The 57,671-nt window shown below is 43.3% G+C and carries 56 protein-coding genes, 3 tRNA genes and 1 pseudogene (1 of these 60 running past the window's edge); 33 read left to right on the top strand and 27 right to left on the bottom strand.

The annotated features are described in order from the left end of the window. Nucleotides 1–162, top strand: partial view of a C-GCAxxG-C-C family protein gene (locus KTG12_RS02540; RefSeq protein ID WP_005637969.1) — the end only. 312 nt of this gene lie to the left of the window's left edge; the window shows 162 of its 474 coding nt (coding positions 313–474); its start codon lies off the left edge, out of view; the stop codon is at nt 160–162. A 4-nt stretch (nt 163–166) separates the two neighbouring features. On the opposite strand, the gene KTG12_RS02535 is transcribed toward KTG12_RS02540, so the two are convergent. The 7 genes from KTG12_RS02535 to KTG12_RS02505 form a co-directional block, all read right to left on the bottom strand. Next, a complete protein-coding gene (locus tag KTG12_RS02535; RefSeq protein ID WP_005637970.1) occupies nt 167–871 on the bottom strand; it encodes an MgtC/SapB family protein in 705 nt (234 codons plus the stop codon). 42 nt (nt 872–913) lie between these two features. Further along, on the bottom strand, nt 914–3,073 hold the full coding sequence (locus KTG12_RS02530; protein WP_046452589.1) for an alpha-galactosidase: 2,160 nt from the start codon (nt 3,071–3,073) through the stop codon (nt 914–916). A gap of 202 nt (nt 3,074–3,275) precedes the next feature. Beyond that, on the bottom strand, nt 3,276–4,187 hold the full coding sequence (locus KTG12_RS02525) for a dihydroorotate dehydrogenase (RefSeq protein WP_046452588.1): 912 nt from the start codon (nt 4,185–4,187) through the stop codon (nt 3,276–3,278). Further along, nucleotides 4,175–4,954 (bottom strand): dihydroorotate dehydrogenase electron transfer subunit, encoded by a 780-nt coding sequence (locus KTG12_RS02520; protein ID WP_005637977.1) that lies wholly within the window; start codon nt 4,952–4,954, stop codon nt 4,175–4,177. Before KTG12_RS02520 ends, KTG12_RS02525 begins: the two co-directional genes overlap by 13 nt. Nucleotides 4,955–5,016: 62 nt before the next feature. Continuing rightward, complete coding sequence (locus KTG12_RS02515) at nt 5,017–5,466, bottom strand: helix-turn-helix domain-containing protein (RefSeq protein ID WP_046452587.1); 450 nt, start codon at nt 5,464–5,466, stop codon at nt 5,017–5,019. 846 nt (nt 5,467–6,312) lie between these two features. Beyond that, nucleotides 6,313–7,335 carry a DNA polymerase III subunit delta gene (gene holA, locus KTG12_RS02510; protein WP_119216349.1) on the bottom strand — a complete coding sequence of 341 codons (1,023 nt, stop codon included), beginning with the start codon at nt 7,333–7,335 and terminating at the stop codon, nt 6,313–6,315. Nucleotides 7,336–7,359: 24 nt separating this feature from the next. Beyond that, nucleotides 7,360–8,136 carry an AMP nucleosidase gene (locus tag KTG12_RS02505; RefSeq protein WP_005637985.1) on the bottom strand — a complete coding sequence of 259 codons (777 nt, stop codon included), beginning with the start codon at nt 8,134–8,136 and terminating at the stop codon, nt 7,360–7,362. Nucleotides 8,137–8,190: 54 nt separating this feature from the next. Between KTG12_RS02505 and KTG12_RS02500 the strand changes: the two genes are divergently transcribed. Beyond that, on the top strand, nt 8,191–8,640 hold the full coding sequence (locus tag KTG12_RS02500; RefSeq protein WP_022321862.1) for a type I restriction enzyme HsdR N-terminal domain-containing protein: 450 nt from the start codon (nt 8,191–8,193) through the stop codon (nt 8,638–8,640). 831 nt (nt 8,641–9,471) lie between these two features. Here the strand turns inward: KTG12_RS02500 and nqrF are convergent. Genes nqrF through KTG12_RS02470 form a run of 6 tightly spaced genes read right to left on the bottom strand, consistent with a single transcriptional unit; the run spans nt 9,472 to nt 15,475 of the window. Further along, nucleotides 9,472–10,761: an NADH:ubiquinone reductase (Na(+)-transporting) subunit F gene (gene nqrF, locus KTG12_RS02495; protein ID WP_005637994.1), complete on the bottom strand. Its 1,290-nt coding sequence runs from the start codon at nt 10,759–10,761 to the stop codon at nt 9,472–9,474. Between the two features lie 27 nt (nt 10,762–10,788). Next, the gene (gene nqrE / locus KTG12_RS02490; protein ID WP_005637996.1) at nt 10,789–11,406 is read right to left on the bottom strand and encodes an NADH:ubiquinone reductase (Na(+)-transporting) subunit E; all 618 of its coding nucleotides are present in this window, start codon (nt 11,404–11,406) and stop codon (nt 10,789–10,791) included. 25 nt (nt 11,407–11,431) lie between these two features. After that, nucleotides 11,432–12,061, bottom strand: coding sequence for an NADH:ubiquinone reductase (Na(+)-transporting) subunit D (nqrD, locus tag KTG12_RS02485; RefSeq protein WP_005637998.1), 630 nt, complete (start codon nt 12,059–12,061; stop codon nt 11,432–11,434). A gap of 7 nt (nt 12,062–12,068) precedes the next feature. Continuing rightward, entirely contained in the window at nt 12,069–12,887 is an 819-nt protein-coding gene (gene nqrC, locus KTG12_RS02480) for an NADH:ubiquinone reductase (Na(+)-transporting) subunit C (RefSeq protein WP_005638000.1), read from the bottom strand. Nucleotides 12,888–12,900: 13 nt separating this feature from the next. Next, nucleotides 12,901–14,103 carry an NADH:ubiquinone reductase (Na(+)-transporting) subunit B gene (locus KTG12_RS02475; RefSeq protein ID WP_005638001.1) on the bottom strand — a complete coding sequence of 401 codons (1,203 nt, stop codon included), beginning with the start codon at nt 14,101–14,103 and terminating at the stop codon, nt 12,901–12,903. 22 nt (nt 14,104–14,125) lie between these two features. Continuing rightward, a complete protein-coding gene (locus KTG12_RS02470) occupies nt 14,126–15,475 on the bottom strand; it encodes a Na(+)-translocating NADH-quinone reductase subunit A (RefSeq protein ID WP_138272647.1) in 1,350 nt (449 codons plus the stop codon). A gap of 132 nt (nt 15,476–15,607) precedes the next feature. Between KTG12_RS02470 and KTG12_RS02465 the strand changes: the two genes are divergently transcribed. After that, nucleotides 15,608–16,876 carry a DUF5103 domain-containing protein gene (locus tag KTG12_RS02465; RefSeq protein WP_022321864.1) on the top strand — a complete coding sequence of 423 codons (1,269 nt, stop codon included), beginning with the start codon at nt 15,608–15,610 and terminating at the stop codon, nt 16,874–16,876. Here the strand turns inward: KTG12_RS02465 and guaD are convergent. Both guaD and KTG12_RS02455 read right to left on the bottom strand, forming a co-directional pair. Beyond that, the gene (gene guaD / locus KTG12_RS02460; protein ID WP_022321865.1) at nt 16,873–18,183 is read right to left on the bottom strand and encodes a guanine deaminase; all 1,311 of its coding nucleotides are present in this window, start codon (nt 18,181–18,183) and stop codon (nt 16,873–16,875) included. The two genes, KTG12_RS02465 and guaD, sit on opposite strands and share 4 nt — an antisense overlap. Further along, nucleotides 18,176–19,087, bottom strand: a complete 912-nt coding sequence (locus KTG12_RS02455; RefSeq protein ID WP_022321866.1) for a cation diffusion facilitator family transporter — start codon at nt 19,085–19,087, stop codon at nt 18,176–18,178. The genes guaD and KTG12_RS02455 overlap by 8 nt, the downstream gene beginning before the upstream one ends. 244 nt (nt 19,088–19,331) lie before the next feature. Here KTG12_RS02455 and KTG12_RS02450 point away from each other — a divergent pair, with 244 nt between their 5' ends. Both KTG12_RS02450 and KTG12_RS02445 read left to right on the top strand, forming a co-directional pair. Next, complete coding sequence (locus KTG12_RS02450; RefSeq protein WP_119216351.1) at nt 19,332–21,917, top strand: DUF5686 and carboxypeptidase-like regulatory domain-containing protein; 2,586 nt, start codon at nt 19,332–19,334, stop codon at nt 21,915–21,917. A gap of 18 nt (nt 21,918–21,935) precedes the next feature. Next, nucleotides 21,936–23,249 (top strand): Na+/H+ antiporter NhaC family protein, encoded by a 1,314-nt coding sequence (locus KTG12_RS02445; protein ID WP_005638014.1) that lies wholly within the window; start codon nt 21,936–21,938, stop codon nt 23,247–23,249. Here the strand turns inward: KTG12_RS02445 and KTG12_RS22195 are convergent. Next, nucleotides 23,246–23,461: a hypothetical protein gene (locus KTG12_RS22195; RefSeq protein WP_005638016.1), complete on the bottom strand. Its 216-nt coding sequence runs from the start codon at nt 23,459–23,461 to the stop codon at nt 23,246–23,248. The two genes, KTG12_RS02445 and KTG12_RS22195, sit on opposite strands and share 4 nt — an antisense overlap. Before the next feature lie 449 nt (nt 23,462–23,910). Here KTG12_RS22195 and KTG12_RS02440 point away from each other — a divergent pair, with 449 nt between their 5' ends. From KTG12_RS02440 to KTG12_RS02400, 9 genes are all read left to right on the top strand, one after another. After that, nucleotides 23,911–25,212, top strand: a complete 1,302-nt coding sequence (locus KTG12_RS02440) for a phenylacetate--CoA ligase family protein (protein WP_005648961.1) — start codon at nt 23,911–23,913, stop codon at nt 25,210–25,212. A gap of 34 nt (nt 25,213–25,246) precedes the next feature. Beyond that, a complete protein-coding gene (locus KTG12_RS02435; protein ID WP_005643216.1) occupies nt 25,247–25,672 on the top strand; it encodes a hypothetical protein in 426 nt (141 codons plus the stop codon). 13 nt (nt 25,673–25,685) lie between these two features. Beyond that, nucleotides 25,686–25,826, top strand: a complete 141-nt coding sequence (locus KTG12_RS02430; RefSeq protein WP_005638026.1) for a symporter small accessory protein — start codon at nt 25,686–25,688, stop codon at nt 25,824–25,826. Beyond that, complete coding sequence (locus KTG12_RS02425; RefSeq protein WP_005638028.1) at nt 25,823–27,379, top strand: sodium:solute symporter; 1,557 nt, start codon at nt 25,823–25,825, stop codon at nt 27,377–27,379. Before KTG12_RS02430 ends, KTG12_RS02425 begins: the two co-directional genes overlap by 4 nt. Nucleotides 27,380–27,698: 319 nt before the next feature. Further along, nucleotides 27,699–29,750, top strand: coding sequence for a molecular chaperone HtpG (gene htpG / locus KTG12_RS02420; RefSeq protein WP_005638030.1), 2,052 nt, complete (start codon nt 27,699–27,701; stop codon nt 29,748–29,750). A 229-nt stretch (nt 29,751–29,979) separates the two neighbouring features. Beyond that, on the top strand, nt 29,980–32,295 hold the full coding sequence (locus KTG12_RS02415) for a patatin-like phospholipase family protein (RefSeq protein ID WP_138272651.1): 2,316 nt from the start codon (nt 29,980–29,982) through the stop codon (nt 32,293–32,295). 75 nt (nt 32,296–32,370) lie between these two features. Beyond that, nucleotides 32,371–32,447 (top strand) — tRNA-Arg (locus tag KTG12_RS02410). Between the two features lie 33 nt (nt 32,448–32,480). Further along, nucleotides 32,481–32,557: transfer RNA gene (locus tag KTG12_RS02405), tRNA-Arg, on the top strand. Between the two features lie 35 nt (nt 32,558–32,592). Then, nucleotides 32,593–32,666: transfer RNA gene (locus KTG12_RS02400), tRNA-Arg, on the top strand. A gap of 50 nt (nt 32,667–32,716) precedes the next feature. On the opposite strand, the gene KTG12_RS02395 is transcribed toward KTG12_RS02400, so the two are convergent. Further along, complete coding sequence (locus tag KTG12_RS02395; RefSeq protein ID WP_227226218.1) at nt 32,717–32,896, bottom strand: hypothetical protein; 180 nt, start codon at nt 32,894–32,896, stop codon at nt 32,717–32,719. A gap of 572 nt (nt 32,897–33,468) precedes the next feature. Here KTG12_RS02395 and KTG12_RS02390 point away from each other — a divergent pair. From KTG12_RS02390 to KTG12_RS02380, 3 genes are all read left to right on the top strand, one after another. Next, a complete protein-coding gene (locus KTG12_RS02390) occupies nt 33,469–34,524 on the top strand; it encodes a Gfo/Idh/MocA family oxidoreductase (protein WP_155143982.1) in 1,056 nt (351 codons plus the stop codon). A gap of 108 nt (nt 34,525–34,632) precedes the next feature. Further along, nucleotides 34,633–35,913, top strand: coding sequence for a serine hydroxymethyltransferase (gene glyA, locus KTG12_RS02385; RefSeq protein WP_005638041.1), 1,281 nt, complete (start codon nt 34,633–34,635; stop codon nt 35,911–35,913). Between the two features lie 116 nt (nt 35,914–36,029). Further along, nucleotides 36,030–38,378 (top strand): family 20 glycosylhydrolase, encoded by a 2,349-nt coding sequence (locus tag KTG12_RS02380; RefSeq protein ID WP_138272653.1) that lies wholly within the window; start codon nt 36,030–36,032, stop codon nt 38,376–38,378. 145 nt (nt 38,379–38,523) lie between these two features. Here the strand turns inward: KTG12_RS02380 and KTG12_RS02375 are convergent, their stop codons facing one another. Beyond that, nucleotides 38,524–40,974: an alpha-L-arabinofuranosidase C-terminal domain-containing protein gene (locus KTG12_RS02375; protein ID WP_155143980.1), complete on the bottom strand. Its 2,451-nt coding sequence runs from the start codon at nt 40,972–40,974 to the stop codon at nt 38,524–38,526. A gap of 189 nt (nt 40,975–41,163) precedes the next feature. Between KTG12_RS02375 and KTG12_RS02370 the strand changes: the two genes are divergently transcribed. Then, entirely contained in the window at nt 41,164–42,282 is a 1,119-nt protein-coding gene (locus KTG12_RS02370; protein WP_119216359.1) for a hybrid sensor histidine kinase/response regulator, read from the top strand. 17 nt (nt 42,283–42,299) lie between these two features. Then, nucleotides 42,300–42,920: pseudogene (locus KTG12_RS02365) on the top strand (transposase); the annotation flags it as partial. A 207-nt stretch (nt 42,921–43,127) separates the two neighbouring features. Here KTG12_RS02365 and KTG12_RS02360 read toward each other — a convergent pair. The 3 genes from KTG12_RS02360 to KTG12_RS02350 form a co-directional block, all read right to left on the bottom strand. Beyond that, complete coding sequence (locus KTG12_RS02360; protein WP_138272655.1) at nt 43,128–43,886, bottom strand: polyprenol monophosphomannose synthase; 759 nt, start codon at nt 43,884–43,886, stop codon at nt 43,128–43,130. Nucleotides 43,887–43,957: 71 nt separating this feature from the next. Continuing rightward, the gene (locus KTG12_RS02355; protein WP_155143978.1) at nt 43,958–44,230 is read right to left on the bottom strand and encodes a hypothetical protein; all 273 of its coding nucleotides are present in this window, start codon (nt 44,228–44,230) and stop codon (nt 43,958–43,960) included. Further along, nucleotides 44,212–44,355 (bottom strand): hypothetical protein, encoded by a 144-nt coding sequence (locus KTG12_RS02350; RefSeq protein WP_173022988.1) that lies wholly within the window; start codon nt 44,353–44,355, stop codon nt 44,212–44,214. The genes KTG12_RS02355 and KTG12_RS02350 overlap by 19 nt, the downstream gene beginning before the upstream one ends. A 30-nt stretch (nt 44,356–44,385) precedes the next feature. On the opposite strand from KTG12_RS02350, the gene KTG12_RS02345 reads away from it, so the two are divergent. Together KTG12_RS02345 and KTG12_RS02340 are read left to right on the top strand one after the other, a co-directional pair. Next, nucleotides 44,386–44,637, top strand: coding sequence for a hypothetical protein (locus KTG12_RS02345; RefSeq protein ID WP_155143976.1), 252 nt, complete (start codon nt 44,386–44,388; stop codon nt 44,635–44,637). Nucleotides 44,638–44,669: 32 nt separating this feature from the next. Then, entirely contained in the window at nt 44,670–44,876 is a 207-nt protein-coding gene (locus KTG12_RS02340; RefSeq protein ID WP_129943961.1) for a hypothetical protein, read from the top strand. A gap of 102 nt (nt 44,877–44,978) precedes the next feature. Here the strand turns inward: KTG12_RS02340 and KTG12_RS02335 are convergent, their stop codons facing one another. The 3 genes from KTG12_RS02335 to KTG12_RS02325 are packed head-to-tail and all read right to left on the bottom strand — an operon-like array spanning nt 44,979 to nt 46,575. Beyond that, the gene (locus tag KTG12_RS02335) at nt 44,979–45,413 is read right to left on the bottom strand and encodes a hypothetical protein (RefSeq protein WP_129943960.1); all 435 of its coding nucleotides are present in this window, start codon (nt 45,411–45,413) and stop codon (nt 44,979–44,981) included. Between the two features lie 3 nt (nt 45,414–45,416). Continuing rightward, nucleotides 45,417–46,229, bottom strand: a complete 813-nt coding sequence (locus tag KTG12_RS02330) for a hypothetical protein (RefSeq protein WP_129943959.1) — start codon at nt 46,227–46,229, stop codon at nt 45,417–45,419. A gap of 1 nt (nt 46,230) precedes the next feature. Further along, a complete protein-coding gene (locus tag KTG12_RS02325) occupies nt 46,231–46,575 on the bottom strand; it encodes a helix-turn-helix domain-containing protein (protein WP_129943958.1) in 345 nt (114 codons plus the stop codon). A 247-nt stretch (nt 46,576–46,822) separates the two neighbouring features. Between KTG12_RS02325 and KTG12_RS02320 the strand changes: the two genes are divergently transcribed. From KTG12_RS02320 to KTG12_RS02265, 12 genes are all read left to right on the top strand, one after another. Next, nucleotides 46,823–47,017 carry a hypothetical protein gene (locus KTG12_RS02320; RefSeq protein WP_129943957.1) on the top strand — a complete coding sequence of 65 codons (195 nt, stop codon included), beginning with the start codon at nt 46,823–46,825 and terminating at the stop codon, nt 47,015–47,017. Further along, nucleotides 47,005–47,562: a helix-turn-helix transcriptional regulator gene (locus tag KTG12_RS02315; protein ID WP_129943956.1), complete on the top strand. Its 558-nt coding sequence runs from the start codon at nt 47,005–47,007 to the stop codon at nt 47,560–47,562. The genes KTG12_RS02320 and KTG12_RS02315 overlap by 13 nt, the downstream gene beginning before the upstream one ends. A 2-nt stretch (nt 47,563–47,564) precedes the next feature. Next, nucleotides 47,565–47,822 (top strand): hypothetical protein, encoded by a 258-nt coding sequence (locus tag KTG12_RS02310; RefSeq protein ID WP_155143973.1) that lies wholly within the window; start codon nt 47,565–47,567, stop codon nt 47,820–47,822. Between the two features lie 120 nt (nt 47,823–47,942). Continuing rightward, nucleotides 47,943–48,113, top strand: a complete 171-nt coding sequence (locus tag KTG12_RS02305) for a hypothetical protein (RefSeq protein ID WP_155143971.1) — start codon at nt 47,943–47,945, stop codon at nt 48,111–48,113. A gap of 22 nt (nt 48,114–48,135) precedes the next feature. Beyond that, the gene (locus KTG12_RS02300) at nt 48,136–49,137 is read left to right on the top strand and encodes a recombinase RecT (protein ID WP_129943955.1); all 1,002 of its coding nucleotides are present in this window, start codon (nt 48,136–48,138) and stop codon (nt 49,135–49,137) included. A gap of 33 nt (nt 49,138–49,170) precedes the next feature. Beyond that, nucleotides 49,171–50,388: a hypothetical protein gene (locus KTG12_RS02295; protein ID WP_129943954.1), complete on the top strand. Its 1,218-nt coding sequence runs from the start codon at nt 49,171–49,173 to the stop codon at nt 50,386–50,388. A 1-nt stretch (nt 50,389) separates the two neighbouring features. Continuing rightward, nucleotides 50,390–50,608 (top strand): hypothetical protein, encoded by a 219-nt coding sequence (locus tag KTG12_RS02290; RefSeq protein ID WP_005643143.1) that lies wholly within the window; start codon nt 50,390–50,392, stop codon nt 50,606–50,608. Then, the gene (locus KTG12_RS02285; RefSeq protein WP_129943953.1) at nt 50,574–51,224 is read left to right on the top strand and encodes a PD-(D/E)XK nuclease-like domain-containing protein; all 651 of its coding nucleotides are present in this window, start codon (nt 50,574–50,576) and stop codon (nt 51,222–51,224) included. The genes KTG12_RS02290 and KTG12_RS02285 overlap by 35 nt, the downstream gene beginning before the upstream one ends. A gap of 53 nt (nt 51,225–51,277) precedes the next feature. Beyond that, nucleotides 51,278–51,697, top strand: coding sequence for a hypothetical protein (locus KTG12_RS02280; RefSeq protein WP_005643139.1), 420 nt, complete (start codon nt 51,278–51,280; stop codon nt 51,695–51,697). 5 nt (nt 51,698–51,702) lie between these two features. Next, complete coding sequence (locus tag KTG12_RS02275) at nt 51,703–52,353, top strand: hypothetical protein (protein WP_129943952.1); 651 nt, start codon at nt 51,703–51,705, stop codon at nt 52,351–52,353. Nucleotides 52,354–52,364: 11 nt separating this feature from the next. Then, nucleotides 52,365–54,059 carry a DEAD/DEAH box helicase gene (locus tag KTG12_RS02270; protein ID WP_129943951.1) on the top strand — a complete coding sequence of 565 codons (1,695 nt, stop codon included), beginning with the start codon at nt 52,365–52,367 and terminating at the stop codon, nt 54,057–54,059. A 239-nt stretch (nt 54,060–54,298) separates the two neighbouring features. Next, the gene (locus tag KTG12_RS02265; RefSeq protein ID WP_173022514.1) at nt 54,299–54,862 is read left to right on the top strand and encodes a hypothetical protein; all 564 of its coding nucleotides are present in this window, start codon (nt 54,299–54,301) and stop codon (nt 54,860–54,862) included. Between the two features lie 172 nt (nt 54,863–55,034). Here KTG12_RS02265 and KTG12_RS02260 read toward each other — a convergent pair whose 3' ends face one another. The 3 genes from KTG12_RS02260 to KTG12_RS02250 form a co-directional block, all read right to left on the bottom strand. Then, nucleotides 55,035–56,204 (bottom strand): hypothetical protein, encoded by a 1,170-nt coding sequence (locus KTG12_RS02260; protein ID WP_129943950.1) that lies wholly within the window; start codon nt 56,202–56,204, stop codon nt 55,035–55,037. Between the two features lie 183 nt (nt 56,205–56,387). Next, the gene (locus tag KTG12_RS02255; RefSeq protein ID WP_129943949.1) at nt 56,388–57,053 is read right to left on the bottom strand and encodes a hypothetical protein; all 666 of its coding nucleotides are present in this window, start codon (nt 57,051–57,053) and stop codon (nt 56,388–56,390) included. Nucleotides 57,054–57,236: 183 nt separating this feature from the next. Next, on the bottom strand, nt 57,237–57,671 hold a 435-nt coding region (locus tag KTG12_RS02250), incomplete at its 5' end, for a DUF6808 domain-containing protein (RefSeq protein ID WP_216945406.1).

The following is a 57,671-nucleotide window of genomic DNA, read 5'->3' as shown; positions in this document are numbered from 1 at the left end:
ACAATCATCTGCCGCAACCTTTTGCCTCCTGAAGACGCAGCAGCTACGACACCGGCACCGGCCGCCCGTACGCAAGAATATTATAAGAAGCGCCCTTGCGGAAGATTCGTTGGAGATTCGGCTCGCATTGCAGGAAGAATGCTGAAAGGAGAATTGGATTGATGGCTTATGCCATCAATCTGATTTGTGTAACAATGCCTAAACTCCGTATTTCATTGAATAAGTTCGTATAGGAAGAGATCGCCTTTACATTCACTTTGTATGTGATAACAGATCGATCCTCTTTATAAAACGTCTCGAAAGAGACACTTACGATAAAAACGCCTTTACTTTCCAATATCTTCCGGACAGCCTTCAAATCGGGGGTCGCCGTAGAACAGGTGATAGCCAGGATCTTATTGACACCATTCAAGAACATTCTTTTCTCCAAACGTTCCAGACTGACCAGAATGAAAAGTGTTATGACAGTTGCAATAGCAGCCGGAATATACATTCCGGCTCCCACTGCCAAACCTATTACCGCCATTACCCAGATACAGGCTGCTGTCGTCAGCCCATGAACACTTCCGTGACTTTGGATAATTGCTCCCGCTCCAAGAAAACCGATACCCGAAAGCACTTGTGCCGCAATACGTCCCGGATCGCCATTCAAGAAGTTAGGATAACATTGCGGAATCCAGATAGAGACCAGCATAGCGGCAGTCGAACCCATACAAATCAATGTAAAGGTACGCATTCCCGCCTCCCGTCTTCTGAACTGGCGCTCTATCCCGATGACAGCTCCCAAGAGAAAACTGATCAACAACTTTACAGTTGCCGTATAAGGGGTAATAACCGTGTTTTGTAATATGTCGTTTATCTGTTCTAACATACTTATTGCTTTAGTAACACACAAATATAGCAATTTGTTTGATTACTTGACCTCTGTAATTTCAATCACATGACTATTTGTCGGCCGACTTGAAAACACAGGAATACCGACATTCATCAGAAACTCTCCGGAGAACGTTTTACCGTTGCAGGCCAATCTGGATTGCGTACCCGGAACCAAATTGATTTCTTTCAATTCGTAACGGGCATCCTCCTTCAAGCCCTGTAAACGAAGGGGTTGTATCGACTCTGCGTATCTCGGATGGATATCGAAGGCAAACAGAACAGCTTTGTCTGCATTGTCGTTGGCATACATAACAGCAGCATGCTGGCTTTCATAAGGCGACTGCAAACGGTATTGGTCACCGTCCAAAATAACATCATCCAAACGTTTGAAGTTAGCCACCGCCTCTTTACAGTATTGCTGGTCTGTCTGGCTCATTTCGTGAATACGGATGTCGAAACCTAACTTACACATACTAGCTACGTCTGTGCGGAACTTAACCGGCTGTTTACCCCAACTCGTTACGTGGGCAGCCATACTTTTAGCGGGAAAGAAGTAAGAATAACCCCATTGGATAAAAATACGCTCTACGGCATCCGTATTATCGCTCGGCCAAAACTCGGTGAAATATTTCAACGCTTCATAGTCACAACGTCCACCACCACCGGAACACAGCATCATCGGCAGATTCGGATATTTCTGTTTGATCCGTTCCAGCACATTATAAAGACCGCGTACATACTCAATGTATAAATGGGACTGCTGATCTTTCAGATACGGAGAGTAGATATTCGTTATCGGGCTGTTGCAATCCCACTTGAAATAGGCGATACCCGGATATTTCGTCATCAGATTGTCTACCACACCATATACATAATCCTGGACTTTCGGATTAGTCAAATCCAAAACCATCTGATTTCTAAAGTAATACTCGTCACGATTCGGCAAATGAATCACCCAGTCCTTATGTTTCTCATACAACTCGCTTTTAGGGTTTACCATTTCCGGTTCGATCCACAAACCGAACTTAATGCCTCTGTCCGTCGCTTCCTTCACCAACTTTCCGATACCGTTAGGCAGCTTGGTAACGGTTTCTTCCCAGTCTCCCAATCCCTGATGGTCACTGCTGCGGGGATACTTATTGGCAAACCAGCCATCGTCAAGCAAGAACATATCGACTCCTAATGCAACGGCTTCATCCATAATATTCACCAACTTGTCTTCATTAAAGTCAAAATAGGTCGCTTCCCAGTTGTTCAGCAATGTCATACGAGACTTCTCGCCGTCTTTCAACTGATATTTGCGTGCCCAACGCTGGAAATCGCGGCTGGCTTTCCCTTTACCTTCCGTGCTGTAAGTGAAAATGAACTCCGGTGTGCGGAACACTTCATTCGGTTTCAACGAGTACTCCGATGCATACGGGTTGATACCAGAAAGTACGCGCAAGCCATTTTCATTATCCACTTCAAACGTAAAACGGTAATTTCCTGTCCATCCGATAGTTCCGAATAATACATCTCCGGCATTCTCTTCCGCTTTCCTGTCCAGAGCAAGCAAAAAAAACGGAGAACAAAACATGTTGGCACGACTCCCCAACTTGGTATCCAATATCTTTTTACCGAAAGCCAGCTCGGTTTCCTTCATATTGACTTCATGTGCCCAGTCTCCTGCAAATTCGGTCAGAAAATACTTGCTGCCGTTCAGATGCAACAAAGAGGAAGCATAGTTATAAAGGGTGACAGGCTTCTTCTCCTGATGCGAGATCTCCGCATATTCCTTGATGATGTTTTCCTTCGGATAAGCGATGAAATGTAACTTCACTTCGACCGGATATTTATCATCTTTCAAAAGAATTACCGTCTCGTCAACTCCCGGCTGAAGCTGTTTGTTTTCGTGGGAAATATATTTCAGGAGCAGTGACGGGTTACCGTCATTATGCAAAACACGGATAGCCGGCTCGAAATAATCTTCCATGCCATGTGTCAGATAGGCTTCATTACCGAGAGGTAATTGTACGATATCCGAATCGAATGACAGTTTTTGTCCCAGATAAGATTGATACAGGCGGCCATTTTTATCATCAACCTTATAAATAAGGCTAATGTCATCGGTTGTAATTGGAATTACAGTTTTTCCATTTGCACTCAGCGTCGCTGATATCGCTATTAGACATAGCAAAAAAAGATGTCTGATCTTCATGTTTTTCCTCTATAATTTATTAATTAGATATTACAAATCCAAGGTTTATTTTATATACGAACAAAGATATTATAATTATTGGAATAATGATAGTCCAAACGAATAAAAATTACAAGAAAAAGCCTGCAAAACGCATAAAATAAGTCGTTTTACAGGCTTTTCTTTAATTTGTTATTCCGAAAAGGATTATCTCATCCTGTTTTTATACTTCCAAAGCTCCGATCAGTTCGCGGACAGACGAAAAACCATGTCGGTCACAATAATCGTTCATCCCTTCGATAACCTTTATGCCAACAGCTGGATCTACAAAATTGTAGGTTCCGATCTGGATTGCTGTAGCTCCGGCCAGCATGAACTCCACCGCATCTTTCCAGTTCGAAATACCTCCCAAACCGATAATAGGAATCTTTACAGCCTTATAAGTCTGCCATACCATCCGCAAGGCAACCGGCTTTACACAGGGACCGGAAAGACCACCGGTTATTGTAGATAATACCGGTTTACGCTTCTCCGCGTCAATGGCCATCCCCAGCATAGTATTAATCAATGAAACAGAATCTGCTCCTTCGGCTTCGACCGCTCTGGCAATCTCCGTAATGTCGGTCACATTAGGGGAAAGTTTTACAATAAGGGTCTTCGGATAAACCTTGCGGACAGCCTTCACCACTTCACTTGCCCCACAAGTCGTCACTCCAAAAGCCATACCTCCCTGCTTTACATTCGGACAAGAAATATTTAGTTCGATCGCCGGAATATTGTCCAAATCTGCAATCTTCTCAGCACATTCCACATACGTTTCCACAGAGGAACCGCTCACGTTTACAATCATGTTCGTGTCGATATCCTTAATCTCCGGATAGATATGATCGACGAAATATTGTGCACCCTTATTCTGCAAACCTACGGCATTCAACATTCCCGAAGGGGTTTCCGCCATACGGGGATACAAATTCCCTTCGCGTGGCTGGATCGTTGTTCCTTTCACAAAAATACCACCCAAGCGGGAGATATCCATAAAGTCCGAATACTCAATGCCATATCCGAAAGTACCCGACGCCGTCATGACCGGGTTCTTCAATTGCAAATTACCAATGTTTACGTTTAATTCAGCCATGTCAAATTTTCAATATTAAATACAGGTCCTTCAGTACATACACACACATGATGCTCATCTTTGGTCTTCTCCACACAACATAAGCAAGCTCCTATACCACAAGCCATTGTATTTTCAAGAGAGACTTCGCATATAATAGAGTTTGCATGGGCGTATTTGGCAACAGCCACCATCATCGGTTTAGGTCCACAAGTGTAAATCCGGTCGAAATGTACATCTTTCAAGATGGAATGGTTGGTCACATATCCCTTTTCGCCCAATGAGCCGTCTTCTGTTGTAACATAGACTGTTCCAAACTGTTCGAACTGTTCCAATTGTAACACATCTTCCTTTGAACGGGCTCCCAAAAGGAACGTAGGTGTGTAACCGGCTTTTTTCAGGATGGATCCCAAATACAACATCGGGGCTGTCCCGACACCACCACCGATCAGCAGTAATTTTTGTTCTTTATCGGCAGGCAGCGTGAAACCGTTTCCCAAAGGCAACATGATGTTAACAACATCACCCGGTTTATACTCAGCCATCCGGCGTGTTCCGTCACCGACCAACTGGACGAGCAACCACAGTTCATTGGTCGCTCTGTCGACATAATTAATTGAGATCGGACGACGAAGAAATGTTGTAGGAGAGTTATCCACACGTACCTGTACGAACTGTCCCGGCAACATTTCCGGCAGGATCTGATCAGATGTTAGTTTAAGCAGGCAATAATTTTTGTGAAGGCTACAGTTTTCAGTCACCTTCATGTCAAGCATGTACTTCTTCATATAATATGATTAGTCTAATTCTATACAAAGATACATGAATATGGTATATAAACCAAAACAAGCTATTCTTTCTTATTTTTTTCAGAAACAAAAGTGTCAAATGTATTATCGGAATAGAATACCATTATTTTACTTACTTTTCTGGTTGCTGTTTCTTGCTGTATAATTTGCTCAACAACAGTAGGTTTTACAGTGTTTACAGGTGTATCAACCCTCATTTCCTTGCGATATTCAAGAGCAGCTTGCCCTCCGGACGGATTTATCGCCGTATTTGAGAACAAATCTGGTTGTGTTGACATATGATCTCGCACCATTTCGCCTTTACCGAAAAGGAGCCAGTCGGAATCGACATAAGTGAACCGATCCAGAATTTTTATAAGGACATCCAAGCTTACATTATTTCTTCCGTTCAAAATATGCGACATTGCTGAACGCTGGATACCGATTGCTTCTGCAAATTTAGAAGAGGTCAAGCCTTCACGCTCCATTATTTGAGTAATACGTCCTATCATTTTTGTAAATCCTAATTTGTTTATAGAAATACTGCCATTATGTCTGTTTACATGGAAGGAATGTATACAAATCAATAACGATACAAATATACACAATGATTCTCAATTGTGCAATTTAATTATATAAACTTAAACCAATACTTTTGTATCGCATGGATAACAATTGTTTCCGTTAAGATTGTAAACAGGTTGTTTTAATGCAAAAATCATATTAAAGTATTACTTAATATATAGGCTATATTTTACTGTTAATCTTTTAATTAATAGAAAATGATATTGAGATAACACGCCTATTTAGCCATAATTGTACGCATATGTAACAAAATAGTTAATGCATTAAATTAATAATCCTGTATAATCATTTGGTATACGATTACTTATGCTAAAAATATAAAGTAGAGATAAAATTGTTACTTTTATCGGTTTGTGATAGTAATGTAAACATAAACAAATGTTACACTCCTGTTATATGTTTACAAAGTAGAATCGTATAATGGCTATCTTTTGTACAAAAAGAGCTGTTCACATTTCTAACAAGCACTATCCCGTTCACAATTCAATACCGAACTAAAAATACTTGATTTCATAAACTGACAAAGTGTCTCTAATTTGTACTTGTACGATTTATGGACGAACATACTTTTATGCAGCTAAGGTTTTCCCTCTCCATTTTTGTGATTTTTGTGAACAGATATTCAGGAAAAGGCAAATATTAAAATCTAAGTAGGGTAAAATCAACGATAAAAGATTGAGAAACAATAAGAAGAGGCTTTTTATCCGGTTCAATTTTTCTGTTGTTCCAGATAAAAAGCCTCTTCTTTAGGCCAATCAAGTATAAAAATCGTTTTAATGCAGGATTTTGTAGAGCAATTCCTTTAAAAGTTCGGCATCGGAAACAGAAGTGTTTTCCACTCCCTTCGAACGAGCATCCGTCATACGGATATCGCTGATCAGGTTGAACACTTTCATCGCCGAATAGTTTCGCATCCCTAAAAGATAATCCTTAACCTGGAATGTCCCCCGAAGTCCGAGTGCCGTCATCAAGCCGGCTTCGGAACGATCCTTCGTATAATAACAAATCAGGAGGTTCGAGAAATAATTAAATAATACAGGAAGGGTCATCTGAATCGGATTGCTTTTCGGGTTCTTCTCGAAGTATTGAGCAATACGGTTCGCCTTCAAGACATCTTTCATGGCAAGCGCTTTTATCAGTTCAAAGTTATTGTACTCTTTACTGATTCCGATATTTTGCTCCACCAGTTCCGGCGTGATGCGTTTTGCACCTTTTTCAGGCAGGATCAGTGCCAGCTTATCCAATTCCTTACTCAGACGGCTTAAATCGTTTCCAAGGAAGTCAGAAAGCATCTGAGACGCCTTTCCGTCTATCCCTATGGAACGCATCTGCATAAAAGAGGCGATAAATGCCGGCATCTTGTAGTCGGGAATCTTTTTGGACTCGAACAGCACCCCGGTTTTGTCTGTTGCGGAAGCCAGCGCCTTACGACGATCTAAGTTTTTATATTTATAATTGATGACCAGAACTGTCGACATTAAAGGGTTCTTAACATAGTTCGACAGAAGCTCAATATCACGAATTAATTGAGCCTCCCGAACAACCACTAACTGATATTTTGACATCATCGGGAAACGGCGGGCTGCGTTAATTATAGATGCTGCATCCGTATCTGCTCCATACATGATAATTTGGTTAAAATCCCGTTCGGATTCTTCCAATACATTTTCGAGTAGCAAGTCTGTTATCTGATCCATAAAAAACGGTTCGTCACCCATCATTATATAGACAGGAGCGAATTTTTTTGCAACGATATTCCGACATATTTCCTCGTATGTATATTCTTTTTTTGCCATATTTGTGTGCGATCTCAATTAAAATTACCAACTGAAACGGATGTGACGGATCGTCTTCTTTCCATCAATAATCTGGCGAAGCGCTTCCACTCCCAACATTACATGCTCTTTCGCAAAATTCCGGGTCACCTCGCGATCGCTGGCTTCCGTTTTCACCCCGGCTTCTTCCATAGGTTTGTCGGAAATCATCAACAAAGCTCCTGTCGGAATCTCGTTTGCAAAGCCTGCCGTAAACAAGGTTGCCGTCTCCATATCGATACCGGTAGCGTGTGTACGGCGAAGGTAGTTTTTGAAATCGCTGTCATATTCCCATACCCGTCGGTTCGTCGTGTAGACAGTCCCGGTCCAGTAATCTTTCCCCCGGTCACGTATGGCGGACGAGATGGCGCGCATCATCGAGAAAGCCGGGAGCGACGGCACTTCTGCCGGCAGATATTCGTTCGAAGTGCCTTCTCCTCGGATAGCCGCAATCGGCATGACATAATCTCCCAGGTTGTTCGCCTTCTTCAATCCTCCGCATTTCCCCAGAAAGAGGACGGCAGTCGGCTTTATCGCCGATAGCAAGTCCATAATTGTCGCCGCATTCGCACTCCCCATCCCGAAGTTGATAATCGTGATGCCATTGGCCGCTGCGTTCGGCATGGAGTTTTTCAGTCCCAGGATCGGCACGTTAAAGTGGTCGGCAAACAGTTCCACATACTTCGTGAAGTTGGTAAGCAGGATATATTTGTCGAAGTCTTCCAGCTTCCGCTCCGTATAGCGCGGCAACCAATTCTCGACAATTTCTTGTTTTGTTTTCATAAATCACTACCTTTGATGGTCTATTTTCACAGAATAAAAGAACAAATATAGTAAATGCTTGCATTAAACTTACCTGGTTTTGCGCCTAAAGTAGCAGAAAAAGATGGAAAACGTATGATCTTCGATCCCGTACGGCAAAAATATGTGGCTCTCACTCCTGAAGAATGGGTACGTCAGCATTTTGTCAATTATCTGATCACTCGGAAAAGCTACCCGAAAGAACTGCTGGCAAACGAAGTGCTGGTCAAGCTGAATGGAACCTCCAAACGTTGCGATACGGTTGCTTACAACCGTTTTCTTGAACCTCTGGTCATTGTCGAGTACAAAGCTCCCCATATAAACATTACCAACACTGTTTTCGACCAGATAGCCCGTTATAACATGGTGCTACGTGTCGAATACCTGATTGTTAGCAATGGCTTAAACCACTATTGCTGCAAAATCGACTATAACAACCGGACATACACTTTTTTGGAAGGAATACCCGCATACAACGAATTATAAACCTCGTTTTTACCGATATTAACATCCGATATACAGACCTTTACATCCAATGCCAGGACCTTTTTTGTCAAAACAGGGCGGAAAAAATCCTCTGCATCCCCATCTTCACGCCTGTACACCCGGATGTAGGCTCCTTGAACATCCGGATGTCCGTCCTCCCTACACCCGGATGTTTACGGACAAATGTAGTTAGTTTACTAAAAATAAGACCGTTAGTTCTACAAACGGATCCCTTTATTTCTCTCAAAAAAGAAACGGATGTCTTGTGATAGGGTGTGATAGAAGTGTGATAGAGAAAACAAAATAGTATCACTTGTTATCGCCATTGAAAAACAAAGGCAACGCCCGGCCGGGTGATAGAGTGATACTACAAAAGCAAAACAACACGGGTAAACAACAAAACTCTAACTAAAACTTACAGAACGGATGCGGTCTGATCCCTATATATCATAACGGAATCGGAAATCTGCATATTGGCCGGTCTGTCGACATACACGGAATTACTATCCTTTATGACAGGTTGGTCAGTTGTTTTCTTCTCATCGAAGATTAGTGAATAACCTAAGATTACTGCAAAAAAAGATAATATCAATGCTTTCATATTCTATTACAATTTTAATATCATATACAAGTATGATGTATTCAAAACGCAAAACGCTGCACTATATTACAAAAGAAATGTATTTTCTTTGTAATTCTTTCGTAACAACTCGTCCTTATCCCTTGATTTTTATGGATAACAGGTTAATACACAGAATAGTTCAAAAAAAAATCGGGGAAAGAATAAATATCCTTCCCCGATTCTATTATTGTCATGTTTCGAATGATCTGTTACGCGCCGAAATCGTCGAAATGCAACATTTCACGCGGCACGCCCAGATTGTCCAGCATATTTTCCACTGCCTTTGACATCGGGCCCGGACCACACATGTAGTATTCGATATCTTCCGGAGCTTCGTGATCCTTCAGATATGTATCGTAGATTACTTGGTGAACGAAACCGGCCGTGTACTTCACTCCTGCCGCATCGGCTGCCGGATCCGGACGGTCGAGTGCCAGATGGAATGTGAAGTTCGGGAATTCCTTTTCGATTTCCAGGAAATCTTCCAGATAGAACACTTCGTTCAAGGCACGGGCGCCATAGAAGTATGACATCTTGCGATCCGTAGTCTTGAGTGTCTTCGTCATGTGCATGATCTGAGCACGAAGCGGAGCCATACCGGCACCACCACCGACCCACATCATCTCTCTCTTCGAATCGAAGATCGGATGGAAATCACCATAAGGACCGCTCATCGTCACCTTATCACCCGGTTTCAGGGTAAAGATATAAGAAGAAGCTATACCCGGCATCACATCCTGGAAGCCCACTTCGGGTTTCGGTTTGAACGGCGGAGTGGCTATACGAACCGTCAACATGATGCGGTCACCTTCTGCAGGATAGTTGGCCATAGAGTAAGCACGGATGGTCGGTGTGTCGTTCTTGCATTTCAACGTGAACAAACCGAACTTTTCCCAAGCCGGCAGATATTCTTCGCCGATCAGCGACTTGTCGATATCCTTGTTGTAATCCATTGCGTATGCCGGAATCTTGATCTGGGCATAAGAACCCGGCAGGAAGTCCATGTGTTCACCCTTAGGCAACGCCACGATAAACTCTTTGATGAAAGTAGCCACGTTCTTGTTGGAAATGACTTCGCATTCCCATTCCTTTACACCGAAAACTTCGTCCGGAACCTGAACGACCATATCTTCCTTCACTTTGCACTGACATGCCAGACGCCAGTGTTCCTTAATCTGTTTACGAGAGAAAAAGCCCTTTTCTGTCGGCAGGATTTCCCCGCCTCCTTCCAATACCTGTGCACGGCACTGGCCACATTTACCACCACCACCACAAGCTGAAGACAAGAAGATACCACCACTTTGCAAACCAGCCAGCAAAGTGCTTCCTATCGGAGTCTCAATATCTTTTTCTCCATTTACCTTCAGGTCTACATTTCCTGACGGTACCAATTTTGCTTTGGCCGCCAACAACGCACCCACCAGGATCAGCGTAATCACCAAGAAGATCACGGCACCTGCTGCGATTGTAAGACTGCCAGTCGTCATTAATAAAGTCATTTCTGTAATAAGTTTAATGCGTTAATATTATATCTTAAGACCTGAGAAGCACATGAATGCCATACCCATCAAACCTGTGATGATAAAGGTGATACCAAGACCTTTCAACGGTTTGGGGATATCCGAGTATGCCAGCTTTTCACGGATGGCAGCCATACCGACGATAGCCAGCATCCAACCGATACCAGAACCTAAGCCATAAACAGTTGCAACACCTACGTTAGGAAATGCCTTTTGTTGCATAAACAGAGAACCACCCAGGATAGCGCAGTTTACAGCGATCAGCGGCAAAAAGATACCCAGAGAAGCGTACAGAGCCGGAGCAAACTTTTCCACTACCATTTCCACCAGCTGCGTAAACGAAGCGATGATGGCGATAAAGATAATGAAAGCAAGGAAGCTCAGGTTTACACCAGCGAATTCAGCACCCAGCCATTGCAGAGCACCTTCCTTCAATACATAATTTTCAAGCATATAGTTGATCGGCAACGTACATGTCAGAATGAACGTCACAGCCATACCTAATCCCAAAGCAGTCTTTACGTTCTTGGAAACAGCCAGGAAAGAACACATACCCAGATAGTATGCGAAAATCATGTTGTCTACAAAGATCGAGCGGACAAATGTGCTTAATAATTCTTCCATTCTATTATTTTTTTAATAGTTAGCATTAATTTTCCTGAAGTTCCTTGTTACGAGAACGGTGAACCCAAATAATCACGGCGATCACGATCAATGCCATCGGAGGCAGGATCATCAAACCGTTGTTCACATAACCGAAGTCATAGAATGCCTGCGGAATAACCTGGAATCCCAGCAACGTGCCGGAACCTAACAGCTCGCGGAAGAAACCGACGATCACCAGGATCAATGCATAGCCTAAACCGTTACCGATTCCGTCAAGGAATGATTCCCACGGACCGTTACCCAGTGCAAATGCTTCCAGACGTCCCATCAGGATACAGTTGGTAATGATCAGACCCACAAACACTGAAAGCTGTTTGTTTACGTCATAAGCAAACGCTTTCAGCACTTCACTCACGATAGTCACCAATGCAGCCACCACCACCAGCTGCACAATGATACGGATACGGTTTGGAATCGTATTACGCAGCAGTGAAATGATCACGTTGGCAAAAGCCACAACAGCCGTTACTGAAATACCCATTACAATAGCCGGCTCCAGTTTTGATGTTACAGCCAGCGCAGAGCAGATACCCAACATCTGGACGATGACCGGGTTGTTTACGCTAAGCGGGCCTAACAGAACTTCTTTATTCTTTTCAGATAATAATCCCATTTTCTACTTAATTTTGTGAGGTTAAAAACTTAACATAACCATTCAAACTATTAAATAACATCGCCTGTACTCCCTGGCTTGTAATCGTACCGCCGGAAATACCGTCTACATAATCCTGACCGGCAACGCTCTTGCCAGGCTTAACGACCGCAATAGACTTGAATGTACCGTCCATGAACAGTTTCTTACCCTTGAATTCATTGCTGAATGCAGGTTTTGCTATTTCAGCACCCAATCCCGGAGTTTCACCCTGGTGGCTGAAATCAGCACCATAAACCGTATTCCTATCGCTGTCTACAGAAATATATCCCCACAGCGGTCCCCACAAACCGGCACCATGCAAAGCCATGATGTATTTAGGCTGGCCATCTACATTTGCAACGAAAACCGGATACTGGTGTTCGGCAGCAGCCTTCACCACATCGGCGGCAAAAGCGTCACCTTCTACTTTTTCACCATTTTCATTTACCAGAAATGCTTCTTTGATCAATTCCGAATATTTAGCTTCGGCTTCATTTGCCGGAACCGTCACGTTGATGGAGCGCAGGATCTGCTGTCTCTTGTCGTTTTCCTCGTTTTTCTGCTGGAAAGTTCTAAGCGATTGCGAAGTAAAGGCCAGCACGACTGCGACCAGAACAACCATTACGGAAGCATAAACAACAGTATACACGTTACTGTCTCTGTCCAGTCCCTTTTTCTTGTCAGCAGCAGCCTCGTCTTTCATTTCTTCGAAATCGGAAGCGGGAGCTGCACATACAGGACAAACATCCGGAGCTTTATTTCCTTCGTGGATATATCCACATACTTTACATTTATATTTTGCCATACTCCTTCTTACTTTATTTGATTACACGTTTCAATCTGCGGTTGATGTTAGCTTCCACTACATAATAGTCGATTAGCGGAGCAAATACATTCATCAACAGGATAGCGAGCATCATACCTTCTGGATAACCCGGATTCAATGCACGGATAATAATAGCCATAGCTCCTACCAGGAATCCGTAGATGTACTTACCTGTTTCCGTACGGGCAGAAGTGACAGGATCGGTAGCCATAAACACGGCACCGAATGCGAAACCACCCAGGAACAAATGATCCAACGGAGATACACACATGGCCACCGTCGTTCCGATCATATTGAAGATAAGCGACATGACCGCACCACCCACAAATACGGAAACCATTGTTTTCCAACTTGCGATCTTTGTGAAAAGAAGGATAACCGCCCCGATCAGGATCGCCAATACAGATGTTTCACCGATCGAACCCGGAATCAGACCTAAGAACATGTCCCATGTGGAAATCGGATGTCCGAGAACATCGACTGCCTGGAACGAACCGATCAGTTCCTTGCCTGCGATAGCAACCTGTCCCAGCGGAGTCGCGCCAGAGAAGCCGTCTACCACCTGTCCGCCACCGATACCGAACGTATCAGCCGTACGAACAAACACCTGGTCACCGGACATAGCCGCCGGATATGCGAAGAACAAGAATGCACGTGTAACCAACGCTACATTAAATACATTATAACCTGTACCGCCAAATACTTCTTTGGCAAAAACAACTGCAAATGCAGTAGCTACGGCGATCATCCACAACGGAGTGTCAACAGGGACGATCATCGGGATCAAAATACCCGAAACCAGAAAACCTTCCTGGATTTCTTCCTTCTTCACCTGGGCAACAGCAAACTCGATACCCAAACCTACCACATACGAAACAATGATTTTAGGCAATACAGCCAGAAAACCAAAAATAAAAGTCATGAGAAATCCCGGATCAGCTCCTATTGCAAGGTTATGCTGATAACCGACATTGTACATACCAAAAAGCAAAGCGGGCAACAAAGCAATGATGACCACGGTCATCGTACGCTTCGAGTCAATATAGTCATGAATGTGTACGCCTGATTTGGAAGTTGTGCTCGGAACAAACAGGAATGTTTCGAAACCTTCAAAAACAGAACGGAACATCGCCAGCTTTCCGCCTTCCTCAAAGTTAGGCTTAATCTTGTCGAGGTAATTCCTTAACGCTTTCAATGTATTCTAATTTTTAATGTTATTAATTCATTTCCTTGTATAATACATCCAGACCTTGACGAACGATCTTCTGAATTTCGAGTTTGGACGTATCGACGAATTCGCAAAGGGCAAAATCTTCGGGCGCTACTTCATATATACCCAGGTTTTCCATCTTATCGATATCGAATGCGATAATAGCCTTCAACAGGTATTCCGGCATGATATCCATCGGAAACACGCTATCGTATTCGTTGGACATGATCATAGCACGCTTGCCTCCCTTGATACGGGCGTCTATCACATATTCCTTGTTCTTACCCATCAACCAGGCGGGGAATGAATGGCTCACACTGAATTTTCCGAAACCGGGAGTCGCCCAGCCGAAGAAGTCGTGTGTTTCGTCGCCTTCCGGGATAACCGTAATCTGATTGTCATAGGCTCCCAAATAATCGTTTTTTTCTACCTTCGTACCAGTCAACACGTTACCGCTGATAATGCGGATATCTTCGTTACCTCTCATGATCTTTCCGTCAACCAGACTGGCGATCGTACAGCCGGCAATTGCCTTAACGTATCCTCTCTCTGTCGTTTCGGAACCGGTTATCACAACCAGGCGGCTGAAATCGGCGATGCCCTTATTGAACAAACGGCCGATAACGATCACGTCGGCAGGATTTACCGTCCAGACCACTTCACCCTTATTGATAGGTTTAATGTGATTAATCTGTACTCCCACATTGGCCGCAGGATGCGGACCTTCCACTTCTACAGTTTCAACACCTTTCACACTAACGGAAGAACCTTTACGGATGCCGACATACACCTTGCCGTCGGTAAGTTTTGCAAGCGCATCCAATCCCGTCTGAAAATCAACGTCCTGTCCTTTCACGACGAAATCGAAGTTCGGAGCTAACGGTGCGGAATAGAATGCAGAAACAAAGATGTCACGTGGTTCGTCAGCCGGCGAGGCGACGATGTCGTACGGACGTTGTTTGATAAACGGCCACATACCAGCGTGCAAGATTGCCTCCTTCACCTCTTCTCTCTTGAGGGAAGCTACATTTTTCTTACCGAAATCTTCATACTCGATCTGCGCTTCCGGCTTGACAACCACGCTAAGCACTTTGCGCTTCTCTCCTCGATTTACGGCAGTTACTTCGCCACTGACAGGCGAAACAAACTTGATCTCCGGGCGGTTCTTATCGATCATCAATACAGAACCGGCTTTGACTTTTTCTCCTACTTTGGCAACAACTTTGGGTACAATACCGTTATAATAATCGGGAACGATAGCGTAACTATCGCTTTTCCCTCCGTTTAACAGTACGTCCGAAGCTTTGCCCTTCAGATTAATGTCTAAACCCTTTTTAATCTTAATCACATTTGCCATGATACAACTAAAATTGTTTATATGTAATTTTCCCGCAAAAGTAAGCAATTTTTTATGCTTTAAAGCAGGGAATGGAAAATAATTAAAGAAATAATTCCATAATTTTGCACCGACAAAGAAAGAAATATGAAAATGAGAGTGTACAGTTTACTATTTATGATGCTTTTTGCCCTTTCCATCGGGGTAAACGCACAGGTAAAGTTCTTCACCGATGTCAATAGCAAGCAGATAAAAACGCTTCAGGTGAAAGTTGCCGGAGAGTTGATATCCGAACCTTACATAGCGTTGGGAGGAGAAGAGCAAATCGAAATCAATTTCGACGGTTTGGGGAGTGGATACACACGATATGCCTATAACGTGGTGCATTGCAACGCCGACTGGACGCAATCGCAGTTGAGTCCGATCGAATATATGAATGGTTTCCAAGGAACAACAATCGACGATTTTGCCAATTCCATCGGGACTACGACTCAATATTCGAACTACCGGCTATTGCTTCCGAACGACGATGTCCAGTTTAAAGTTTCCGGCAATTATGCCATCCAGGTCTATAACGAGGATACGCCGGACCAGATCATTTTTACAGCCTGTTTCTCTGTGGTAGAACCGGTTGTCAATATCTCGGCTTCGGTGAGCGGGAACACGGACATCGACACCAACCAGAGCCATCAGCAGGTAAGTTTCAACATCAACAACAAAAATTTTCCGATCACTTATCCGCAAACGGACCTGAAGATATTCGTTTACCAGGACAACCGGCGCGATAATGCCGTAACGGACTTGCAACCTATGAGCATTCTGGAAAACCAAATATCTTACACGTATAACCGCAACCTTATTTTCCCTGCCGGGAATGAGTATCGTCGCATGGAGTTCCTAAGCAACAAATATAATGGAATGCACGTCGAAAATATCTCCTTCCACAATCCTTATTATAATGTGGAGCTTATGACCGATTACAGGCGGGATAAAGGCACTTACCAATATGACCAGGATCAGGACGGCCGTTTCTTCATTCGTTGCAGCGACTGTAACGATCCGGATACGGAAGCGGATTATTATATCGTGCATTTTACGCTTGCATGCGATCCGCTGCCCGATGGGAGTGTATATCTGAACGGTGAGCTATTTAATAATGTATTGGATGAAAAGAGCAAAATGGGCTATAACTTCGAGACGAAGCAATACGAAAAAGCCGTACTTCTCAAACAGGGAAGTTACAATTACCAGTATTTGTTTGTCCCGACCGGTTCCTCTGTCGGTCAGACAGGTCCGATAGAAGGTAATTACTACCAGACACAAAATGAATATAGCATCTATGTTTATTATCGTCCGATGGGTGCTCGCTATGATCGGCTAATTGGTGTCACGACTGTCAGGAACGAGATGCAGGTATTCTAAGCAAGGGTGAATACTCTTTTCCCCATCACATAGGTGGCTTGAATATTCCTTTCATCTCCAGCTGTTTGCAGGCCGAACAGTTTATTTTCCAACGTCCACTTCCCGTGGCGTTTCAGATAGTCCATGCGTACCTGCTGGGAAGGTGTGGCGGCATAATCCATAACAATGAAGTCCGCTTTCCGGCCTTTCCCGAAACAGCCGATTTCATCATCCAAATGAAGTGCTTTAGCTGCTCCCAACGTACATTTATATAATGACTCGAATACAGACATCGGATATCCGCCAAGTTGCTGCACTTTATACGCCTCTCCCATCGTGCGCAGCATAGAAAAAGAGGTTCCGGCTCCGATGTCCGTCGCCAATACGGTTTGCATACCGACACGATTGGCTTGTTGCATATCAAACAAGCCACTTCCCAAAAAGAGGTTGGATGTAGGACAGTGGGCTACGACAGAACCGGCTTCGACCAACCGACGGCATTCCGAATCAGACAGATGAATACAATGTCCGAAGATGGAACGGTCTGTAACCAATCTTGCCCGCTCGTATACTTCCAAGTAATCTTGGCAGTCGGGACACAAGGAAAGCGTGCTGTCGATCTCGTCTTTATTCTCGGAAAGATGCGTCTGTATATAAGTGCCAGGATATTGTTCGTGCAAACGTCCAGCCGCAATCAGTTGTTCCGTCGAACAGGAAATGGCAAAACGGGGCGTGATGACATAGCGGTTCCGCCCTTTTCCATGCCAAGATTCGATCAAAGAACGACTTTCGGATTTCCCCTGTTCCGCCGTATCGGTCAATCCTGCCGGAGCATTCCGGTCCATCAGCACTTTTCCGGTCAGCATACACATATTATATTCCGACGCAACGGAGAAGAGAGCGGTGACGGATGTTGGATGTACCGTTGCATAAGCCATGCAAGCTGTCGTTCCGTTCCGGAATAGTTCCTCTACAAAGAAGTGGGCCATCCTATCCGCATGCTCTGAAGAAACAAACGCCTGTTCTGCTGGAAAGGTATAGTCCTCCAGCCAATCCAGCAACTGCCTTCCGTACATCCCGATTATTTCAGCTTGCGGATAATGAATATGGGAATCTATAAATCCAGGCATCAGGAGTTTACCGGAATAATCAACCAGTTCATAATCGGTATAACGGCCTTTAATCTCCTCAAAAGGCCCACAATCGACTATCTCTCCTTCCCGTACGACCAATGCTCCATCGGGAAAATATCGGTAAGCATCTTTTCTATTTAACGGAGAATCGATAAAATCAAAAACTTCTCCCCGGTATAATGTCAGTTCACTCATCTTTTTTCTCTTTTATCGGTTCGACATGCAAGACGATATGGGTTGCAGGCCCAAATTTCAAACGTAACTTACTTTCTATCTCCTTCGTCAGCTCATGCGCACGGCTTACAGTTATTTGTCCATCGACCCGGATATGCACTTCTATTGCAAAATCATTACCGATTCTGCGGGTACATAGATTATGCGGGTTCCTGACCTCCGGCGTTTCATTTATTATAGAGAGAATCTTATCTTCGACCTCAGTCGGTAAAGATTTCTCCAGCAAATCATTAATTGCAGGTATGACCAACTGAAAGGCTACCTTTACAATCAATATGCTGACAATCACGGCTGCTATCGGATCCAGCACACGCCAGTTATCACCTAAGAGGATGGCTCCTCCAATACCCAACGTCGTCCCGATAGAAGAAAAAGCATCCGAACGATGATGCCAGGCATTCGCGATAACAGCCTGGCTATTTTCTTTTTTTCCGACATATAGCGTCAGACGATACAGGGTTTCCTTTATCAAAATAGAGATAATGGCGGCAGTAAGTGCGATCTTGCCGGGACTTTCCAACTGTTCGCCTCCAAAATAAAATCCAAATACCTTGTTCGCACCATCCCAGAAAAGGCCGGCTCCTACACACATCAGGACAATCCCGATGATCGTAGTAGCCAAAGTTTCATACTTTCCGTGCCCATAGTCATGGCCTTCGTCTTTCGGTTTGGACGATATATTAATGAAGAGCAAAACAATTACATCCGTCACAAAATCGGATAGCGAATGGACGGCGTCCGCGATCATGGCGCTACTGTGCCCTAACACACCTGCTACAAATTTGAAAACCAATAGCAGAAAGTTGGCAAGAGATCCGGTCAAGGTCACAGCCATGATTTTTCTTTTTCTAATATGTTCTTTCATTCCTTTAGGACCTGTTTTTTACGTTTTCAAGCAGAACAAATATAAGGATAAAAACCGTTAGCGGAATTAAAAGCAAATAAAAAGAAATATGTTTCGGATTTTGTACGTATAATTGATATTTAGCCCCCCTCATTTAATCAGCAGACTATCTTTCGATTAAAGATTATTAATATCGCCAGTAAAACTGTAACCAAAAAAACCTTATCTTTGTTGTCCATATCCGAGAAGGAACAACGTTAAATACATGGTAAGATTTATCCGTTATATCATATTAATAGCTCTGTTACAAGCTGTAGCAGGAATTTTTCTATCACACGCTCAGAGTTTTACCTCGGCATCCGGTATTGTCAAAGATTCTATTACCGGTGAACCGCTCCCATTCGTATCCGTCTATTTTGACGGGTCGACTATCGGAGCTATGACAGACGACAATGGAACATTCACCCTTCAAAACAATCAGGGCTATACCAAACTGGCCGCCGCCTCATTGGGATACGATACTAAATTCATCGATCTCAAGCCCGGTAAAAAGAATGACAATTTGGAAGTATTGTTGAAGCCGACTGCTTTCGAGATTTCGGAAGTCGTGGTCAAACCCAAAAGAGAAAAATATACCCGCAAGGATAATCCGGCTGTAGAGCTTATCAAAAAAGTAATTGCACATAAGAACGACAACCGGATCGAGGCAAAGCCGGAATATCAAACGGAAGTATACGAAAAACTAAGTCTGTCGCTGGATAATTTCAATCCGAATCTCGACAAGAACAAATTTCTGAAAAAGTTCAAATTTATCAAAAACTATCTGGACACGTCCGAGTTTAACGGCAAACCGATCCTGACCGTCTCCGTGCGTGAAAACCTATCGGACTTCTACTACCGGAAAAGTCCCAAAGCGGAAAAGACAATTGTCAGAGCCAAGCGCATGCAGGGGATCGATAAAACATTAGATGACGGTGGCGGCATAACCTCCAACCTGGAAGAGATTTTTAAGAGTATCAATATTTTCGATAACAATATTCCTATTCTATTGAATCGGTTCGTCAGCCCATTATCATCGACATTGGCGACCACATATTACCATTACTACATCATGGATACGCTCGATGTGGGAGGAGATAAATGTGTGGATCTGGCTTTCGTTCCGGCAAACAGCGAAAGCTACGGTTTTACGGGACGGCTTTATATCACGCTTGACGGTAATTATGCGGTCAAGAAAGTATTGCTGAACACCCCCGCAAACATCAACCTAAATTGGGTGGATAAACTCCGTATTGAGCAGGAATTCAAGCAGATGCCAGATAGTACCTGGGTACTCGACCAAGAGAATACTTTCGTCAATTTCTATGTGGTAAAGGGGACGCAACAGCTCTATGCGCACCAGCTAAGGAATTATGACAATTATAATTTCAACGTGCAAAATGCAGATTCCGTTTTCGGGCTCTTAGGGGCATTGCATGTCTTGCCGGAGGCGACGGCACAGCCGGATACGTTCTGGACGCACAACCGCCCTATTCCATTGAAAGAGAAGGAAGATGCGCTAAAAGATTTATTGGGACAACTGCGGAAAGTTCCGGCTTTCAATGCCATTATCAAAACCGCAGAGATCCTGATAACGGGCTATATCCCGACAGCAAATGACAAGAAGGTGACCAAATTTGACTTCGGTCCGATGAATACAACCTTCAGTGCAAACCATCTGGAAGGTTTTCGTATGCGTGTGGGAGGAATGACGACTGCCAACCTCAATCCGTATTGGTTTGCAAGCGGTTATCTAGCTTACGGTACAAATGACCGCAAGATCAAATACAATTTGAAGTTAACACACAGTTTCACTAAAAAAGAATATCACGAAGGTGAAAATCCGGTCAATAATCTGTCGTTCATCCAAGAATATGACGTGTATACCCCAGGCCAAGATTTCCTTTTCACAAGCAAAGATAACATATTCGTTGCCTGGAAAGTAGGTGAACCTGTGACCAAGATGCAATATATCCGCAAAAGCGTATTGCAATACGAAAAAGAATGGCTGAACGGCCTGACATGGAAGTCCTGGATAATGAATCAGAACAACGAGGCGGCAGGAACGCTTCAATATATTAAACGGGACGAATCCGGGAATTTATACCATATAAAAGATTTTACGACATCCGAAATCGGGACACAGTTGCGTTTCGCTCCGGGTGAACGCGCTTATAACGGGCGTTCGGGGAAAGAATCCGTATTCAACCTGTCTAAAGATGCCCCTGTATTCAAGCTCTCCCATCAATTAGGTATTAAAGGCGTGTTAGGCGGTGATTACAATTACAACCATACGGAGATCAGTGCCGAGAAACGTATCTGGCTTTCTTCGTTTGGGCATATCGATGCACAGGTTAAAGCGGGCAAGGTCTGGGACAAGGTACCTTTCCCCCTGTTGATTTTGCCGAATACGAACCAATCCGTCACAATCCAGCCGGAAGCATTCCACATGATGAACGCGTTGGAGTTTGTGACCGACCAATATGTATCGTTCAATGCTACTTATTATCTGAAAGGGTGGATTCTGAACCGTATTCCGGGCATCAAGTGGTTGCGTCTACGTGAAGTCCTTTCCTTTAATATGATCTATGGTGGACTAACGGACAAAAATAATCCGACCTTGACGCCGGGACTTTTCCTATTACCAGATGGGACACAGCCATTAGGTAGCACTCCATATATGGAATGCAGCGTCGGTTTGGAAAATATATTCAAGATCCTGCGCATTGATTATTACAGACGCTTAACTTATTTGGATCATCCTGATATTAAGAAGGGAGGTATCCGTATTGCATTAAGATTCACTTTCTAACATGCGGTTTAATTAAGAATGACAGATCTGAACAGTTCACGTTTACACCATGCCCCTAATCCTTGGGCACTGACACCTTTGGTTGTTTTTTTATTGTCTTACCTTGTAGTGTCCATCATTGCAGGCGATTTCTATAAGATGCCTATTACCGTAGCCTTTGTTATCGCCTCAGTTGTTGCCATCGCCATGTCCAAAGGGGGTAAGATCAGCAATCGGATCGAGCAATTCTGCCGAGGGGCAGCCAACAGCAATATCATGCTGATGGTATTGATCTTCATTCTTGCCGGTGCTTTCGCCCAAACAGCCAAAGCGATGGGAGCAGTCGATGCTACCGTGAATCTGGCCATGTCCATCCTACCTGGCAATTTGTTGGCAGCCGGAATATTCCTTGCGGCCTGTTTCATTTCCATTTCTGTCGGGACATCTGTCGGAACAATCGTTGCCTTGGCTCCTGTTGCCGTAGGGATCGCCGACAAAACCGGAATGCCAGATGCCCTGATGCTGGGTGTCGTAGTAAGCGGAGCCATGTTTGGAGACAACCTGTCTTTCATATCGGATACCACTATCGTCGCCACCCGCACACAAGGTTGTAATATGAACGACAAGTTCAAAGTGAATATTCGAATTGCTCTGCCGATCGCCATCCTGACCGGTCTTCTCTATGTGCTGATCGGGAGTGGGGTCGGGAGCGGATATGAAACAGGGCCGATCGAATGGATCAAGGTCCTGCCCTACCTAGTTGTCCTGGTAACAGCTATCTGCGGTGTGAATGTCATGATGGTTCTAATAGCCGGGATCATTCTTTCCGGTATCGTCGGATTGCTTACAGGCGGATTCGATATCTGGGGATGGAATGCATCAATGGGGTTAGGCATCACAAATATGGGCGAACTTATCATCGTGACTTTATTGGCCGGTGGAATGCTGGAAATGATACGATATAACGGAGGTATCGATTGGATCATCTTGAAACTCACTTCCCGCATTCGTTCCACCAAAGGAGCCGAAGGGAGTATTGCCGCACTAATCAGCTTTGCAAATCTTTGCACCGCAAACAATACCATCGCTTTGATCATGGCAGGCCCAATAGCCAAAGATATTGCCGATCGTTTTAAAATCGATCCAAGACGCAGTGCCAGTCTGCTGGACATTTTTTCCTGCTTCGTACAAGGCATCATACCCTACGGCGCGCAATTATTGATGGCGGCAGGTTTAGGGCATGTCTCTCCCATCGAGATCATGCAGTATTTATATTATCCTTATTTGTTGGGTGTCGGAGCTTTGCTGGCTATCACATTCAATTATCCCCGTAAATATGCGGGAGACTGTTAAGACAGGAGAAATGGGCGAATGAAGGTTATTTTAATCAGAAACAGTGCATAAAATCTCCTCAAACAAGGCAGATAAACAGCTCCACATCCCCGTCCCGGTTTCACGAAGATCCGGGTCTCCACCTCCTCCACACCCGGATCTCCCATGCCCTTCCACCCGGGTCTGAAGAAACTTTTCAAGTTGTTTTTGGTAAAAGAACAGCTTGTCTTCATGAAAAAACGAGCCTATTTAATCTATTTTGTATCAGCTTCAGAACATATCTGAAATTTGACGGGATATTGATATACAATGCTTTATTGCTTTTGCCCATGATAGTTATGATAGATGAATGATAGTTGAAAACAGGAACTATCATAGAATAATATACTGTTTTACAAGTATATAAATTCAATTATGATAGTATGATAGTTGTTTTACACAAAACGCAAGTTCTTTGTTACCCTGCCTTATTGAACATTGTCCTTTTAATAGTTTTTACTCTGTTTACCGTCCCTTCGAGTAAGGCATTACTGTAGTTTGTGTCAACAGCCGCCTGTACCGCTGCCTTGTCGGCCTCTATGTTATATACGAATCTGACCGGACTGATCTTTGATTTCTCCAAAATTAACAATACATTTGCAGTCTAATTTCATGAATCAAACACATTATAATGCAAAAAACGATGGAATATTGGCAGAAAGATATTGAAACCATGAATCGCGAAGATTTGAAAAAGCTACAGTTTGAGCGATTGAGAAAAACAATTGAAGCAGCCGGAAATTCTCCTTTCTACAGCAAAGTTTTCAAAGAAAACGGCATCACAGCCGACAGTATACAATCACTGGACGATTTGCAAAAGATTCCTTTTACGACGAAAGACGACCTTCGCAACAATTATCCGTACGGCATGGCGGCTATTCCTATCAAGGACTGTGTCCGTATCCATTCGTCAAGCGGTACTACAGGAAACCCAACAGTCGTATTGCATTCGGCCAAAGACTTGGACCAATGGGCTAACCAGGTGGCACGCTGTATGTATATGGTAGGCATTCGCGACACAGACGTATTCCAGAACACTTCCGGTTACGGAATGTTTACCGGAGGATTGGGATTCCAATACGGAGCTGAAAAATTAGGTTGCCTGACCGTACCGGCAGCAGCAGGAAATACCAAGCGGCAGATCAAGTTCATTACGGATTTCGGGACGACTTGCCTCCATATCATTCCCAGCTATGCTACTCGCCTGGCGGAAGTGATGTATGAAATGGGCCTCGATCCCCGTCGCGACACCAAACTGCACACCGTTTGTATCGGTGCTGAGCCTCACTCGGAAGAACAACGCCGCCGGATCGAACAATTGTTAGGCGTAAAAGCATACAATTGTTTCGGAATGTCGGAGATGAACGGCCCCGGCGTCGCATTCGAATGTACGGAACAGAACGGGCTCCATATCTGGGAAGATAATGTAATCGTAGAAATTATCGATCCAGTCACACTGCAACCGGTAAAAGAAGGTGAAGTCGGCGAAATGGTCCTGACGACCATCAACCGAGAGGCAATGCCTTTGCTCCGTTATCGTACCCGTGACCTGACCTGTGTCCTTCCGGGTGAATGTCCCTGCGGACGAACGCACAAACGCCTTGCACGTTTCAAAGGCCGTAGCGACGACATGATCATATTGAAAGGGGTCAACCTCTTCCCTATCCAGATCGAAAAGATACTGATGCAGTTTAAAGAACTGGGTAGCAATTATCTAATTACAATCGAAACGGTAGGAAACAATGACGAGATGCTGATTGAAGTGGAATTGAGCGACCTGTTTACCGACGATTACAGCGTTTTACAACGCTTGACAAAGGAAATCACCCGCCAGCTGAAAGACGAGCTGCTTCTGACTCCCCATCTCAAACTGGTCGCCAAAGGCTCCCTGCCGGTACAGGATGGAAAAGCTGTCCGGGTGAAAGACTTGCGTAAACTTTGCTGAACTCATAATTCATAAATCTAAAATCATAATCAACATGACAGTCAATCAGATTTCTATTTTTCTGGAAAACAAATACGGTAAATTAAGCGAAATCCTCGCTTTGCTGGCCGAAGAGAAGATACGAATCATTGCCGCAACGGTAGCAGACACATCCGAATACGGTATTCTGCGCATTATAGTCAGCGATCCGCAAAAGGCTTATAAAATCCTGAAAGGCAACAATGTCAGTGCAAACCTGACCGATGTGCTGGCAATCGTCACAAACTCCTGTGCAGGCAGTTTTGCCCAGACTTTGTCTTGTTTCACGAAAGCCGGTGTCAGTATCGAATATATGTATTGCTTCTCAGCCAATGAGAAATCAATTTTGATCTTACGGACGAATAACCGGGAAGCCGCTCGCGAAGTGATCCGTCGTCAGAATCTGGAATATATTTGTGAAAGTGATTTGATCAAATTATAAACAACAACAATACATGTTCGGAATAAGCGACCCTGGCATCTGGCTGGCCTACCTGTTAGCCCTCGTCTGCCTGTTTTATTCCATTTGGTTCGGAATAACCCATTGGAATAAAGACGACGAGGAGAGTACTAACCCACAACAGCCGGAAAAATGAGCACACTGACTTTAGGTATCGTAGTAATTATCTATATGTTCATCCTGGCTTGGCTGGGATATATCGGATACAAACAAACGAAAAATGCTAGCGATTATTTGCTGGGGGGACGGAAAGTAAATCCTGTTATCATGGCCCTTTCATACGGGGCAACCTTTATTTCCGCATCGGCCATTGTCGGTTTCGGAGGGGTTGCGGCCACGTTCGGTATGGGAATCCAATGGCTTTGCTTGTTGAATATGTTTATGGGCGTTGTCATCGCTTTTATCATATTCGGGCGGAACACCCGTAAGTTAGGCGAAAAGTACAATGCCCGCACATTCCCGCAATTATTGGGGTTGCACTATAATTCGCGTGCCATACAGATATTTATTGCCGCCATCATCTTTATCGGCATGCCTTTGTATGCAGCAGTCGTAATGAAAGGAGGTGCAGTGTTCATCGAACAGATGTTCCACATAGACTTGCATCTGGCACTGCTTATTTTCACGCTTATAGTAGCGGCCTATGTTATCACGGGAGGTATTAAAGGCGTGTTATATACGGATGCTTTGCAAGCCGTCATCATGTTCGCCTGCATGCTGTTCTTGCTATTCTGGTTCTATCGGGTGATGGATATGGGCTTTATCGAAGCCAACCGGAAACTGACGGAAATCGCCCCGCTTGTTCCTGAACGGTTTAAGGAGGTAGGACACCAAGGATGGACAGCCATGCCTGTGACTGGGTCTCCGCAATGGTACACCCTCGTAACCTCGCTGATCTTGGGAGTCGGCATCGGTTGCCTTGCCCAACCTCAGTTGGTCGTACGTTTTATGATGGTGGAAAGCACCAAGCAATTGAACCGGGGCGTTCTGATCGGTTGTGTTTTTCTGATCGTGACCGTCGGAGCCATTTATCATGTCGGGGCATTATCGAACCTCTTTTTCCTGAAAACAGAAGGCGTGGTTGCATCGGAAGCCATCAAGGATATGGATAAGATTATCCCGCTGTTTATCGACCGGGCAATGCCGGAATGGTTCAGTGCCGTTTTCATGCTCTGTATCTTGTCGGCAAGTATGTCTACGCTCAGCGCCCAGTTCCACACGATGGGAGCTTCTTTCGGGGCAGACATATTCCCTAAACTGGGACATCGAAAGAATGCCAACTCGACGATGGGTGTACGCATCGGAGTACTTTGCTCCATTCTGGTCAGTTATATAATCTGTTATACGCTGAGTGCAGGAGTCATAGCACGCGGGACAGCCCTGTTCATGGGGATTTGTGCCGCCACTTTTCTCCCGGCCTACTTCTGTTCCCTTTTCTGGAAAAAGGCGACCAAGGAAGGAGCACTGGCTAGTTTATGGACGGGGGCACTGGCAAGTTTGTTTGCCATGCTGTTTCTTCACAAGGCGGAAGCCGGAGCAGTCGGCTTATGCAATATGCTGTCTGGACGTGATGTTTTGATCGATATCTATCCCTGGTTCGCCATCGATCCGATCCTGTTCGCATTGCCTTTATCCACCGTTGCGATGGTTCTCACAAGCCTAATAACGTATAAAAAGCAAGAGATCTGAAGATATTAGATTTTATTAAAACCAAAAGAACAAAATTTAATATTTTATCTATTGACAATTATAGAAGTATCCGTACATTTGCAATGTGGTTTTTTCATAATAGTATTAGATTTAAGGTTAACAAAGTTGGTTAGGGGTTGTCGTGAGACAGCCTTTAATTTTTTATATACATTCCACTTCTTTCCCTCTCCATACTGATAACTTGTCAGTCAAAATGTCATTTTGTTTGTTTGGCATTGTTTTTGTAACTGAACATTGCGTAAATAATTATAGTTATAGGAAACAATAAGTATAACATCAAAATATTTTATATCGGATTATGGCAAAACAAGGAAACATCGGTGTTACGAGTGAGAACATCTTCCCTATCATCAAAAAGTTTTTATATAGTGATCACGAAATTTTTCTTCGTGAATTGGTATCTAACGCAGTTGATGCAACACAGAAGTTGAAAACACTGGCTTCTGTCGGCGAGTTCAAAGGAGAACTGGGAGATTTGACCGTACATGTCAGCTTCGATAGCAATACGATCAAAATCTCCGACCGCGGTATCGGTATGACTGCCGAAGAGATTGACAAATATATCAATCAGATCGCCTTCTCCGGCGCAGAAGAGTTCGTTGAAAAATACAAGAACGACGCAGCCGCCATCATCGGCCACTTCGGACTTGGTTTCTATTCTTCTTTTATGGTTTCCAAGAAAGTGGAGATCGTCACCAAATCGTATAAAGAAGGAGCCGTTCCTATGAAATGGAGCTGCGACGGCACACCCGAATACACATTGGAAGAGACGGAAAAAGAAGATCGCGGAACAGACATCATCCTGTATATTGACGACGAGAACAAAGATTTCCTGAACAAAGACAAGATCAACAGCCTGTTGACTAAGTACTGCCGTTACCTGCCAGTTCCCATCGCATTCGGAAAGAAGCAGGAATGGAAAGACGGCAAATATGTCGATACCGACGAAGACAATATCATCAACGATATCCAACCGGCATGGGTTCGTAAGCCGACCGATATGACAGATGAAGATTATAAGAAATTCTATCAGGATCTGTATCCGATGTCCGACGAACCTCTGTTCTGGATTCATCTGAATGTGGATTACCCGTTCCATCTGACCGGTATCCTGTATTTCCCGCGCATCAAGAGCAACATCGATCTGCATCGCAATAAGATCCAATTATACTGCAACCAAGTGTTCGTCACCGATTCGGTTGAAGGTATCGTTCCTGAATTCCTGACATTGCTGCACGGTGTGCTCGATTCTCCGGATATACCGCTGAACGTGTCCCGTTCTTACCTACAGAGCGACCAGAACGTGAAAAAGATCTCCAACCACATTATGAAAAAGGTGGCAGATCGCCTGGAAGAAATGTTCAAGAACGACCGTCCTCAATTTGAAGAAAAGTGGGACAGCCTGAAACTTTTCATCCAGTACGGAATGTTGAGCGAAGAAAAATTTTACGATCGGGCAGCCAAGTTCGCCCTATTGAAGGATGTAGACGGCAAATATTACACATTCGAAGAGTACAAAGCCCTGACGGAAGCCAACCAGACAGACAAGGAAGGCAACCTGATCTACTTGTACACAACAAATGCCAATGACCAGTACAGCTATATCCAGGCTGCAAAAGACAAAGCCTACAGCGTGCTGATCATGGATGGTCAGCTGGATGTCCATGCTATAAGCCAGATGGAACAGAAGTTCGAAAAAACACGCTTCGTCCGTGTGGATAGCGACACGATCGACAATCTGATCCGCAAGGACAATGTCAACAAGGTAACACTGAATGAGGACGAAAAAAATGCTCTGCAGGAGATGTTCAAAAGCCAGTTACCGAAGATCGAGAAGACAGATTTCATTGTCACATTCGAGGCGTTGGGAGAAAACTCAAACCCGGTCATGCTGACACAAAGCGAATATATGCGCCGTATGCGCGAAATGTCTGCCATGCAACCAGGTATGTCGTTTTATGGAGAACTGCCGGATAACTACAATCTGGTGCTGAACACAGACCACGAACTGGTTAAGAAAATCCTGAGCGAAGAAGAAGCGGCTTGTGCCGAAAAGCTGAATCCGATCCTTTCTGACCTGAAAGGCTGGAAAGCCCGCCAGTCCGACTTGCGCGAAGCCCAGAGCAAGAAGAAAGAAGAAGAAATCACTTCTGAAGAGAAGGAAGATATGACGAATACGAACAAAAAGATTGACGAACTGGTAGAACAGCGCAACAGCATCCTGTCTGAATATGCTGGTGGAAATAAACTGGTCAGCCAGTTAATCGACCTTGCCCTGTTGGCAAACGGTATGTTGAAAGGTGAAGCATTGAGCCAATTCATCAAACGCAGCGTTCAGATGATCGGTTAAACCGAAGCCGGAAAAAATAGCAAAAGGGTGTCAAAGTCCCCATTCCCGCACTTGATATGGGAATGGAAAGTTTGACACCCTTTCTTATTTTGACCAACGGCCGACACCAAGTTTCTTCGCAAGATTAACAAAACGAACTAATTTTATGTTGTATTTTATATATCTCAAACTCTTGTATTCTGAGAAATAACGACTACATTTGAATTCATTAAGCAGAGAAGATACAAGTATGAAAAAAATAGCTGTACTGACAGCCCTGTTGTTTGCGGCCTTACAAATAGGATATGCCCAGAAAGTAGGCTTGGTTCTGAGCGGTGGCGGTGCGAAAGGTGCCGCCCATATTGGAGTAATCAAAGCTCTGGAAGAAAACGGAATACCTATTGATTACATAACGGGAACATCTGCCGGCGCGATCGTCGGTAGTCTCTATGCAATGGGATATACACCCGAAGAAATGGTTGAACTGATGCTCTCCGAGGAGTTCAGCTACTGGCAAACCGGAACGGTGGAAAACGAATACAAATATTATTTCAAACGCCCCGACCCGACACCGGAATTCGGGCACTTTTCCATAGACATGACCGATTCGTTACAAGTGAAAGCCAGTTTCCTTCCACAAAGTCTGATCAATCCGATCCAGATGAATCAGGCGTTTATGGCCTTGTTTTCACAAGCGACAGCAAAAGCCGGCTGGAATTTCGACAATCTCTTTGTCCCATTCCGTTGCGTGGCCTCGGATATCTACAGCAAAAAAGCTATTATTTTCAAAAACGGAGATCTCGGAGACGCTGTCCGTGCATCAATGACATTCCCCTTCTTTTTCCAGCCGATCTGGAAAGATAGCGTCCCTATTTTCGACGGCGGTATCTACGACAATTTCCCGGTAGGCCCGATGAAGGAGGCTTTCCATCCGGACTTCATCTTCGGTTCGACTGTGGCAGGCGGTAACAACAAACCTTCGTCCAATCCTTATAACCAGCTTGAAACAATGATCATGCAGAAAACGGAATACGACGTACCCGAAGACGAAGGTATGATGATAAAATTTAGCTTCCCTACCGTCTCCCTGCTCGATTTTCAAAAAGCACGGGATTTGATGAATATTGGCTATAAACGGACGATGGCGATGATCGACTCCATCAAGGCGCGTGTCCCCCGGCGTGTGGAACTAAGCGAAGTCAACAAACGCCGTGCGGCCTATAAGCAAGGCCTTCCTCCGCTGATTTTCCAGAATATATATGTGACAGGCGTAAATGAATCGCAAAAGAAATATATTGAATCTCAACTCCATCGTGACATCAATCATGAGTTCTCGATGGAAGAGTTCAAGCGTGCTTATTTCAAAATGCTAACCTATTCCAAGATTAAAGAGATATTGCCCCATGCCGTTTATAATCGGAAGGAAAAGAAGTTCGACCTGTATCTTGATGTCAAAATGAAGGAAGAGATCACGGTTGGATTCGGAGGCAACATCTCCTCCTACCAGGCCAACCAACTGTTTCTAGGACTGGGATACCAGTATTTGAGACGATATGCCGCCGATGTAAACGCCAACTTCCAGGTCGGCAACTCGTTCAGTGGCGTGATGTTGAACGGCCGTATCTATTTGCAGACGAGAATACCGACCTACCTGAATTGGCAAGGCGTATTCTCAGACAAAAAATACTCCGAAAGCCAGTCTTTGTTCTACGAAGACGTACTACCGGCTTTCATCCACCAGAAAGAATTGTACACGAAGGTCAAGTTAGGATTCCCATTCCTGAATCGTGCCAAAGCCGAGATCGGTTTTGCTTATGGCCGGCTGAATGATTATTATTTCCAGACCTCCAACATGACATTCCCGAACGCGACCACCGATCATAGCAGGTATGATCTGTTTGCCGGTTCGCTCAGCATCGAGCGTAACTCGCTGGATTATAAACAATATCCGATCTCCGGGCGAAAACAATTCTTAGTGGCACAATATGTAACCGGTACAGAAAAGTATATGCCGTCTCCCATTACAGATATGGGCTCATTCGACCGGAAAGTCCATAGCTGGCTGCAAATGAAAGGTGAATGGGAACAGTACAAGACGATCAGTCCATATTTCAACCTCGGTTTTATGAGTGAACTAGTGCTCTCCAGCAAGAATCTGATGAACAACTATACGGCTTCCGTTTTGCAAGCACCAGCCTTCACACCGACGCCACATAGCCAGATTGTCTTCAACGAGGCGTTCCGCGCCAACCAATACGTGGCATTCGGTTTGTCACCGATCTTGAAATTCAGCAAGCTGCTGCACTTTCGCCTCGACATGTACGGTTTCGCACCATTATACGAAATAAAAAAAGAAGAAGTATGGAACAATAACACATACACGGCAATCCCCTATTACGGGAAATTCCTTCATTCTTTTAAATATATGGGAGAAGCAGCCCTTGTTTTACAACTGCCTTTCGCTAGCATCAGCCTGTATGCAAACGGATACAGCTATCCAGCTAAAAATTTTAATTTTGGCTTGAATATTGGTTATCTGATATTTAACCCAAAGATGCTTGATTAGTCAAAAAAAAGATACCGAAAAGGCTTGCGAATATAAAAGAAAGTGCTACCTTTGCACTCGCAATCACGAAATAATGGCCGCGTAGCTCAACTGAATAGAGTAGCTGACTACGGATCAGCCGGTTACAGGTTTGAATCCTGTCGCGGTCACCATTTCAAGATGAAGTTTAAACGAAAATGAAGATTGGCCGCGTAGCTCAACTGAATAGAGTAGCTGACTACGGATCAGCCGGTTACAGGTTTGAATCCTGTCGCGGTCACCATTTTAAGATAAAGTTTAAACGAAAATATAAAGATTGGCCGCGTAGCTCAACTGAATAGAGTAGCTGACTACGGATCAGCCGGTTACAGGTTTGAATCCTGTCGCGGTCACAAAAAAGAGAATGTTAATTAATAACATTCTCTTTTTTGTTTTTGAAAAATCATGAAAGTTCACTCTGCCCTTCACTATTTCCTGTTCCTGCATTCTTTTGCGCATCCATAAACTCCTGATGCAATTCATAGAGCAAGTCGATATCTTGTATGTCTTTCACCCCCAATATTTCCTGCATTAAGGCAACCTTCCCGTTTTCAGCGTCCGTGTACGACATCATACTTTTCATGTTTTTTAGATTATTTGAATTTATATTCTTCATATACCTCAAATAAACAGTCTTGTTTTTTACATTGTTCACAAACTGCTGATATTTTTTCACTTCAATTATTCTGCTGTCACTCTGAGTAGAAATATCAAATTAGCAATGTCTCAATTTTCTTACGGGAAGAATAAGGAACTGGCTTTGCATAACCTATTCTGAGTATCAAGACTGGGAATTCCCTATTGATCGGCAACCTATCTTGTAAAGCAGAAGCTAACGTCGTAATCTCACATGGCTGATTCAGAAATGCATAAGACATCCCAATCTCGGCAGCTTTCAATAAAAACGTGAGAGTTCACCTTACGTCAATACATTCTTTAAACGTATTCTGTAGCTACGATTTGTCTGCCGTTTCCCTATTTGGTAGAATAAAATATCTTCAATCATAATAGCATTATCAGCAATGCGAAATTTCCAAGGTTGCGTGTTATGTCCCGAAGGCATTAGAAACATAACTCGCTATTTGTTTTCTGTAAAAATCGTAAGCCATCGTAATCGATAAATTCATATCTTCGCAAAAATAAACTTTCATAAAAATGGAAAAGATAAAAACAGGATTGGCAGCCTTCGGCATGTCTGGACAAATATTCCACGCCCCATTTATCAGTACAAACCCAGCTTTCTGCCTGACAGCAATCACGGAGCGCAATAAGAATCTGTCGAAAGAGCGTTATCCTTCAGCCCGTATTGTGCGCAGTTTTGAAGAGCTCGTTGCTTTGGATGAGCTGGAACTGGTCGTTATCAATACGCCAGACAGTACGCATTACGAGTATACACGGAAAGCACTGGAGGCAGGAAAGAATGTGATTGTCGAAAAACCTTTCACGGCAACAGCAGAGCAAGGACAGGAATTAGTCGACCTCGCTCAGTCCAAAGGGCTGGCTATAAGTGTATATCAGAACAGGCGTTGGGATTCGGATTTCCTTACAGTTCGGGAAATACTGAATAAAGGGCTGTTGGGACGTCTTGTTGAGTTCGAGTCAACTTTCCCTCGCTATCGCAACTTTATAAAACCGGGAACATGGAAGGAAACCGGAGAGTTGGGCGGCGGCTTGACCTATAACCTAGGGGCTCATATAATCGACCAGGCTGTTCAATTGTTCGGTGTGCCAGATGCGGTTTTCGCCGATATCGACACCATTCGTACAGGCGGCATGGTAGATGATTATTTCGTGATCCATCTACTTCGTCCGTCTAAGGCGCCACGTGTCAAAGTCACCCTGAAATCCAGCTATCTGATGTGCGAACCAGAGCCCCGCTTCATCTTACACGGTACGGAAGGCTCATTCGTCAAATACGGCCTGGACCGTCAGGAAGCGGATCTGAATGACGGACAAATGCCCGGTACTCCCTACTGGGGAGTTGAAGACGAAAGTACCTGGGGACTTCTTCACACAGAGAAAGACGGCAACGTCGTCCATTACAAATATCCCAGTCTTGCCGGAAATTATACAGGATTTTACGACAACATCTACCGTCATCTCCGCCACGGAGAACCGCTCTTGACGGATGCCGCCGACGTATTGCTTGTCATCCGCCTGATCGAGGCAGCCTGGAAGAGCAGTAAAGAAGGAAATGTGGTGAAATTATAAGGATATTTCGATATTATTTATCCCTGCTATAGATTTTTTATCGTAAATTTGCCAACGATCCCCCCAAAAGAAGAAGGGGACTCATTGCAATAACCAATTTTACATGTAATGAAAAGAGACAATATCATTTTCGACATCATTGAGAAGGAACATCAGCGCCAACTGAAAGGTATTGAACTGATTGCTTCCGAAAACTTTGTAAGCGACCAGGTGATGCAAGCCATGGGTAGCTGTCTGACCAATAAATACGCAGAAGGATATCCCGGTAAGCGCTATTATGGAGGTTGCGAAGTAGTAGACCAGAGCGAAACTATCGCCATCGAACGGTTGAAACAGATTTTCAATGCAGAGTGGGCCAACGTACAACCGCATTCAGGAGCACAGGCTAACGCAGCCGTATTTCTGGCAGTCCTGAATCCCGGTGATACATTCTTAGGCCTAAACCTGGCACACGGTGGCCACCTTTCTCACGGTTCTCCTGTAAACAGTTCTGGTATTTTATACCACGCTACAGAATATAATGTAAAAGAAGACACCGGTCGTGTAGACTACGACCAGATGGAAGAAGTCGCTTTACGAGAAAAACCGAAATTGATCGTAGGTGGCGGTTCCGCTTATTCCCGTGAGTGGGACTACAAACGGATGCGTGAAATAGCCGACAAGGTCGGTGCCCTTCTGATGATCGATATGGCTCACCCTGCCGGACTGATCGCAGCCGGACTACTGAATAACCCGCTGGAATATGCCCATATTGTAACTTCCACAACCCACAAGACCTTGCGCGGTCCGCGTGGCGGCATCATCCTGTTAGGTAAGGATTTCGAGAATCCCTGGGGCAAGAAGACACCGAAGGGAGAGATCAAGAAGATGTCCCAACTGCTGGATTCCGCCGTATTCCCAGGCATACAGGGCGGTCCGCTGGAACACGTGATCGCCGCCAAAGCCGTGGCCTTCGGCGAAGCGCTGGAACCGGAATACAAGACCTACCAGGCTCAGGTAAAAGCCAATGCGGCTGCTATGGCAAAAGCATTCATGGACAAAGGTTACAAGATCATCTCCGACGGTACGGACAACCACAGCATGTTGATCGACCTGCGCAAGAAGTTCCCCGAACTGACCGGCAAGGTGGCAGAAAAGGCATTGGTAGCCGCCGATATCACCGTAAACAAGAATATGGTTCCGTTCGACAGCCGTTCGGCATTCCAGACTTCCGGCATCCGTGTCGGAACTCCGGCTATCACGACCCGCGGCGCTAAAGAACCGCTGATGGCCGAGATCGTCGAACTGATTGACACTGTACTGGCAGCACCCGAATGCGACAAGACTATCACGGCTGTTCGCGAAAAAGTGAACGGCATCATGAAGGAATATCCTATCTTCGCTTGGTAACACTATAGATTTATGATTTTTGATTTATAATTTATGCGGCACGGAAATAAATCGTAAATCAAAAATCATAAATTTCTTCCTTCTTTCTAAATCAATCAAATTACATAAATTCCAAAATGAAAACTTTTTTATCACTTTGTGCCGGCGCAGCATTTTGTATCCTTGCGTCGTGCAGCGAAGGGCCAACTAAACAAATGCCTTACAACCAGGGCATCAATGTAATCCCGACGCCGGTAAGCCTCGTCCAGAACGAGGGTAGTTTTAAACTAAGCAAAAACACAGCCTTCTCCGCCTCCACTCCGGAAGCTAAAACTGTTGCCGAATATTTTGCCGCCCAGATGAATCTTGCCACCGGTTACCAGATAACGGTCAGTGACAAGGCCGCCTCAAACGGCATTGCACTGGCGATCGACGAGGCACTGGATGTAAACGACGAAGGCTACACGCTGGATGTCACTCCGCAAGGCGTGACGGTTAAGGCTAAGACCCCGCAGGGCTTGTTCTACGGCATGCAAACGTTCATGCAGTTGCTTCCAGCCGAGATCCAGAGCCCGGCAGTCGTAAACGATATCGCCTGGACTGCATCCTGCGTGACAGTGAAAGACGAACCGCGTTTCGAATATCGCGGCATCATGCTGGATCCTTGCCGTCATTTCATCCCGGTAGAGAACGTAAAGAAACATCTCGACGTATTAGCTTTGTTCAAGATCAACCGCATGCATTGGCATCTGACGGACGACCAGGGCTGGCGTATCGAAATCAAGAAATACCCGAAACTGACAGAAGTCGGTTCCAAACGCATAGATGGCGAAGGAACGGAATATAGCGGTTTTTATACGCAAGACCAAATCAAGGAAGTGGTAAAATATGCAGCAGACCGTTTTATCACGATCGTTCCTGAAATCGAACTTCCGGGACACGAGTTGGCTGCAATCTCCGCATATCCCGAATTGTCTTGCAAGGGCGAACCGACCACCCCGCGTATCATCTGGGGGGTAGAAGACATCGTATTGTGTGCCGGAAAGGAAAAACCGTTCGAGCTCCTGCAGGATGTTTTCGATGAAGTCGCACCTCTTTTCCCCGGCGAATATATCCATATCGGTGGTGACGAATGCCCGAAATCAAGCTGGAAAGAATGCCCGCTCTGCCAGAAGCGCATCCGCGAGGAAGGTCTGAAAGCCGACAAGAGCCATTCTGCCGAAGAAAAGCTGCAGAGCTATTTCGTTCAGCGCATGGAGAAATACTTGTCCGAAAAGCATGGTAAAAAGATCATCGGATGGGATGAAATCCTCGAAGGCGGCCTCGCTCCTTCCGCAACCGTCATGTCTTGGCGTGGTGAAGAAGGCGGTATCGCTGCTGCAAACATGGGACATGAAGCGATCATGACTCCAGGAAGCGGTGGCATGTACATTGACCAATTCCAAGGTGATCCGAAGATCGAACCGGTTTCTATCGGCGGTTACGATCCGTTATCAAGAGTGTATGCATACAATCCGATACCCGATACTTTGGTCGCTACCGGAAAAGCTAATTTGATCAAGGGGGTACAAACAAATCTGTGGTCCGAATATATGTACAACACTGACCTATTGGAATACCGTGCCTATCCGCGTGTGCTGGCATTGGCTGAAATCGGCTGGACTCCATTGGCACGCAAGGATTATAAAGACTTCGAACGTCGCTTGGATAATGCCTTGGTCCGTCTGGACGAACTGAACATCAACTACCATATCCCGCAACCGGAGCAACCGAACGGCTCATGCGATTTTGTCGCTTTCACCGACAAGGCTTCTCTGGAATTCAAGACTACCCGTCCGGTCAAGGTGGTTTATACGATCGACGGAACCGAACCGACTCCGGAATCAACCGCCTATTCCGCTCCGATCGAATTCACGGAATCCGGCGTTCTGAAGATCCGTTCCGTATTGCCTTCCGGCAAGATGAGTAAGACTCGTACGATCACGGTTGAAAAGCAAGCTTTGGCCCCCGCTAAAGAGGTTGCCAAAACTACTCCAGGATTGGAAATGCAAGTGACCGACGGCATGTTTTTGAATTCTTCCAAACTGGGAGACGTAAAAGAATGGAAGAAATCGGTTATCAAGGATTTGCGTGAAATCACCAGTGTTGTCAAGTCAAGCGAATCTATGCGCGGTGTCAAACAATATGCTGCCATAGCAACTGGTTACGTCAACATCCCTGAAGATGGCGTTTACTACATTTCTTCCGACAACGAAGAAGTATGGATCGACGGCAAATTGTTAGTGAACAATGCAGGTGAAGTGAAACGCTTCTCCCGCCACGACAGTTCGGCTGCATTGTCGAAAGGCTTGCATGAAATCAAGGTGGTATTCTTAGGACATATCATTGGCGGCTGGCCCTCAAACTGGAACGATGGCAGCGTGAAACTTCGCAAAGCCGACTCCGACAAGTTTGTCAAGATCACTCCTGAAATGTTAGTACATTAATCAATGCGATACTAAACGGAAAAAGGCTGCTTCATTACTGAGGTAGCCTTTTTTATTTCATCCGGCAGGCATCCGGCAGTCAATGGATCGGCATCGGTTGGACGCGCGACCGGCATCGGTTTTGAATCCGATGCCGGTCGCCCTGTCAGTCGATCTTCAATTTCATTATCGTAATCGAGTTGGGAGGGAAATTGTACACTTTGGGACCGCTCAACGAGAAGGATATTTCTTTTGTCTCCGGTACGACCACGCCGGGGTGGTCGTAAGTGTTACACGCTTCGGGATCTCCTGTGAGCTGAATAATTTCCGCCGTATTTTTGACACTGACGCCTTGCAGGTTCAACTCCGTCTTCTCTTCGTGCTGAGTCGTATTGATCACCTTCAGTATAATCGTATGAGCCTCCTTATCCAACGCCGCAGTAGAAACCAATGAAGGTATGCCGGGAAGTATCGTCTCATGAACCAGCGTGTCATTCACAAAACAACCGATTTGTTCGCCTTTGCAAGCGATCTTCACGTTATACCAACGATTACTTTGGAACGGATAAAGAACAGGTGTACGTAACGTATCCCTCACACCTCCCGCCTGGCGATAGAACTCTACAACACCAGAACCAATCGTCAACCCGATATAGTCATTTCGTTCTCCAGACAGCCCGTTGTCACGCACACGGAATTGGACTTGCCCGCTCCCCTTCGTCCGCCTGATATCCGCCGAGAACGTATAGTCATAGGCAGACGGATCGCCTAAAAGGATATAGTTCCACCTGTTTGCAACCGGCGTCAACGTACCCTGTCCGACCGTCCAGCCTCCGGTCATGACAACCCCTTCCGTAACCGGCGAATTGTCTATTTTCACCTCCTTGAATTCATAGCTGTTATCGAACATTTCGATACCGGCGCGTCCGAAGGTCACCTGGGGTTTCTGATAGGTGCGGACTTCGGTCTTCAGCACTTCGTCTCCCCTATTGCTGCTAAACATTTGCAACAGATAGTAAGAAGGAGAAAGAGCAATCTGTTCACCGTCAAAAAAGATGACCGGATAACGTTCTATTTTGTATTTTGTATTTCCCAAAACAGGGGCATAAGCCAAACACCTCACAATCTCCTGTCCGTTTTCTACCCCTGCAAGAAAGCAAGCCTCCCCAATAGCCGCCCGCAAACTTCCGGGAGCTGCCCCACCGGACAAGCCGAACTCTCCGATAAAGACAGGAGGCATCCGGCGCGTATACTGTCCGGCAACAAAACGGTTGTGATTAGAGATCAAAAATGATTCGCTCGAATAAAAATGAGTATCTGACCATTCATTTCTGTTCTTTCCTCTTATGTCGGAACTGCTTATCACCATAACCTCCGGATAAGCCTCTTGGATCGCTTTTTTAAACAACTCGAAACGCTTCGTATATTCTAGTCCGTAATTTTCACTGCCGATCTCCACATACTTCAATTCAAAAGGTTCCGGATGTCCGTGACTAGCTCGCAAAGTTCCCAGAATGGAATCGGCCGGTTCATTAGCATAAGCGATGGCATCCAAGGCATCTTGTACTAGTTTCCCCATTGCCGTTATGTCTTCATAACGCGGACGACGACTTTGATTGGTCACACCGCTATTAATGACATAGACCGGTTCAGCATCCAAATCTTCACACATCTGGAGATATTCATGATAGCCGATGCCGTTCGTCGTACCGTATGCCCACACATTCCAAAAATGTTTGCGTTCGGCAATGTCTCCTACGGTTTCACGCCAGACCGGATAGGTTCCCGCCGTATACCCTTCTACAAAACTTCCACCGGGGAAGCGAATGAAAGCAGGTTTCAATGCTGCAATCAGTTCCATCAGTTCCGGACGTAATCCATTCGGACGGCCTTTCCATGTATTTTGCGGAAACAGAGAAACAACATCCAGCCAGAAAACAGCCGAACTGTCAGTCGTTATCGTCAACACGGCTTTATTCGTATTCGAGGTTGCGGTAAAAGTGTGCTTGTACTTCCTCCACTCATAAGCTGGTGCTACCCGAAAAACTTCGCTTAGGGCCGTTTTTCCGGTAGAATCGGCCAAAGTCAGACTTACGGTCTTCGAAGACATAGAGGCTCCTTTCATATAAAAAGACAAATCATATTTCTCACCTTTCCGAAGCGGTATTCCTCCATATCCTTCGGCAATGACACCTCCTTTTCCTGATTCGGCTGAAGCAGACACCGAAACCAGCAGAGAACGCCGGTTCTTGTCATTAATCAATTCCTTAGTATCGGGATACATATAAGACGTCGCAGAAAAGCAACGCCATCCCGGTACCGAATCAGAACGCAGGAAAGGAATAGTCCATCCATTCGGGGTAGTCAGAACCCGGCGGACAGGGTCGTACGGGCAATTCAAGGGAGGAACCCCGTCTTCAAAGCTCCGATTTTGTATAAGTTCCGCATAAATACCGCCATCCACCGCATGGTTGATTTCCTCAATGGTCAAACCATACAGTTCCTTGTTAACAGGGACTGTCAAACCATCTCCCTTTACCAGAATAGAGGAGGTTACAGGCATTTCCGGCTGACAGCTGGCTAATATGAGCGCTAAAAGAACTAAATTCGATTTCATAGTGCAAACTTAAATAATAATTTTAATAAAAAGCCCTATATCAAGCGTTTTAGTTGGACACGTTTAATATATAAAAAATTATTCTTCAGAAATGGAATTTATTTTCGGGAAAAAGACGATTATGTCGACAGAATTAAATACATTTGTATCATTGATAGTATTTGAATATCAAGAAAAGTACAGAATCAAATGGAAAACTTAGCATCACAATATACTGTATTAGTGGTGGACGATGTGCCAACTAACGTTATGCTTGTGCAAGCGATACTAAAAAAAGAAGGTTATACGCTACTGACGACAGATAGCGGAGCTAAAGCGCTACGCATTGCCCAAGAAAGGCATCCCAATCTTATTCTGCTTGATATTATGATGCCAGAGATGGACGGATACGAGGTACTGCAGCATTTGAAAAGCAATCCGGAAACCAACAACATCCCCGTCATTATCATGTCAGCTTTGAGCGATATGCAAAGTATCGTAAAAGGTTATCAGTTGGGAGCAACAGAATATGTAACAAAACCTTTCCAACGGGAAGAATTGGTGAAACGTGTCGCCCACCGTTACGAACTGTTCAGTATCAAACGTATCAAGCAGGAACTTGAAAATACAATCGAATCCCGCGACACGCTCTATTCCGTTATTGCACACGATTTACGCTCTCCGCTTGGTTCTTTGAAGATGATGAATAACGCCATCCTGATGATGGTCGATAAGAATCAGGTTAGCGATGAGGTATACGAAATGCTTCAGATGATGAACAAGACATCGGAAGAGATATTCCAGCTTCTCGACAACCTCTTGAAGTGGGCAAAGAATCGCCTGAACAAACAGAACATTTACAGACAACAAGTCGACATCAACAGCATAGTCAACAGCACTGCCGAGATATTTATTCCAATGGCTACCCAGAAAGGCATATCCATCATGCTTGAAGGTCTGGATAAAGAACTGATGGGATCGACAGACATCGATATGGTAAAGACTATCGTCCGTAACCTGATTTCCAACGCAGTCAAGTTCAGCTATGAAAAAGGTTTGATTACAGTATCAACCAAAACAGACGGGGATTTTGTCGTTGTCAGTGTAAAAGATTCAGGTAAAGGGATCAAAAAAGAAGACCAGGGTAAGCTATTGAGGTCAAACACTCATTTTACTTCTTATGGGACAAATAACGAAAAGGGATCTGGCTTGGGATTAATGCTGTGTAAAGACTTTGTCGAACAACTCGGTGGCAAGCTCTGGTTCGATTCCGAAGAAGGGAAAGGCACCACCTTCTATTTTTCCTTGAAAGTGTCAAATCAAGAATAATAAACAAACTCCTTTAGGAAAGCATTGAATGGCTTTACAGGCATATATGCCGGCATTGCAGGGATCTCTGGGCATAAGGCGTCCGCGCAACAAATACAGGAATGTGGCGGAATCCTATCTGTCCTACTGCAAGAAAAGAAAGAGGAGAGCTTCAAGGACAAGAATGCTTAAGCGCCGTATGATCAAGCTTCTTGAAAAGCTCCTCTGTCAAAGGGATGGGATCCATAGCAAGTACGGTGCTTTACTCCGATATACACAGGATTACCAGAAACGTCTTTCTCCGTATGCAGCAGAAGCTGATGAATGTAAAAGTAAGATGTGTGGCTGCCGATTCCATATATGCCAATAATGCCAACAGAAAGTTCTGTACAAAATATGGGATATCCACATCCTTTGTGCGCAAGGGAAGGGCGGCCAAAGATGAACTTTTGAGGAAGGTGCTTAGAAGCGAACTCTCAAAAGAAAGGGCCACCCGGCTTGAAGGAAGCTTCGGCACTCAAAAGCAACATTACTCGCTCTCAAGAATAAAGGCCAGGAACAGGAAGACGGAAATCCTGTTGATTTTCCTCGGAATACATACGGCAAATGCCATACTGATGATTGACAAGATCAGGGACAGAACGGGGAAAGCTGCATGACATGAATTTACAGATAGAATCAGAAGAGGTCAGAAGACTTCTTCCGGAGCTTCATGTCTTGCCCGATAAGAGTATATGAGAATATACAGAAAAATGACAATAATAATGGCATATGAAGTGATTATACTCTATCATCTTCATATGCTATGGTATTATGTGGAGACATTTACTGAATATCTCTTTTTATTGCTTTTTACAATAATGGCATTATCCGGCAATCGCTTTTCGATTCCCTTTTTGGGGATATTTACGAAACAGACTCCACCATTTCAATTTCAATACGCCAAACAGTGCTTCCCCGAAGATAGAGGAGTTCATCTTGGAAGTGCCTAATACACGATTGATAAAAATAATGGGGACTTCCACGATTTTATAACCACACTTATATGCCGTAAACTTCATTTCTATCTGGAACGCATATCCTTTGAAATGGATACGATCCAGATCGATCGTCTCAAGCACCTCACGACGATAGCATTTGAAACCGGCTGTCGTATCCTGTACTTTCATTCCAGTAACAAAACGAACATATACGGAAGCATAATAGGACATCAACACACGTCCCAATGGCCAGTTCACGACATTCACACCGTTACAGTAGCGGGAACCGACTGCGACATCACCACCCTGTTCCATACAGGCCGCATATAATTTGGGAAGATCATTCGGGTTATGACTAAAGTCTGCATCCATTTCGAATATAAAATCATATTTATGTTCTATTGCCCATTTAAATCCGCAGATATAAGCCGTACCCAATCCTAACTTACCTTTACGTTCCACCATGAAAAGGCGTTCGGGGAACTCTTTTTGCAGCCGTTTTACAATACCTGCCGTACCATCGGGCGATCCATCATCTATAATCAAAATATGAAATTCTTTCTCCAACCCAAATACAACCCGAATAATATTTCCTATATTCTCCTTTTCGTTATACGTGGGAATAATAACAATACTGTCTGACATATATTTTAATCTATTAATTTCTAATCATTTACATATACGACTGTAAACTATTTGTAAACCACCCTCCAAAGTTACATATTTTTTCTGTGTAAATCTATCATCCAGTTAGCCCATTCATCCGTCCCGTAAGCCGGAATATCGAACCACTCCTTTTCCCTCAATTGCGGCAATAGTTGCATAATCTGATCCAGTTCATTCCGGAACCGGAAAACATCTTCTTCCGTCAGCTTTACCGAATAATGCTTCTTGCATTCCTTTAATCCAGGAAAAGACTGGAGCAATCCCATAATCTCAAAGAAAGCGGAAGATTGGCCTTTGTCTATCTTTAATGTGATTCCAGACATCTTTCCTCCATCTTTTCAAGTTGATATGACAATAGAGCATTTTCTTGCTCTAAGGCATTACACCGGCTGACAGCTTCTTTGAGCTGCTTCCGGAGTGAGGCTATTATTTTGTCTTTATCTTCCATACAATTATATTTTAAACTAAAACAAACATTATGATTTACTTTGACAAACCATTCGAATGTATGGCCACCCTTCCAGATGGCTTAGTTACTGCAATATGCAATATTGTAAACTTCAAAAAATCCATATCATTGACAGAATTAGCTTATGAGCTGATGCACTTTGGATTTATCGTCACAAAAGACACATTACAGAAAGCTATTTCTCAATTCCCATTTTTTCAATATCAATACGATTTTGACACCATATCTAAAATTGTAACACTAAAGAAAGTGCGAGATTAAAAATGATACTATAGCATTTTAAACTAAAAACTATGTTCGATAAACAGATTCAACAAATTAAAATTCGCAAAGCCGTATCTAATGCAATGCGACAAGTGAAAGAAGGTAAACAACCTCCTTTCGCAGGACTGTATCTCACAAAGAAACAGCTTGAAGAACTCAAACCATACGCAGATGAATATTATTTCAACTGCGTTTTGAAAGCCAGAGTTCCCAAAGCATCAAGTTCTGTTTTATAATCAGTATATAGACGTTCTTTACCTATTATTATATCGACATTTCTATCTGAAATAGAATAACGAACGTCTATAACTTCCGCTATATGAGAAACGCCTTCAATATCAAAAACAAATTTCTCTACTTTGAAGAACCAATGTTTCTATAATTTCCTTTGTAACCGAATTCCCTAAAACCAAAGATAAAACCTCCAATAATTCTTCTTCACTATAGACAATACGATCAATTCCTCCTATTTCGCTTTTTATTTTTGCAGGATATATTTCTAACACATTATGTTCCAATGTCAATAACAAATATCTATAATCAGACAACTCATTGGCAAGTATATAAAAAGAATACACTCGATAATCAAATGTTGATGTTGTTTGATATTCTCTCAAAGACGAAGAAAAATCCTTTTTATTAGCACTTACAATCTCTCCACACAAACATCCATTTGTCAAATCACTTAATAAATCAGATTGCTTTTTTAATATTGAAAAAGGAAGTTCTCTTTTATCAACTTCAATTTTTGGCCACAAACTCTTAGTTTCCATATCTCATATTTTTAATGTAAATATTATTGGTAAATGATCTGAATATTTTTTATTAACAATACCTATATCTGATAACAAATTTTCGCTCCCTATATTTGTTACAATCTCCAACTCTTTATCATCAAAAAATGGGATCAATTCAGGCCTTAATAAAACCTGATCATACATATGCCAAAAATAATTTATATGATCAGAAGAATTATAATACATAGTTCCAGAAACAACTCCATTTCCTAAAAAGCCCCACATAGGATTATAAAAAAAACTATAATCCTTATCATTGATTTTTCGTTTTCCTTTCAATGCTATTTTTTTATTCATAATAGCATGAAATCCTTTTGCTTTTATAAGTCCTTCATCAAATGGATTCATATTAAAATCACCACACACCACTGTATATTGATGATTAAACCTATTCTCTACTCTTAGAATAAAATCCCTAACATCAGACGACAACTCTGATTGGTTCATATCTGATTTACTTATTTTACTTGGTAAATGACAAGTTATTAAGATAACTTTATTTTTAAGAATTGGACTATAAATACTTTTTGCACTTACACCACTTTCATCCTGAATATTTGTAATCAATGATTTCCTAAAACGTGTATATACCCTTACTTTATCTTTAGGAGAATATGGGGATATATAATCAAATCTAACACCTCTACACAAAAGTTCATTCCTTAATTCTTTAGGATCTATATTTGTAGGAAATTCGGCTATCAGTAAAACATCTATATCTTTGATTATCACCAAAGATGCTATCTCTTTAAAAATATTATTCTTACAGATATTCCAAAAAAGAAATCGCATATCATTTATTCTTAATCTCCAACACCCTATCCCCAAAAGCCAACTTTATCACATCAGCTTTCACATCACTATCTTCCAACTCCAATTGCAGTATAACTTTTGGGGTAGTTAAGCCTTTTGCTCCGGCAGATTGCTCCAGCACATATCGTTCTGGCCAAGTAAACAAGTCTGTTATAGAAACACCCAAGCAACTTGCGATATTCTCAACTTCAGAAATCTTCAAATCGCGATTTCCCCTTTTCATTACAGAAATTTGGGACTCATCAATACCCATAGCATCAGCCAACGTTCGTTGTTTGATACCCTTTTGAGCCATTATCTTAAATATGTTATCTATTACATTCATATTTATGAAGTTACGCACAATATCCACACATCAATTTGCGAAAAACAAAAGTTTTTATTTAGATTTTCGCAAATATTCTTGTATTTTTCACAAGTTTGTTCCATATTTGCACCTGTAATGGTTAATAGTAGTTGCGAAAATATAAAGTACAGAACATATATAATAATGTAAGGAGGCAAAAATGGAAAAATTAAACCTACAAGGTCATGAGATTGGCGCTCGTTCATTCAGAGAGATCTACTTCTCCATGGACAACACGCCGCCTAAGAAGGCTTTCATCCAAAAGATAGCCACCATTACCAAACGATCTGAATCGGCCGTCAGATGTTGGGTAGCGGGAGTCTACCAACCGGATGCGTTAGCCCAAGAAGTGATAGAAAGAGAACTTGGCATTCCTGCCAGCGAGTTATTCCCAAAGGAGGATAAGGTATGCGCGCAATAGAATTCTATACCACCCCCTCCGGCGAAGTAACTATCAAAGAGCAGGGACAGCCGGAACGCCAGTTGAAAGAGTCTGATACGGATTTCATTCAAAGTTTCCTTGAGATTTTGGAAGAGTTCTATCCGGAGGCTTATGCGGCACTCCGCAAGTATTACGCCCGCTACGACGGGAATAAATGCTACCGGGATTTCTTGGCTGTACGTAGGTTTATCAAATGCAACTTCGGGCTGTACGATAACATGATAGACGTGGATGAGAACTGGAATTTCAAATTCGAGTTTGTCGGTTGTCCGCTGCGTGGAGAATGCGATGGCTTCAAGAAAATCTGTGAACCGAAGTTCAACAGCACACTTTCAGACAGTCAACTTAGGGTGATGGAGCTTTGCTACTATGGCAAGAAAGACGAAGAGATTGTGGAAGCGCTTTTTATATCGTCCCACACCGTAAAGAATCATCGGAAGAACGTGTTCCGAAAACTCTCGATACACTCTATGGCGGAGTTTATGCGATATGCAAACGAAAAGAATCTTTTTAAAAGCGAATAATCATGCAGACCGACACAACCTATCCAAACATTCCTTCTTTTCGGAAAATCGAACTTGAATACCTCGCTTGGCAAATCACCAAGATACAAGCCGGAATCAGAGAGTTTATCGGACAAAAGGAAGCACATATCCGCTTTGGACGGCAGAATGTGGAACGATGGGTATCAGAAGGTACTTTACAGCGTTACAAACGGCCAGGCAAAATCAAATACAGGTTGGAAGACTTGTATAAATGCGCCTTGGATCCATACGATTACTAAATGAATTATTAACACGGCAAGGCACTCCAGGTAAAGGGTTATCGGAGGATGTTTACAATATAAATCCAACTCGCTATTTCAAAGACAAGTAAACGGCTTTTGCCAATTAATCATTGATGTATGAAAACAAATTACTGGAAACTCGCTCAAGTAGCGAGGTGGGGATTTTACATCCTGTTTGGAACGCTTGCCATACTTGGTATTATCGCTATTTGCTTGGGGTATTTCCAGCATATAGTTACGGCATCCGGTTGCGTGGCAATGGTTTACACGATAAAGAAACATTGGTAATTAATTTTTAAACAATAGAATCATGTCAAATCAAATTCAAATTAAAGTAGCTGAACTAAATCAGCTAAATCCGCTCATGATAGCGGATGATAGCCGGGTTGAACAGAAGTTTATACTTATGTACAATGCGATCTGGGGAACCGGCCAAGGAACTCAGATTTATGAAAAGGAAAAATTCAACTTCCGGAAAATCTTACAAGACAAGCCGGAACTGCAAAGATGTTCTCCACTGTCCCTGTACGGCTGTTTCTTAGATATTGCCGTAAACGGCCTGTCTCTTGATCCCACAGGACGCCCCCACTGCTATATTCTCCCCCGCAGCACGAAGACCGGCTATAAGGACAACAATGGCAACGATATCTATGAACTGCGTGCTTACCTTTCCATCACCGGTTATGGGGAATTGGTTATGCGCCAGCGTGCCGGACAGGTCCGGTATGTAGATAATCCGGTTGTTTGCTATGAAGGTGACACATTCTCACCGGGATTGGTTGACGGAGTAAAGACCGTTACCTATCAGGCGGCCTGTCCCCGCAAATCAAATAAGGTGATCGGTGGTTTTATCCGTATTGTCCGCGCCGATGGGACTGTAGACTGGCATTGGATGATGGAGGGTGATATCAAACGCTTAGAGGCGTACAGCTACAAAAACAACCAACGTTGGAATCCGCAAACCCGTCAAAAAGAAGGTAAGGCGAATGCCCTCTATACTTCAAACGAAGGCGGTATCGATCCTGGGTTCTTGGAAAGCAAACTGATTAAACACGCATTCGACGGATATCCCAAAGTCCGGACCGGAAAGTTTACTGTATTCGAAACTCAAGAAGAACCGCAGGATATTGACTACGGATTAGAACAAACAACCGTTATTCAGCCCAATCAACCCGGACAGCAGCCACAACCCCTCCAACCTCAATCGGAAAACCCTTTACAGGAATTCGGAGAGCAACCACAAGCGGAACCGGTACCCGCATCAGGTATAACAACCCCAATATCACAGGAAGATGAAGACGCCGGATTTTAATAAACTCGATCAATCACTTAAAAATTTATCACAATGGATACACAAGCTAACAATTCTCTTATTAAAGTGGAAGAATTCAATCAGATCATGCAATCGGCTCCTGCCACCTTGCAACGCAACCAAACTTCCGTATCGACATGTAACCAAGCCGGACAAACACTTCTGGACACCATTGAAGCGGAAGGAGGTATTAGCTCGGATGAACTGGATGCGAAGGTCTCAGAGTATTTGGCAAAGACGAAAATAACAATAGAAAACATGAACAAGCGTCGTAAGCCATTGACGCAACTTCTGGCTACGGTCAGCAAGTCTTTTACCTCTTTGGAATCGGCTATCGACGTCAAATCGGTCACCACTATTCCTTATAAGCTCCAACAGGCCCGTAACAAATACGCGGCCAAGAAGATTGCCGAACAAAAACGACGGGAAGAGGAAGCTCGCCGTAAACAGATGTTGGAGAACGAAAAGGCTCAATACCGATCGGATATCTCTGTCATGTTGGATACAGCGTATGCCGCATACGTTGAAAAGCATATCAATGCACTAAACAGCATGTTCAACCGCGCTACTCTCGCTACCTACAACGATGTATGCCGACGAATATCCGAAACAAGTATAAATTTCTCCTGGAGTGCTTTTGTTGAAAACGTTTCTGACAACAAACAAACCTTCTATATGGACGCAGAAACCCGTAAGGCAATAAAAAATGAAGTCGCTATACAAAAGAAGAAAGATTTTACAGAACGTTACCGTTTTGAAATAGAGGGTACAAAGCAGGATTTGATCGACAAACTCCCCAGCCTCCGCAAACAACTGGAAGAACAGGAAGAGCTACGCCGTACCAATGCGGTTGAAGCTGCCCGTATGGAAAAAGAGCGAAAACAACAGGAAGCGGAAGAAAGAAAAAAACAGGAAGAAGAACGCAAACGCCGGGAAGAAGAGGCTAAGGCCAAAGCGGCTGCAGAAAAGTCTGCTGCCGAAGTACAGGCAGCATTTGATTTCTCAGCAGCCAGCATGTCCCCTACTCCAACGAAAGCCAAGGTCAAGAAGAAGATCCAGATAACCAATCCACAAGGATTCATGCAGGTATATCAGATGTGGTTCATGCGCGAAGGAATCAATATGAGCATGGAGGATCTAGAGAAGGTACATAAGAAGATGATTACCTACTGCGAGAAAGTTGTGAATAAGGACGGAGAGCAAATCCAGTCCGCATATGTAAAGTATATCGATGATGTAACAGCCAAATGATATGAAAAAGAAACTCTATCTGTCCTCATGGATAAACTTCGGAAAATACAGACGCGAGCCAAGTATTCTGAAAAAGATTCTCGATACGGAAGAGGGCCGCAAATGGTTCCGGTGGCTGATGGATAACACCTACAATTTCGAATTTGACTTTGCAGTCATTGAATATCTAAAACTCAAGGAAGAAGATGCAAGATACGTATTACCAACGGTCGGAGGTTAGCAACTCGGACCTTACGGAACTAAAGAACCTCCTCTATCCCCGTACCCAATACGGGGATAAGGAGAAAGCCTTCAAATTCGGCAGCCTAATCGATGCGATGATTACCGAACCGGAAAGGGTCAGGTATGACAAACGCATGGTGGACGATATATTGTATTCCGGCGAGGATTGGGAACTGGCAGAAGCCATGAAGAAGTCCCTCCGCATGGAAGCCCGACACGATCCTTTCCTGGCCCAAGTGCTTGCTAAGGCGGAAACTCAACGATTCATGGTCAATAAGAACCAATGTTTCCAATATGGCAACTTCAAATACACGCTCGATACCCGGTGCAAATGGGACTGGTGGCTTCCGACCTACGGATTTGGGGGAGACCTGAAAAGCACTTTTGCCAGCACACAAAAACAATTCGATGAAGCTATTGACTTTTTCGATTGGGACCGTTCCCGCGCCTGGTATATGGATATCGCAGGCAGTCGGCAGGATTTCATCTATGGTATCTCCAAGAAAAATCAAAAAGTGTTCAAAGCATTCATTAAACGAGGCGATACGATTTACCAGAAAGGTAAAGAAAAATACGAAGAACTTGCCTTCCGGTGGTGGATGCTGTTCAGTTGAAAATAAATAGGATATCCTTTTTTTCGGAAGATATATTTTAAAGACAAACAGACATGAATTTAAACATCACACCCATAGATAAAATATCCAACGAGTTGGCAGCTATTGATTCCTATCTGAATATTACCATGAGTGAAGAAGTCCAAGAAGCTGTCCTACGTGGAAACGACCTTGCCGTCTATATCGCCCGGACCGGGAAACTGTTAGCAGATGCCAAATACCATCTGAACGGGAAAAAGAAATCGGAAGTCTTCGATACGTTACGGGAAACAGCCTCACGTGCCGGGGCTACCTCCAAGGCAGTAAATGCTATCATTGACAGTCTGTGCAAAGATGAACAATATCTTGTCGATTGGTGTGAGCGTTTGAACCGGACCGCGACTCATCAACTGGAATGGTGTCGCACTGTAATCAGTAAAGCAAAAGCAGAAATGGCCTTAGCGCCCCAAAGTTATAACAATCCTAAATTTTAAAAAGTATGGAAGATGAATTAGTAAAAGAACAACCTGTGTATGAAATTCAAAAAGTTAAGCTCAAGAACAACCAGGTAACGGCAGATTATACAGAGCGATTTGTAGAAGCAAACTACAAGAACGAAGTAACCAAATCATCCCAGCAATTCGTTCATCCGGACCTGTTATATGCCATGAGTTTGTTAAAGACTCATGCCGTCAAGATTTGCGAAATGCAAGAAGCCGGAGTTGTAAATATCGAAAATCCTTCGGATGATGATCTGAATGAGAAACTGAAAAATATCGTTGTCACGGGGTATAGCAAAGGTGGATCAGACGAATCGGCCGGTGTTTCTATCCAGGCACAAAAGCTATTGAAAAGCGGACAAGTCCTTAACCTTTCCGTCCCGTTTACAAAATTCGAAGACGAATCCGGCGAGGGATATCCGTATGGAGATGCTTTAAAACAGGCGGTCAGCCGACTTGACTACGAAGTGGACGCTTACCTGTTCGGCGGAAAATATGGAATCAAACAAGAATCGTTCGATTTCGATGTTCCCGAAGAAGCAGATATTACCGGAGAAGCAGAGCCGAAGCCGAAGAAACGCGGCCGCAAGAAAAAAGCAGAAATGGAGGATGTCGCCGAAGAGATAAAAGCGTTTGACGAATTTGCATAACACCTACCACTATGACAATTACACTGCAAAATACAGAAAAAGGGCAATGTTATGCGGTGAAGTTTGACAGATACCGCCAGCAGATTGTAGACAAGCTGAAAAGCTCTGTTTCCATCCGCTGGTGGGACAAACAAACGGGCGCATGGCTGATTCCGGCAACCAACAAATGCAAAGCAGAATTGGATCAATTGACTTATTACGTCCGCCATTTCGAACCGGTACAATGGGGAACGGTTGCCCAATCACAGACAGAGGAAGATGTTGCTTTTCAAATACCGGAAATGCCGGAACTAGACGGAGAACATGGACTGAAAGTACAGCCTTACCCCTATCAACTGCAAGGAATTGCACGAGGCTTGCAACTGAAACGGTTTATCAATGGGGATGATATGGGCTTGGGCAAAACACTTGAAAGCATCGCAACCATCAACAAAGCTGATGCCTTTCCCTGTTTGGTAATCTGTCCGAATGTTGTCAAGATCAATTGGCAAAGGGAATGGCATAAGTTTACAGACAAGAAAGCGATGGTATTAACCGATTCCGTCCGCGATAGCTGGCCTTTCTTTTGGCAGACAGGCATGAACCAGGTTTTTATCGTAAACTACGAAAGCCTACGAAAATACTTTGTCCGGCGGATCACGAAGGCAGAGAAATGGACATTGAAAGATGTCGAATTTCACAACACGATCAAACTGTTCAAGTCCGTGATAATCGACGAATCGCATAAAGTCAAATCAACGGCCACCCAGCAGACCAAGTTTTGCAAAGGCATTGCATCCGGGAAAGAATATATCATCTTGCTGACTGGGACACCTGTTGTCAACAAACCAAAGGATCTGGTTGCACAATTGGGTATTATGGATCGCATGATCGATATGGGTGGATGGAAAGGTTTTATGCTTCGGTACTGTTCCGGTCCTAACCAAGCGAGCAATCTAAAGGAGCTAAATTATAAGCTATGGCAACACTGCTTCTTCCGCAGAGAAAAGTCGAAAGTACTCACCCAACTACCGGATAAAGTGCGTCAGATTGTTTCCTGTGAGATAACGAACCGCAAGGAATATATGGATGCGGAGCGCGATCTGATCGATTACCTGAAACGCTACAAGGAAGCAGATGATGAAAAAATCCAAAAGTCACTGAAAGGGGAAGTGATGGTTCGTATTGGTATTCTGAAAGATATTACTGCACGCGGTAAATTGAAAGAGGTTATCGACTTCGTGAAGGACTTTCGGGAGAATGGGAAAAAGATCATCCTGTTCTGTAACCTGCATGAAATTGTAGACCGCCTGATGATAGCTTTTCCTTCCGCCGTCTGCGTCACCGGACGACAGAATATGCAGGAGAAGCAGGCTTCTGTCGATGCCTTTCAAAAGAATCCGAAGACGGACGTTATCATCTGTTCCATTAAAGCGGCCAGTGCCGGTATTACGCTCACAGCAGCCAGCGATGTCGCCTTTATTGAGCTACCTTGGACGTATGCAGATTGTGATCAGGCAGAAAGCCGTGCCCATCGCATCGGGCAGAAAGACTCTGTGAATTGCTACTACCTGCTCGGCCGTCGGACAATCGACCAAAAGCTCTATCGGATCATCGAAGAGAAAAAGCACATCAGTAATGCCGTATTGGGGGCTGAAGATAATATCCAGACAAATATTGTCGATATGGTAGCCAATCTTTTTGATACGAACGAAGAGGAGGAATAAGCATGAAAATAGATATAAGAATCATAGCATCATTACTAACCGCTCCTTTTATTATCTTAATATGTATAGGTGAATTGTTTCTTATTATATGGATTATTCTAAAATCATTAGGATGCCTATTCTATTTTGTTACTCGATTAGCGAAAAAGAAAGGTACAAATATTTTAAATAAAGAAAGGCAGCGCCTCACAGCGCCACCCACTCATAATCAACAACAAATATATCAAATAAAGACGACTATGGCAAGTGAGGCATTGAATAAATATATTGAGAAACGTTACGACAGGTGGCTGGATTACGCTAAGTATCACTGCTCACTTGCCGGAATGACAGACGAAGCTATTGACGTATTGAACGAGGTAATGTGTATGCTGCTTCAAAAGCCCCTGGAGCATCTCTCCCGGCTAATGGAAGCCAAACAGGGTAAATATACTGAACTTGACTTCTATATCCTGCAAATGATAAAGCTAAACGTTACCTCGGATACATCTCCCTACCGGCATAAATACAAGCCTATTCCGGTAGATGAGAATGTAGATTGGCGACGGCTGAATATCATCGACGAACCCGATGACAGCCCAGATCATACCGAATATATCCGGGAACGTATGCAGGATGTCCGGAACATAATCGATCAATTAGGCTTATCCGAAAAAGCCAAACGTATCTTTGCTTGGAAATTTTTTGCAGGAGAGTCTTTTGCTGATTGGCCGGGACCGGAAAACAGGAAAGAATTATATGAAACCTATAAAAGTGTTTTCAATGCGGTAATGGATAAGAAGGATGGGAGGTTATTGTTGTGATATTTAAGACCTCTTCCATGCTACGATTGTTCTTGTATCGTAGCATGGAAGAGGTTTTTCAGCCTGCCCATACGGGTTCGTCACGTGTTTGCGTTAGTAGGAAGGTTAGAGATTTTACTAACGGCTGGGGGGCTTCTTCTACCCCATATAAAATAATAAAATTTTCAATTAGCTATAATAATAAATTTCCTCCAAGCACAGGTTTCAACTTATTATCAATATAAAGATTTGGGGTCCAACCCTTTATCAACCTATCACCAAAAAAAGCATCTCCTGCTGAAATAGCCAAACCTAACCCATTTGACATACACCCGAACAAAAAACACAGTACCACACGAATAGTCTTTATGAAAGGATTATCAACTAATATTTTATTTGTTGCTTCTTCCAAATATTTATTAATCAGAGATTCATCATTAGATACACCCGATAACCAAGTTCTAAATCTATCTCCCTCTTCTAACAAAAGTAACAATTGTCTACTACTTATTACTTTTTTCACATATGCATCTCCTAAACTAGGATATTTACATATAATATGATTTTGAAATAAATTTATTTCTTCCTGACTCTTTTGTCGTCTTGATAAACAATCTGTTAACTGCAAATTGATTAACCTAGAAGACATATTATTTGTTTCCAATTCTCCATTAAATGTAGCAGCAACATAATTATCCCCCCTAGCTTCTCCTAATGATAAAAGAAAACTTGAATAATCAAACTCAGAATGTATTCCCATTTCTTCGTTAAGCTTATTTAGCTGTGGTATATCTAAATTCGATTGAATATTATATAAATCAAAAGGACAATATCCATCATTGACATCTTCTATCTCAAATATCAAATCATTTGTTTGAGAATACATAGGATACTGCTGTTTAAGATATTCAAGAAAGGATTTATTCAAATAATTTGCATTATGTAAATCTTCTTTCAAGATGTTCCCCAGTTCTTGTTTATAATAGTAAGAGCTTGTTACAAATGAAAAACGTTTGGCAAATCTTCTAGCAGCAACAAGATTATCATCAAATTCTTTATATGCTCTAAATAAAGATTCTTCTTTATCTACAGTTTTACTAGTTAGAATATCTAAACCAAATTGCTTTTGTGCATCTTTTGGAACCACAGTACTTCCAACATGATTTCGTAGTATATGTAGTCTTAAGCGTTTTTCATTAATAAGGTCTGCAAGAAACTCAGGACCAAAACATCTCAATAGATTTACTAGACCTTCTTTTAAAACAAAAACATTAACTTCACTATAAAACAACATTGTATCTATTAGAAGAGATACATTTAAAGGCTGTTGCCCTTTAGATACTATACAAATTTTCTCAAACATATTCAAATAAATTATTTATACACAATAAAACTTATCTCTAGCCAAATATCTAAAAAATGTTCAGAATATTTCTACTCCAGACGTTAATCTTAACTATGAATTTGGGGTACTCAACCACCAAGAACAAAGGTAAGGACAAAACCATACCAAATATTCATTACCTATTATATTAGAAAGCAGAGATTAATCTTTACTCAGTTCATATATTGACAAAGCATTTAAAGCATACCTTTTATCGTCCACTTCTGACGCAGCAACAAATAAACCAGAAACGTAGCCTTTTGTATTGACAAGAGGGCAACCACTTGCACCTTTTGCTATTTTCGTACTTTGTGTCAGTTGCATACAATTCGAATACTCGTTATCCAAAACACTGGCATTCACGTTTTTCAACACAGACATAGACGGATTAAAATACATTAATAAACTTATATCAATAGTATCCTCAAAAGATTTTCCCAAAAAATTACTTTGATTTGCCGACTTATAATGCGGAGCTATTAATATTTCACCAATATTGGACAATTTATCTTCAACCATAAAATATTCATACTCCCCTTCTTTTAAACATCCATACGCTATGTCATATAAAACAGGTGGACTCTGTTTACCCTTTGATAAATACTTATAACATATCGTTGAAAAAGGAACACTTCGGTAATTACTACTATCATCAATGAATACCGCTCTAAATTTACCCTTATCTAAGTATATTTGGCCTAACTGCCCCAGCGTATGACCTGCCGTTATAAAGAAACCTCCTTTCGATACAACAAAACCTGTTCCTAGAAATTGTATTTGATCTAACAGGGAACTATAATAAAGTATAGCAAATATTTTATTTCTCATACTAATGTAATTTTTTACAAACTTACACAAAAATTGGGGATTTATAAGCACATCTAATAAAAATAATCTTATCTTATTTATAGAGGAAATATAGAAAATAAAAATCTAACATAGCAAAACCGTTCCACCCTCACGGGCAAAGCGGTCCCAATTACTAATCTTAATAATACTATGGAAAATACGCTACCAAATCCTACAATATACCCCAATCCCGACATAGGGTGACAAACCATACCGCCCGATCCCATAACCAGTCGTAAGGCCTATTCCCCACCGACGAGTTTTCACTTTTTCTGTTATGTAAATTGTCTTCTGAAACACATCGATACTGTCGAGCGAAGGATTATATCCTGACACCCAAGCATGATAATCGTCCGTCAAGTATTCTTTCTGTGTGATCCTGATCGGAACAAAGATCGGCTCTCTCACTGTATCTCCCTCAAGAGTGATATAGATGGGAAACATCTCCGGTACAGTCTGAATTACTGTTTCGTAGACAGGATAAGGGATGCTATATCGAATCGTGTCATACAGGATCAACGTGTCATTTTTTCCAACAAGTTCACCTCCTGCCCTATTCGTGTGCCGACCAGCCAGGAAGCAAAGAAGGCAGAGAGC

Source organism: Parabacteroides sp. MSK.9.14, assembly GCF_019041495.1.
Classification (GTDB): Bacteria; Bacteroidota; Bacteroidia; order Bacteroidales; family Tannerellaceae; genus Parabacteroides; species Parabacteroides merdae.
The sequence above is the reverse complement of the archived record's forward strand: the minus strand, read 5'-3'. Positions and strand labels throughout refer to the sequence as shown.

Coding starts and splice junctions, on each gene's coding strand:
- KTG12_RS02535 (WP_005637970.1), bottom strand. CDS start 871: ATGTTAGAACAGATAAACGACATATTACAAAACACGGTTATTACCCCT.
- KTG12_RS02530 (WP_046452589.1), bottom strand. CDS start 3,073: ATGAAGATCAGACATCTTTTTTTGCTATGTCTAATAGCGATATCAGCG.
- KTG12_RS02525 (WP_046452588.1), bottom strand. CDS start 4,187: ATGGCTGAATTAAACGTAAACATTGGTAATTTGCAATTGAAGAACCCG.
- KTG12_RS02520 (WP_005637977.1), bottom strand. CDS start 4,954: ATGAAGAAGTACATGCTTGACATGAAGGTGACTGAAAACTGTAGCCTT.
- KTG12_RS02515 (WP_046452587.1), bottom strand. CDS start 5,466: ATGATAGGACGTATTACTCAAATAATGGAGCGTGAAGGCTTGACCTCT.
- holA (WP_119216349.1), bottom strand. CDS start 7,335: ATGGCAAAAAAAGAATATACATACGAGGAAATATGTCGGAATATCGTT.
- KTG12_RS02505 (WP_005637985.1), bottom strand. CDS start 8,136: ATGAAAACAAAACAAGAAATTGTCGAGAATTGGTTGCCGCGCTATACG.
- KTG12_RS02500 (WP_022321862.1), top strand. CDS start 8,191: ATGCTTGCATTAAACTTACCTGGTTTTGCGCCTAAAGTAGCAGAAAAA.
- nqrF (WP_005637994.1), bottom strand. CDS start 10,761: ATGACTTTATTAATGACGACTGGCAGTCTTACAATCGCAGCAGGTGCC.
- nqrE (WP_005637996.1), bottom strand. CDS start 11,406: ATGGAAGAATTATTAAGCACATTTGTCCGCTCGATCTTTGTAGACAAC.
- nqrD (WP_005637998.1), bottom strand. CDS start 12,061: ATGGGATTATTATCTGAAAAGAATAAAGAAGTTCTGTTAGGCCCGCTT.
- nqrC (WP_005638000.1), bottom strand. CDS start 12,887: ATGGCAAAATATAAATGTAAAGTATGTGGATATATCCACGAAGGAAAT.
- KTG12_RS02470 (WP_138272647.1), bottom strand. CDS start 15,475: ATGGCAAATGTGATTAAGATTAAAAAGGGTTTAGACATTAATCTGAAG.
- KTG12_RS02465 (WP_022321864.1), top strand. CDS start 15,608: ATGAGAGTGTACAGTTTACTATTTATGATGCTTTTTGCCCTTTCCATC.
- guaD (WP_022321865.1), bottom strand. CDS start 18,183: ATGAGTGAACTGACATTATACCGGGGAGAAGTTTTTGATTTTATCGAT.
- KTG12_RS02455 (WP_022321866.1), bottom strand. CDS start 19,087: ATGAAAGAACATATTAGAAAAAGAAAAATCATGGCTGTGACCTTGACC.
- KTG12_RS02450 (WP_119216351.1), top strand. CDS start 19,332: ATGGTAAGATTTATCCGTTATATCATATTAATAGCTCTGTTACAAGCT.
- KTG12_RS02445 (WP_005638014.1), top strand. CDS start 21,936: ATGACAGATCTGAACAGTTCACGTTTACACCATGCCCCTAATCCTTGG.
- KTG12_RS22195 (WP_005638016.1), bottom strand. CDS start 23,461: ATGAAGACAAGCTGTTCTTTTACCAAAAACAACTTGAAAAGTTTCTTC.
- KTG12_RS02440 (WP_005648961.1), top strand. CDS start 23,911: ATGGAATATTGGCAGAAAGATATTGAAACCATGAATCGCGAAGATTTG.
- KTG12_RS02435 (WP_005643216.1), top strand. CDS start 25,247: ATGACAGTCAATCAGATTTCTATTTTTCTGGAAAACAAATACGGTAAA.
- KTG12_RS02430 (WP_005638026.1), top strand. CDS start 25,686: ATGTTCGGAATAAGCGACCCTGGCATCTGGCTGGCCTACCTGTTAGCC.
- KTG12_RS02425 (WP_005638028.1), top strand. CDS start 25,823: ATGAGCACACTGACTTTAGGTATCGTAGTAATTATCTATATGTTCATC.
- htpG (WP_005638030.1), top strand. CDS start 27,699: ATGGCAAAACAAGGAAACATCGGTGTTACGAGTGAGAACATCTTCCCT.
- KTG12_RS02415 (WP_138272651.1), top strand. CDS start 29,980: ATGAAAAAAATAGCTGTACTGACAGCCCTGTTGTTTGCGGCCTTACAA.
- KTG12_RS02395 (WP_227226218.1), bottom strand. CDS start 32,896: ATGAAAAGTATGATGTCGTACACGGACGCTGAAAACGGGAAGGTTGCC.
- KTG12_RS02390 (WP_155143982.1), top strand. CDS start 33,469: ATGGAAAAGATAAAAACAGGATTGGCAGCCTTCGGCATGTCTGGACAA.
- glyA (WP_005638041.1), top strand. CDS start 34,633: ATGAAAAGAGACAATATCATTTTCGACATCATTGAGAAGGAACATCAG.
- KTG12_RS02380 (WP_138272653.1), top strand. CDS start 36,030: ATGAAAACTTTTTTATCACTTTGTGCCGGCGCAGCATTTTGTATCCTT.
- KTG12_RS02375 (WP_155143980.1), bottom strand. CDS start 40,974: ATGAAATCGAATTTAGTTCTTTTAGCGCTCATATTAGCCAGCTGTCAG.
- KTG12_RS02370 (WP_119216359.1), top strand. CDS start 41,164: ATGGAAAACTTAGCATCACAATATACTGTATTAGTGGTGGACGATGTG.
- KTG12_RS02360 (WP_138272655.1), bottom strand. CDS start 43,886: ATGTCAGACAGTATTGTTATTATTCCCACGTATAACGAAAAGGAGAAT.
- KTG12_RS02355 (WP_155143978.1), bottom strand. CDS start 44,230: ATGTCTGGAATCACATTAAAGATAGACAAAGGCCAATCTTCCGCTTTC.
- KTG12_RS02350 (WP_173022988.1), bottom strand. CDS start 44,355: ATGGAAGATAAAGACAAAATAATAGCCTCACTCCGGAAGCAGCTCAAA.
- KTG12_RS02345 (WP_155143976.1), top strand. CDS start 44,386: ATGATTTACTTTGACAAACCATTCGAATGTATGGCCACCCTTCCAGAT.
- KTG12_RS02340 (WP_129943961.1), top strand. CDS start 44,670: ATGTTCGATAAACAGATTCAACAAATTAAAATTCGCAAAGCCGTATCT.
- KTG12_RS02335 (WP_129943960.1), bottom strand. CDS start 45,413: ATGGAAACTAAGAGTTTGTGGCCAAAAATTGAAGTTGATAAAAGAGAA.
- KTG12_RS02330 (WP_129943959.1), bottom strand. CDS start 46,229: ATGCGATTTCTTTTTTGGAATATCTGTAAGAATAATATTTTTAAAGAG.
- KTG12_RS02325 (WP_129943958.1), bottom strand. CDS start 46,575: ATGAATGTAATAGATAACATATTTAAGATAATGGCTCAAAAGGGTATC.
- KTG12_RS02320 (WP_129943957.1), top strand. CDS start 46,823: ATGGACAACACGCCGCCTAAGAAGGCTTTCATCCAAAAGATAGCCACC.
- KTG12_RS02315 (WP_129943956.1), top strand. CDS start 47,005: ATGCGCGCAATAGAATTCTATACCACCCCCTCCGGCGAAGTAACTATC.
- KTG12_RS02310 (WP_155143973.1), top strand. CDS start 47,565: ATGCAGACCGACACAACCTATCCAAACATTCCTTCTTTTCGGAAAATC.
- KTG12_RS02305 (WP_155143971.1), top strand. CDS start 47,943: ATGAAAACAAATTACTGGAAACTCGCTCAAGTAGCGAGGTGGGGATTT.
- KTG12_RS02300 (WP_129943955.1), top strand. CDS start 48,136: ATGTCAAATCAAATTCAAATTAAAGTAGCTGAACTAAATCAGCTAAAT.
- KTG12_RS02295 (WP_129943954.1), top strand. CDS start 49,171: ATGGATACACAAGCTAACAATTCTCTTATTAAAGTGGAAGAATTCAAT.
- KTG12_RS02290 (WP_005643143.1), top strand. CDS start 50,390: ATGAAAAAGAAACTCTATCTGTCCTCATGGATAAACTTCGGAAAATAC.
- KTG12_RS02285 (WP_129943953.1), top strand. CDS start 50,574: ATGCAAGATACGTATTACCAACGGTCGGAGGTTAGCAACTCGGACCTT.
- KTG12_RS02280 (WP_005643139.1), top strand. CDS start 51,278: ATGAATTTAAACATCACACCCATAGATAAAATATCCAACGAGTTGGCA.
- KTG12_RS02275 (WP_129943952.1), top strand. CDS start 51,703: ATGGAAGATGAATTAGTAAAAGAACAACCTGTGTATGAAATTCAAAAA.
- KTG12_RS02270 (WP_129943951.1), top strand. CDS start 52,365: ATGACAATTACACTGCAAAATACAGAAAAAGGGCAATGTTATGCGGTG.
- KTG12_RS02265 (WP_173022514.1), top strand. CDS start 54,299: ATGGCAAGTGAGGCATTGAATAAATATATTGAGAAACGTTACGACAGG.
- KTG12_RS02260 (WP_129943950.1), bottom strand. CDS start 56,204: ATGTTTGAGAAAATTTGTATAGTATCTAAAGGGCAACAGCCTTTAAAT.
- KTG12_RS02255 (WP_129943949.1), bottom strand. CDS start 57,053: ATGAGAAATAAAATATTTGCTATACTTTATTATAGTTCCCTGTTAGAT.